At 38.6% G+C, this 57671-nt stretch carries 32 protein-coding genes (2 of these 32 only partly in view); 4 read left to right on the top strand and 28 right to left on the bottom strand.

Going from position 1 to position 57671, the window contains the following annotated elements:
- The 24 genes from CQ022_RS23170 to glsA all read right to left on the bottom strand — a co-directional run.
- A protein-coding gene (locus CQ022_RS23170) for an AAA family ATPase (protein ID WP_228421492.1) crosses the window boundary here: on the bottom strand, positions 1 to 2578 show its 5' portion. It extends 155 nt beyond the left edge of the window; the window shows 2578 of its 2733 coding nt (coding positions 1-2578); the start codon lies at positions 2576 to 2578; the stop codon falls past the left edge of the window.
- A 943-nt stretch (positions 2579 to 3521) separates the two neighbouring features.
- Positions 3522 to 4157, bottom strand: a complete 636-nt coding sequence (locus tag CQ022_RS07975) for a hypothetical protein (RefSeq protein WP_105680906.1) — start codon at positions 4155 to 4157, stop codon at positions 3522 to 3524.
- 270 nt (positions 4158 to 4427) lie between these two features.
- Positions 4428 to 4970, bottom strand: coding sequence for a hypothetical protein (locus CQ022_RS07970; protein ID WP_105680905.1), 543 nt, complete (start codon positions 4968 to 4970; stop codon positions 4428 to 4430).
- Positions 4971 to 4992: 22 nt separating this feature from the next.
- Entirely contained in the window at positions 4993 to 8394 is a 3402-nt protein-coding gene (locus CQ022_RS07965) for a DUF6443 domain-containing protein (protein ID WP_123864405.1), read from the bottom strand.
- A 20-nt stretch (positions 8395 to 8414) separates the two neighbouring features.
- Positions 8415 to 11840, bottom strand: a complete 3426-nt coding sequence (locus CQ022_RS07960) for a hypothetical protein (RefSeq protein ID WP_105680903.1) — start codon at positions 11838 to 11840, stop codon at positions 8415 to 8417.
- 16 nt (positions 11841 to 11856) lie between these two features.
- Complete coding sequence (locus CQ022_RS07955; RefSeq protein WP_105680902.1) at positions 11857 to 13497, bottom strand: T9SS type A sorting domain-containing protein; 1641 nt, start codon at positions 13495 to 13497, stop codon at positions 11857 to 11859.
- 1789 nt (positions 13498 to 15286) lie between these two features.
- Entirely contained in the window at positions 15287 to 15796 is a 510-nt protein-coding gene (locus tag CQ022_RS07945) for a hypothetical protein (RefSeq protein WP_228421491.1), read from the bottom strand.
- A 267-nt stretch (positions 15797 to 16063) separates the two neighbouring features.
- Positions 16064 to 18244, bottom strand: coding sequence for a DNA/RNA helicase domain-containing protein (locus CQ022_RS07940; RefSeq protein WP_105680900.1), 2181 nt, complete (start codon positions 18242 to 18244; stop codon positions 16064 to 16066).
- 8 nt (positions 18245 to 18252) lie between these two features.
- Positions 18253 to 18579: a nucleotide pyrophosphohydrolase gene (locus CQ022_RS07935; RefSeq protein WP_077418536.1), complete on the bottom strand. Its 327-nt coding sequence runs from the start codon at positions 18577 to 18579 to the stop codon at positions 18253 to 18255.
- A 163-nt stretch (positions 18580 to 18742) separates the two neighbouring features.
- Positions 18743 to 21499: a hypothetical protein gene (locus CQ022_RS07930; RefSeq protein ID WP_123864404.1), complete on the bottom strand. Its 2757-nt coding sequence runs from the start codon at positions 21497 to 21499 to the stop codon at positions 18743 to 18745.
- A gap of 41 nt (positions 21500 to 21540) precedes the next feature.
- Positions 21541 to 22569 carry a hypothetical protein gene (locus tag CQ022_RS07925; protein WP_105680898.1) on the bottom strand — a complete coding sequence of 343 codons (1029 nt, stop codon included), beginning with the start codon at positions 22567 to 22569 and terminating at the stop codon, positions 21541 to 21543.
- A complete protein-coding gene (locus tag CQ022_RS07920) occupies positions 22562 to 23365 on the bottom strand; it encodes a molecular chaperone (protein WP_105680897.1) in 804 nt (267 codons plus the stop codon). The genes CQ022_RS07925 and CQ022_RS07920 overlap by 8 nt, the downstream gene beginning before the upstream one ends.
- Before the next feature lie 75 nt (positions 23366 to 23440).
- Positions 23441 to 23962: a hypothetical protein gene (locus CQ022_RS07915; protein WP_105680896.1), complete on the bottom strand. Its 522-nt coding sequence runs from the start codon at positions 23960 to 23962 to the stop codon at positions 23441 to 23443.
- Between the two features lie 315 nt (positions 23963 to 24277).
- A complete protein-coding gene (locus CQ022_RS07910; protein WP_123864403.1) occupies positions 24278 to 24694 on the bottom strand; it encodes a hypothetical protein in 417 nt (138 codons plus the stop codon).
- Between the two features lie 46 nt (positions 24695 to 24740).
- Entirely contained in the window at positions 24741 to 25571 is an 831-nt protein-coding gene (locus CQ022_RS07905) for a helix-turn-helix domain-containing protein (protein WP_105680894.1), read from the bottom strand.
- Between the two features lie 208 nt (positions 25572 to 25779).
- On the bottom strand, positions 25780 to 26328 hold the full coding sequence (locus tag CQ022_RS07900; protein WP_105680893.1) for a hypothetical protein: 549 nt from the start codon (positions 26326 to 26328) through the stop codon (positions 25780 to 25782).
- Positions 26325 to 27578: a phthiocerol/phthiodiolone dimycocerosyl transferase family protein gene (locus CQ022_RS07895; RefSeq protein ID WP_105680892.1), complete on the bottom strand. Its 1254-nt coding sequence runs from the start codon at positions 27576 to 27578 to the stop codon at positions 26325 to 26327. The genes CQ022_RS07900 and CQ022_RS07895 overlap by 4 nt, the downstream gene beginning before the upstream one ends.
- Entirely contained in the window at positions 27575 to 28846 is a 1272-nt protein-coding gene (locus CQ022_RS07890) for a condensation domain-containing protein (protein WP_228421489.1), read from the bottom strand. Before CQ022_RS07890 ends, CQ022_RS07895 begins: the two co-directional genes overlap by 4 nt.
- Positions 28847 to 28861: 15 nt before the next feature.
- Positions 28862 to 31264 (bottom strand): glycosyltransferase, encoded by a 2403-nt coding sequence (locus tag CQ022_RS07885; protein ID WP_105680890.1) that lies wholly within the window; start codon positions 31262 to 31264, stop codon positions 28862 to 28864.
- Positions 31257 to 32039 carry an alpha/beta fold hydrolase gene (locus CQ022_RS07880; RefSeq protein WP_105680889.1) on the bottom strand — a complete coding sequence of 261 codons (783 nt, stop codon included), beginning with the start codon at positions 32037 to 32039 and terminating at the stop codon, positions 31257 to 31259. The genes CQ022_RS07885 and CQ022_RS07880 overlap by 8 nt, the downstream gene beginning before the upstream one ends.
- Positions 32030 to 32329 carry an acyl carrier protein gene (locus CQ022_RS07875; protein WP_002977699.1) on the bottom strand — a complete coding sequence of 100 codons (300 nt, stop codon included), beginning with the start codon at positions 32327 to 32329 and terminating at the stop codon, positions 32030 to 32032. Before CQ022_RS07875 ends, CQ022_RS07880 begins: the two co-directional genes overlap by 10 nt.
- Positions 32317 to 36573 carry a type I polyketide synthase gene (locus CQ022_RS07870; protein ID WP_105680888.1) on the bottom strand — a complete coding sequence of 1419 codons (4257 nt, stop codon included), beginning with the start codon at positions 36571 to 36573 and terminating at the stop codon, positions 32317 to 32319. The genes CQ022_RS07875 and CQ022_RS07870 overlap by 13 nt, the downstream gene beginning before the upstream one ends.
- Positions 36574 to 36592: 19 nt before the next feature.
- Positions 36593 to 43618 (bottom strand): type I polyketide synthase, encoded by a 7026-nt coding sequence (locus tag CQ022_RS07865; RefSeq protein WP_105680887.1) that lies wholly within the window; start codon positions 43616 to 43618, stop codon positions 36593 to 36595.
- Positions 43619 to 44565: 947 nt separating this feature from the next.
- Positions 44566 to 45579, bottom strand: coding sequence for a glutaminase A (gene glsA / locus CQ022_RS07860; RefSeq protein WP_105680886.1), 1014 nt, complete (start codon positions 45577 to 45579; stop codon positions 44566 to 44568).
- 531 nt (positions 45580 to 46110) lie between these two features.
- Between glsA and CQ022_RS07855 the strand changes: the two genes are divergently transcribed.
- From CQ022_RS07855 to CQ022_RS07845, 3 genes are all read left to right on the top strand, one after another.
- On the top strand, positions 46111 to 50979 hold the full coding sequence (locus CQ022_RS07855; RefSeq protein ID WP_105680885.1) for a PKD domain-containing protein: 4869 nt from the start codon (positions 46111 to 46113) through the stop codon (positions 50977 to 50979).
- 71 nt (positions 50980 to 51050) lie between these two features.
- Complete coding sequence (locus CQ022_RS07850) at positions 51051 to 52916, top strand: T9SS type A sorting domain-containing protein (protein WP_105680884.1); 1866 nt, start codon at positions 51051 to 51053, stop codon at positions 52914 to 52916.
- Between the two features lie 150 nt (positions 52917 to 53066).
- The gene (locus tag CQ022_RS07845; RefSeq protein WP_105680883.1) at positions 53067 to 53765 is read left to right on the top strand and encodes a DUF1826 domain-containing protein; all 699 of its coding nucleotides are present in this window, start codon (positions 53067 to 53069) and stop codon (positions 53763 to 53765) included.
- A gap of 89 nt (positions 53766 to 53854) precedes the next feature.
- Here the strand turns inward: CQ022_RS07845 and CQ022_RS07840 are convergent, their stop codons facing one another.
- On the bottom strand, positions 53855 to 54703 hold the full coding sequence (locus CQ022_RS07840; RefSeq protein WP_105680882.1) for a sialate O-acetylesterase: 849 nt from the start codon (positions 54701 to 54703) through the stop codon (positions 53855 to 53857).
- Positions 54703 to 55260, bottom strand: coding sequence for a TetR/AcrR family transcriptional regulator (locus CQ022_RS07835; protein ID WP_105680881.1), 558 nt, complete (start codon positions 55258 to 55260; stop codon positions 54703 to 54705). Before CQ022_RS07835 ends, CQ022_RS07840 begins: the two co-directional genes overlap by 1 nt.
- A gap of 220 nt (positions 55261 to 55480) precedes the next feature.
- Here CQ022_RS07835 and CQ022_RS07830 point away from each other — a divergent pair, with 220 nt between their 5' ends.
- A complete protein-coding gene (locus CQ022_RS07830; protein ID WP_105680880.1) occupies positions 55481 to 56071 on the top strand; it encodes a DUF4840 domain-containing protein in 591 nt (196 codons plus the stop codon).
- A gap of 59 nt (positions 56072 to 56130) precedes the next feature.
- Here CQ022_RS07830 and CQ022_RS07825 read toward each other — a convergent pair whose 3' ends face one another.
- Both CQ022_RS07825 and CQ022_RS07820 read right to left on the bottom strand, forming a co-directional pair.
- Complete coding sequence (locus CQ022_RS07825) at positions 56131 to 57390, bottom strand: hypothetical protein (protein WP_105680879.1); 1260 nt, start codon at positions 57388 to 57390, stop codon at positions 56131 to 56133.
- A gap of 230 nt (positions 57391 to 57620) precedes the next feature.
- Positions 57621 to 57671, bottom strand: the 3' end of a protein-coding gene (locus CQ022_RS07820; protein WP_105680878.1) for a winged helix-turn-helix transcriptional regulator. 369 nt of this gene lie beyond the right edge of the window; only the last 51 of its 420 coding nucleotides appear in the window; its start codon lies off the right edge, out of view; the stop codon is at positions 57621 to 57623.

The following is a 57671-nucleotide window of genomic DNA, read 5'->3' as shown; positions in this document are numbered from 1 at the left end:
CTGCATCTTCTTTCTTAGCAATGAAATAACTATGACCTAGCTGAACATCATTAATCTCAAATTCACTGCTTACATTTTTTGTGGTGAATAGTTGAGATACCTTTTCAAAATCAGTACTGTTAAAATGAATGGTCTGATCTTCTTTCAAATCTTTAGGCAGGATATTCACAAAAGCAAAACGTCTTCTTATTGCATAATCAATGTGTCCTACACTGCGGTCTGCAGTATTCATGGTTCCGATGATGTAAAGATTCGGAGGAAGGATTAGATCTCTTTCACCCTCTACCTCATATACACTTTCTACGGCTTTACCTCTATATTCAAGGGCATAGATAAGCTCTCCAAGAACAGAAGATAAATTAGCACGGTTGATTTCATCAATAATCAATACGTAATTTTCTGTTGAATTTGATAATATATTATCATTAGAAGGAGCTGGCTTATCCTTTAGAAAGTTTCTTAGCTTTTCTACAAGTGGGAAATAATAAGCTGTTCTATGGTAAACTGTTTTTGCAATATCTCCATATTGTTTGGTTTGCTCTCTGTTGATAATCTGATAATGATAAAGCTTTTTTATTTCACTGAATTTTAAGCGATCTCCTTTCCATCCGTCACTTGAAATATGAAAAGAATTTTCCCCCACATGGGTTAGGAAAAGTTTATTAGTAAGTTGTATTTTATAATCATTGGCAATCAACTCTTCTTCTATGGAGGTCTTAAAGTCTTCAAACATTTCTTCCAACCATATCGATTTGGAAACTGCTCCTGAATGCTGGTTATGATCACAAGCTTTCTTAATAAAGTCTCCTAATACTTTATTTTCAGCTTCATAGACAATACCGTTTCCTTCTTCATCAGGTTTGGCTACAATACCTCTCACAAAATCTTCGTAGGTATAACTGGGATGAAATTGAACCAGCTTAAACTGAGGATGTTGTTTTAATTCCTTAGGATCTTTAAGTTGTAAAAGTTGAATGGCCAGTTCTTTTGCCTGCCTCGTTTTTCCTGTGCCTGGAGGGCCTTGTAAAATGATTTGTTTCTTATATTCTAAAAGCTTTATATGTTGACTTTCTTCCTTTTTTCTTTGTAAAGATTCATGGAACTTTATATATTCTGCGAGGGCAGCCGAATAATAACCATTCAGACCGTAAGATGGGGCTTCTGCATGGTAGTATTCGCTTTCCGGATTTTTCTGTTTGTCTTTTGTATCCTTGTACAGAAACGATAAATAATCAATATCACTATTCTCAAAAATATTCTTTTCTATTTTCTGAGATAGAATTTCTAAAGCATTTATATAAGAATCTGTTTTTCCTGATTCTTTATTTGCACCCTTTTCCAACCAGGTTTTATATTGTTCTTTATAATTGATGATCATGTTTTTATTCATTTTTTTTAATAATGATTGATAATAAAATGGACTAATTTGTGTTAATGTTTTTAATGCTAGACTTTCATTGAGACTCCATTCTCCTCTTCCTTTCCAGTCAACTTTCCGGTTGTGTTTATACTCGTCTTTTTCATCATCAAAAATGTATTCACTCTGTACTTCTCCATAGCCCAGCAATATGCTACGTCCCTTTTTGACAATAATAAAGTCCCCTATATTGATGGTGTTTTTAAAGTCAAAATTGGCAGCAGTGTCATGAGGCTTATTAGATTTCCCACCATATACTTCCAGAAGTTTATCGTTAATCTCTTTTTTGTTTTGATACTGATTTAAATCTCCAAGGTCATCCCATCCCAGAGCCATTATTCCATTCTTATAAAACTCATCCCATTTGTGCGCATTTTCTCCAGGGGCATAGAGCCAGTAATTAATAGGGCTATTAGAATTAATAATGCGATCTGCTTCATCTAGCATGTGAAGATGAGCCTCTAGGTTTATTACATTTTTCCGGAGGTAGCTGGAAACCTCTTTAGCATTGATCTGTGTGTTGCCTGGTAGATCTAATATCATGATTTTGGCAATTGTTCCAAAATAGGAGGTAACGAGCAAACTTCTATCTTCAAGAGGAAAACTTCTATATAGTGAACAGATAGAGGTATAATCATTATCAATATTAAGTACTTCTTTGCAAATGCATTTCCAGAATTTATAATATATAGGGAATTGATCAGGGGCTTGACAATGTTTAATAATAGAAAAAAGATGAGGAATAAATGATCTTAAATTCTTATTCAATTCTAAATCAAAATCCTCTATTGTATTGCACTTCTTAATTGTATTGAATAATTCAAATAATTGTAAAGTTCTGTTTCCATCAAGTGGAGTCCCTTCTTTAAAGTTATTAATAAAGTTTACAACTTTTACAATTGAATCTATTTTGGAAATATAAATAGATAAATTGTTAGTATCATTGGCATCAAATAGATCATCAGATTGTATTTTTCTGATCACATTTCTAATGATATTTTCAGTGGTAGGATTTTGTAATCGATGGAGTTTCTCTTCCAGAGGAACGAACCAACTCACGATTTTTTCATTTTCTACAACTTCATGAAAAGCTTCTTCGTATTGAGCTTTTATTTCTTCAAAACTTTTATTAAAAGAATTTAAATATTCTTTGGTCGTCATAATATAGAGCTTATTATATTATTTTCCATATTGACTTTACGAGGAAGTATTAATGAAGAATAATATGAATGTTAAAATATAGGAGTATTCTGAGTTTTATATTCTATGTAAGAAATAGATTATGTGATAAAGTGTAGTGTTTTCATGGATTTGTCGTTTTATTGGGTACAATGATAAGAAAAAACTTTAGTTTCAGCTTACGGGAAAACGTAATTTTAACGAAAGTAGTGCTTAAAAACGGCTTTATCTCCTTCAAAAGTCCCTCCATCCACTTCAATAAGCCTCTGGAGGGACTTCCGAAGGGGCTATACCCCCTTGGGTAAGAGGGTAGGCGGACTAGGATAAGGGGCTCTGGAGACTTCTGAAGAGGTTTCAGACCTTTATATATGTGGGTCGGGACGGTTACTGTACTGTCTGGATAGGGTTGAGAAGAGGGGTAGGGTAAGTGTATTGTTGGAATTGTAAATGTTGAATAATTAATGCAAATTATATACATGATGTCTTTGTCATTCCGTAGGAATCTAGCCTACCACTTAGATTTGCAGTAGAAATTTAAGAGGGACAAACTTGGTTTGTTGTAATGACAAAAGGATTCATCATCTGGTTTTAGTCCAAACTTCAATAGATTGTTGAGATTCCTACGTAATGACAAGCTATGTGGGCAAGGTAAGTGCATTGTTAGAATTGTAAATGTTGAATAATTAATACAGATTATATACATGGTGTCTTTGTCATTCCGTAGGAATCCAGACTCTTACTTTGATTTGCAGTAGGAATTGGAGAGGAATAAGCTTGGTTTGTTGTCATCTAAAGTTTAAAAGTAGCAAAACTTATAGTATAAACAACCCCTTACATAAATGCAAGGGTTGTTATTTATTCTAGCGTGGATACGAGCAGCATGCTCGCGCCAGCGGGAGGAATTTGATCAATTTTACATTGATAGTTATTCCTCTTCATCCTGATGTATTTCAATCTTTCCCTCTTTCATAAGGAATCTGTATCCTAAAGGTATTGCTAGATATTTTAAAATATCAGGCCGGGCAAAAGCAATATGATAAAAGTGAACCATTTTCAATGATTTAATATCGTTGTTATAATCATCTGTGATAAGGTACCATCCACTCTCATCCTGAGGAGAGTCATATCTTATTCCTTCGATATCTTTTCCTTCATAGACACCATCTGATATAACTACTGACTGATTGAAGTTCGGAAAAAGAGGAATAAGATTTTGCTGCCAACATACTTCACTTTGTTCTCTAGCAACCGAAATTGCCGTATCACAGCCTTTATTAAAGTCACTACCGTCAGAGTTTGCTTCATATAGATCATAATAGTTCTCTTCATCCAACCTAAATTGTAAAAGCCATGAATAATAGCCAATATTTTGATTTTCAGAAATAATAGGTTTGCTATCTACAATATAATCTATAATGTATTTAATAACATCTATATAGTTTTCCTGTTGATTTTCACCAATGGTAACTCTAATTTCTTTAGAAATATAAGAATCTAATTCTTTTGTTTCCACATAAAGATTATCTACTACATTTATTTGAATTCCTTTATATATTATCATATTTTTTAGTCAATTATGTTTTTTAGATTACTACTAGACAACCGAGTCATAAGCACTTGCTTTTAACCACTAAAACAATATCTCTAACATTTCCCGAAGATCTCTGCCAAACTCTAATCCGAAAGGATAAAAATGATTAGTTCTGTCTATTTTCAGGTTTCCGGAAGCATCTTTGTAATACGCTAATCTGATGTTTCCTACCTGATCGGAAAGTGCTTTGTTAAAATTTAGGGTATTGAAACCAATACCCTAAACATATTAATTTAATAATTAGTTAGCTTTCCACTGCTGACCACCATTAATTAAAGTAGCGTTATTTTCTTCTATCCACTTAATAGCTGAATCTGAATACAGAAAAATGTCTCCCTTTGGGTATTTATTCAAGAATTCCTTTCTAAATTCTTTTATAAAATGATCACACCATTCAATAAACTCATTTGACTTTTTTTCTAAAACATCTTGTTTGTTATAGTAATCTTTTACATAATAAAATCTACCTCGTTGTAAAAAATTTTTATCATATGGATAAAATCCTCCTAAATTAAACTGCAACAAATAGCTTTCGTCAATGTCAAAATATCTTTTGCCATCATCGGTAGATAAAACAACTATTTTCTCTAAGAATTCAGAAGAGGAAAAGTATACCTGAAATATATCATCTTCAACAATTGGAAGTTTTTCTGAAATTGAAACTTCAGATGTTGGAGTTATATCTTTTTTAAGAATTACTGCAACTTCTTCCTTTTTAATTAACTCATTTATTTTTTCGTGTTCTAGGTGAGTGATGAAGAAGTTTAATTGTTTCGAACTCATAATTTTGTATTTCTTTATTTACTTAAGGTGCTATTTTTCCAGCACTACCTACCTCTTTAGGTGCGTTGTAAGGGACAAATTCAGGTCGGATTCCTGTTTCTGCCTCAATATCATCCAAGGCCTTTCTCTCTCGTGATACTGGTGTTCCATTTTTATTCTGTTTTCCTATCTGTACTTGCTTAACTTCCCCTGTCTTAGGATTTTTGCCTTGGACATCAACAAATCTTTTTGATTTGCTACCATTTGGAGTCCTTACCAAAACTTCCCTGTCAATTTCAGTAAATCCATCTTTTTCTAATTGCCTTTCTACTTGTTTTGCTGTTTCTTTATGGGCTGGTCCTCCTGCTTTCCCATAAGGATTTGGCACTTTCCCCATGGTTGTTTCTGCAATTCCCGCATTGGCTTCTGCTCCTGTAAAGATTCCTTTCATTGCAGCCCAAACCCTTCCTAGAAAACTAGTACCCTGTGCAGCCCTAACTGTTAATACAACTTCCTCAATCTCAAAAATAGGTGCGGAGATTATTAAAGTGTTCAGTTCCTGTATTGCATCAGCATGTTCTCTTAATCTGGAAGCTTCAACACTTTGTCCTCGCGCATCAAGACTGTTAGCTCGTTTTAACCTTTCTTCATAAACCTTTGCTGCATTCATTGGTAAATGCTCCAATCCTTCCAGCTCTCTTCCATCAACAACCCTGTTTTCAGAGAAGTTATAATGAGATTGGTAAGCATACTTTTCACTCAGCGGATCTACATTAAAGAACCTTGCCATCCCGGCATCATAGTTTCTCCATCGATAAGAACTCCATTTGGTGTCAATCTGGTTTTCCTGTCCCTGAGTAGAGTACCTATAGCTTGAGGTTACCGTACCATTAATATTAAAATCACCACCAAACTCCAATCCGAAAGGATAAAAATGAGTAGTTCTGTCTATTTTCAGTATACCGGAAGCATCTTTGTAATACGCAAGTCTGATGTTTCCTACCTGATCGGTATAATGGTAAATATACTTATTCTGAACGAAGTCATAGTAACCTTCTGAGGTTGGCACAAAGCTTAATACCTCATTGGTATACTGAAATCCATCTAAATAATCTGTTTTGCTGACGGCTTCAATCTGTGCTCTGCCCGTTCCATACGTGTAAACTTTTCTTAGCTTGATCCCCGCAGCATTATACAGGTATTTTGTGTTGAAGTTGTAGGTATTTACAAAGTCATGACTATTGTATAGTCTATTAAATTTTATGGAGTTGGGAAGATTAAGGTAATTATAGTCTATCTGCAGGATCCCTCTATCCTCGTGGCTGATCATATTTCCGTTACCGTCATAAGGAATTGCAGTGGATACTGAAGCCGGATACCCTGCATAATTACTTGAAGCATCACTTATCGTATTTACCCTGTTCCCGGTGTACGTATAAGTAAGATCATCAATCAGCTGTGCCCCAAACCCTGTTAAAAATCTGTTTCTTCTAAGGGTTTGGATATTCCCGTTTACGTCATAGGTGAGGGATTCGTTGTAATAATTATTCCTGGGAACGGTGGCATTGGGTTCAGAATACATTCCCTCTTTCAGCCTTTCTAAGCCATCATACTGGTAATTATACCTTCTGAATGTTCCGGTATCTGCACTTGACCAGTCTATTTCTGCAATATTCCCATTGTATTTCCCGGGAGACACTGTAGAATACACGGGATTATGGTACTTCAGCTCATAGGCAAAAAGTTTTCCGTTTAAGCTGGTGGGATCATTTACTTTGGTAAGCCATCCACGGATATTGTAGGTTTGATCTATCGACTGTAAAGGAATACCATTGGTATTTCCTGTTTTTTTATTGATAAGCTGTCCAAGATCATTGTAGGTGTTTTCTGCCAGCAATTCTTCCATTTGGCTGTTCACCTTGTGATAGTGTTTCAACAGTCTTTTCTGATCATCATATACAAATCTTTCCTGGATGGTAACCTCAGCATCGGAAGCCCCTTTTTTGTGATAGGTATAGCTTTCATCTACAGCCCCGGAAAAATCAAGCCTGAATTCCTTTTTTGTATATCCACCCAGGTGATTCCTGCTTTTCTCTGCTACTTTTTCCCCTTTGGTATTGTAATAGAAATAGGTTTTCGTCCAGTTGTCATCCTCTATGTTCTTCACATAAGACGCGGTGGGCAGACCTTGGGTATTGGCTCCTCCGTTAAGCGCCTTGTCTTCATTAATTACATATTGATCAAGGATTTTTGCAGGAGGAAACTCTTTAGTATCTCTTGGATAAAAGTCATAATAATGAACAGACAAAAGCGTCTGGAAATTGGTAAAAAGCGTATTGGTATAATACACGACAATCCCGTTTTTGCTAAAACCTGCAGCTGTTGGGGTTTCGCTGATAACAAGATTGGTAATCTGTCCTTGCAGATCTGCACGGCTTCCTCCATCAATAAGTCCGGTATAGGCAACACGTCCCAGAGCATCATATTTGGTCAATAGCCATTGTCCTTTATTTTTCAGGTTCACATCCTGGGTAAGAACCGGACGGTCAGAAGCATCATACACCACAGATTCCCAATCATCCCTTCCGGGCAGTCTTTTTTCCACCTGCCTGTATTGGCCGTCGTAGCGGTATTGATAACAAAGGCTGTTGACAATATCCGTGGTAACCACATTGTTATTCTGCTCAATTTTCTTTACTGCTAAAGCAGGAATGACGAATGCTTTCTGCCCGTATTCATTGTAGACATAATAGGTATCAATATTTTGGGTTCCATCTGTTCTACGCACCAGTACCGTCTCACCACGTCCGTTCTGAAACTCTATGACAGGAGTTCCGTCTTCATCGGTTACGGTATTCTTGTACAAAGTTCCCGGAGCATAAAACTCACTGCCCGGCACTATGGATACGGAAGAAATGGTTTTGTTATCTGTTCCAGATGTAGCCGTGGTTGTACTCGTGATAAATTTCTTTACCTCACTTCCCAGATTTACTTCATAGGTATATTTCCGGGTATGCCCATTGCCTATCTTCCAGGGATCACCTGGCTGAGCCAATTGCTTTAACCTGTCTAATGGAGAATTTTCTATCTCCTTTTCCGTATAGGCATTAGCTGTTCCATAATAAGAATTAGCCACAGTTTCATTGGTAATCCCGGTATGGATGGCTGAATTGAGGGTATTGGCAGGAACAGGCAGAATATCCTTTACCTGTCTTCCAAAGGCATCATAAGTAATGGGAGTCACCAAATCTTTTCCTGTGGTGGTCGCCTTTACACTGACCATTTGCTTGGGTCGTCCTAATCCGTCAAAATAGGTAAGGGTTTCTATCTTTTTGCTGCAGTCACCGCTCAGGCAGGTTTGGGACTGTATATAGTTTTCGGTGGTACTTTGTGCAGAGGTCAGCATGACTATCAACAGCAGACCTAATAGGTGTATTTTTTTCATGGGTGTTTTTTTATGGGTGCTTACTGTTTATAGTGATACCTGAATTCTTTCACCACCTTATAGCGGTAGGTTCCGGTATTGTCCCTTTCCCTTACCTGAACCTGTTTCAGTCGGTTAGCGCTGTCGTAGACATAGAGTTCCCTGATTCCTGACGGCGGGGTTATGGTGGTTACCCCAACCAAAGGATCATAGGTATACTTGGTCACCATTCCTACAGGCTGAAAGGCATCAAGAGCCTGTAATAACTCAGCTTCTTTGGTGGGATCTGCTGCATCTTCATTGGACTTCGCTACAATAGTACTTATCATTCCTTCGACCTGGTTGTATGAGGCTCCTATAATTTTTGCAATCGGCTTGGTCTTGTTATAGCCCCAGACAATACTTACCGGAGTACCATCTTTTTCTCTGTACTGGAGAATATTGCCCTTTTCATCATATTTTTCATAGGTAACCTCCTTTGAGGAAATAGTAGGGCTTAATGCATCATAAGAATATTCAGCTAATGGAAGCACTAAATTTCCCGTGGTTGCATGAGGCAAGGCGGTAGGATAAACCGTTTCTTCATGGGAGGTCACTTTGGTGATATTATTTGCTGTTTGCTGTGTTTGAGTCTCTAAAGGGATACCCACCATATTTTTATCCATCATCAGCTGATTGTTTTTCTCATGGGCGTACTGATGCGTTTTCTCTGCAGTGGACAGGTCTGGAAAAATTGTTTTTTCACTGGTCAGTTGATGGTGCTGGGGATTGGTGTAGAAATACTGGGTTTCTGTTTTCATGGCATTTCCGTTGAGATAATCTGTTGTTTTCTGGGACTTCAGATACTCGAAATGAGAGATGTTTTTGTATTGTATAATATCAAGGTTATCCAGTTTATCTTCATAAGTAATCAGGCCTACAGGCTTACCAAAACAAATATCATTATACGTTTGAGTCACATTTAGAGCTCCTGATGCCTGACAGTTTTTATATCCATCTGCAGCTTGGTATTGGTGAGCATGATTGGCAGTACAATGGGTATAGGAAATCGTTTTTACCACATCCTCTGCCGTACAGAGTTTTGTCTCATTCTTTGTGACAGGATTATCATAATTTTTTCTGATCGAAAATCCATCCACCTGATATTTTCTGCTGTTATCTTCTTCATAATTCATCTCTACAGTGCGTACCAGATTGCCTCCTGAGTCCATATACCTGGTCAGAATTTCCCGTCCATTATTCCATCCAAAGTTGGTCCATACAGAGTTTCGGATATTGTCCCCATGAATTACTTTTCCAAAACCATCTGAACTGGTAGAATATTGATGAATAATATTAGATTTTCCTTCTACAATTTCCTGCACCGTTTTATAAAATACATTGGGATGGGTAGCAAACAGTTGGTTGATATTGGTAGAAGTTACCATCGTATAGGGAAACCTTTCTACTCCTGTAGGTACAGAGCCACTGGGTAGGTTGGGGTTATTTGTACTACAGGTTCTTGTATAGAGAAGCTGTTCCTCAAATGCAGGGGTTCTCAATACAACGGCTTCCGTGTTTTGTTCATTCAAATCACGGTAAACAAACTTTCTGGTAGTTGCCATCCCGTTTTCTGTTGCATCTGTAATTTTGGCAATCCGTAGGCCGCCAATGGGGCCTTCTTTGTCTCCGTAAACAGCTTCTTTAGTGGTATAACTTGCGGATGCTGTAGAACGGGTACAAACAAAAAGCGTCCAAAGTTTAAGAGTTAAAGGCTCGTCTTTCTGAACATGAGCGAAAAGACTTCCTCCATTATTAGTAGGGAAAGTAACCGAATTCCCTGCATCAGTAACAACTCCGGTAGGACTTTTAAAATATAATGGAACCGCTTGGCCATTAGGTTTAAGCAATGAAACGATAGCCCGGTGTTTTCCAGTAACCTGCTCAGAAGGATCACACGAGCTGTTAAACTGGGCACTTCCCCCCAGGCTGATATCTTCTGTTTTCAAGGGAGTAAAAACCATTGTATTTTCAACATGAACATTATTATCATCTGCTGTCGCCTTAATCTGAAGCCCGGTTCTTTCAGAGGGGCTGAGCAGTACATTTTTCTCTATCGCGGTGTGATTTTCATAGAAAAGCTCTGTTGATCCTTTCGTGGGATAAATAATCTTTTGAAGAATACCTATAGGCGTATGTTGTGGACTGACTGGCTGCGATGCCCCATTGTAGGAACTCCACAAGGATACTTCATATATTGAAGGAACCAGATTGGTATTGCCGATGGTACCATTATAATATCCCCAGCTATCCCTGCTGAAGGCAAGCCTTTGAGGAAAAACATCGGGTAAGTTATATTCAAATCCATAGGTAGTATTTAACACACTGTCTACTACGGAAGTAAGAAACAGACGGTTATTCGCTGTAAGATTGTAATTGAGTGTCACATCATTGATGATATTGCCATTAACCTTTTTGGTAACTTTTTGCAGTCTTTTATAGTCTCCACTGTCTCCAGATTGCAGATAATCAAAAATAATTTCTCCATAGGAAGGATTGTTACTGTATATTCTTTTGATTTGTTTCCCAGCCACCGTCTGATTATGGCTGATCAGTTCACTGACCTGGGGATAACGAATAAATGCCGGATTTCCACAGCTGGATGTCATAGGGCCCGCATTAGGAGAAGTATAAGATAAGGTTTGGGATTGGCTCATTGTAGCCGTATACCCACCATCTACATTTTCGATAAATACGGTTTCTCCACTGGAAGTATCTTCAATTTTTGTCAGATACCAGGCTGTGGTAGAAACGGATATCAGGGAATGTCCCGCTCCGGCAGTACGGTTGGAAGTTGTTTCTTTATCTGTAAAATAATATTTAGTTCCATTATCTACCGTTATGGTAAAGGAATTCCCTCCACTTGTACCCTCAATCACCACATCTTTTTGAGAATAAATAACCGGGATTCCTTTTTTATCAAATACAAATTTAATCTGTATTCCTCCAAAATTGGCCATATACAAATCTTGTTCGGTATCTATATCATCGAAAGAAGCATCCTGGAAAAACTGCATAGCCGCAGTGGTATTAGTACCCAAATCACCAATATTGGTTGGAATGTTTATATTGGATTGGTTGTCCTCATCCGGAAGATCGCGAATAATTCGGGTGATTACGCCTCCGGAAGTAAGCGTCCAGCCCAATCCTGTAGAGCCGTTCATATCGTCTACTTTAATTCCATTGGAAAAATAATTAAGTCTGATGGGAATATTGATATTTTCAGTGGCAAAGGATGTTATAGGGATGTCTACATTGGCGTTCCCTGTAAAAAGACTTACCGGAAGGTTTCCAAATGCTCCCAGTTTATAGGATTCCGAAGAAGGTGGGATGATATTAGGAAGTGTTGACTGTTTGCTGCCCGTAGTTTGTGCTAATGCAGTCCCAAGGGATAAACAGAAAAATAAACTGCTTATATTTTTTTTCATGATTGTGTTTTTATGGTTATTGTTTAATCAGTTTGGCATTCGCCGTTTTGTTGGTATCCGTTTTTATTGTCACCAGATAGGCTCCCTGAACCAAAGCCTGGGTATTGATCTTAGTTACTTTGTTTGTGGTTTTCAGGTTTTGAAGCTGTCTTCCAGACATATCATACAACAGAATGTCAGCATCCTTGAAATCAAAGCCGATTTCAACATAAGCATAATCAGATACTGGATTTGGATAAATCTTGATGTCGTATTTTTCAATAAGCTGATCCACTTGTTGATCGCCCAGCTTTACAATCTTCCAGTTTTCTTTCCCCAGTTCTTCTGCACTGGTTCCGGCCAGAATAATAGAGCCGTCTCTGTTCAGCTTTATGTCGGAAAGTCTTTCCTCTTTTTGTCTCGATTTTCCATTCACGTGTTTTCTCCATGCTTCGTTCCCTAACTGGTCAATGTACAGGAGCCAAAATGTTTCATCATCCTTTTCTATTCTTCCTTCAGCCTGAGTATACCCTCCCAGCAATATTCCTTTGGTAAAATCTTGATTCTTGGTTCCTGCATCTTGGCTCTGAATCACACTCATTCCCATCAGCACATCACGGTTTCCAAAATTGTAGGACTTCTGCCATTGTTCTTCGCCCCTTTCATTTAGGGAAATCAGCCAGAGGTCTGTTCCTTCTTCCAGGCCTACCGTTTTATTCCCGGATCTTTCTGATCTGGATTCACCCCCAATCACAAAGCCATTTGAAGTCAACGCCAGGGTTCTGATATGATCATCAGCTTTTCCTCCAAAGTTCTTTTCCCATTCTACTTTTCCGTTTTTGTCGAGTTTGACAATCCAGTAGTCGCCTTCACCGAAGTTGTCGCTTTGCTTTGAGGTTGCAGATAACAGGGTATGGGTTGCAGGTCTGTCAGACGGAATATTAGTGTTGATCGTTGATTGCTGATTATTTGTTTTAACAGATGAGCTTCTTGAGTAAATTCCCAGTAAGGCTCCTCCGTCACGGGTGGGAATCATTTTTTCGACTTCATCTAACCCTTTTCCCCCTAGAATTAATTGAGATAATTCTTTTCCGTCTTTGTCGAGTTTTGTGACAGTAATATCTTTTGAACCATATCCTTCTTGAGCGGAGACGAAGGATCCGGCTACAAAAAATCCTAAATCCGTGGTTTGAATCACCGCTCTGGCTTCTTCATCAGAAGAACTTCCCAAAGTTTTCTGCCATAATTCATCGCCAAATTCATTGATTCGGATCAGCCAGATATCGGATCCTCCTTTGGAATCTTCTTTTTTATCCAGTCCTTTTCCTGAATACGATGTTCCGGCTAATAAAAATCCGCCATCCTGAGTGGTGACAGTTGCGGATAAATAATCATGGTTGAACCCTGAGAAATATTTCTCCCAGACTTCCTGTCCCTGCTGATTCAGTTTTACCAGATGAAAATCGTAACCGTTGTTTTGCTTACTTCCAGCCTCCAGCTTTCCGCTTCCTGACGGTATAGAACTTCCGGTGATCAGATATTGCTGATCGATGGTGGTAGTGACCTGGCTGAGAAAATCCTGAGTGGAGGATTTGAGGTCTTTCTGCCACACTACTTCCTGAGCGGATACGCCGAGGATTGTGCATAGAGTGAATGCACTGAGATAATTTTTTTTCATTCCCGTGTTTTTTTAAGTTAACATAGTTTGTCCTGATAGATCATGGTTAATCCAATTCTTTTTTATTATTTTTTTTTGAGAATCAGATGCTGTTATAGGCTCAGAAATATTTCAAAACTATTTATAATAATATTCTTTAGGGGTGAAAAATATTGTAATTTATGTGCATAAATCGGATGTTAATATGTACACATTAAACTGATTTTGAGTATTTTGAAAGGTGTTGAAGAATATCCGCTGAATGGATGTAACTGACTAAAAAAATTATAGTTATTGCTTTTTACCCCTAATGGGCCGATGGTAAAAATCTGACCTATTTGTATGAAGGTTACTTTGGTATATGCAAAAATATTTTCGTGAAGCAACAGCATGTCTTGTACTATTTAAAAACATCTGGTTTTTTATGACTATTAAATTTTTAAAAGAGAAATTATTGGAAGCAGTCATACTAGTAAACCTCTTCATTTTCTGCATAAGGAAATATGTGATTTTTTTAACAAAAATGTTCCTTAAAACGGCTTTACCCTCTTCGGAAGTCCCTCCAGCCACTTCAATAAGCCTCTGGAGGGACTTCCGAAGGGGCTCCACCCCCTTCATGAAGGGGCTATACCCCCTTGGGTAAGGGGGTAGACGGACTTGGATAAGGGGCTCCGGGGACTTCTGAAGAGGCTCCAGCCCGTTATGTAAGTGGCTCGGGACGGTTGCTATACTGCCTGGAGAGGGTTGGGAAGAGGGTAGAGGGGGTAAAATGTTATTATAAAAAGCCATTTCACTATCCATGCAGCTTCATCAGTAGCACAGCGACTTTCCTTTGCTTTCTCAAATCATCCATTATAGCTAATAGAACTTTGCGTTTAAAAAAAAATCTAATCGGAAATTTGTTTGAAACGCAAAGACGCAAAGTTTTTTAGGCTTACTATATTTTTAAGGCGCAAGAACATTTCGACTTTGCTCAATGTGAGATTTCCAACCAGGAAATTATAATAAAGTATCAGAAATTTTATCGGAGATAAAATCCTTGCGCCTTACAAAGCGTCCTTATGATAAGAGCTTGCGCCTTTGCGATTCCCAACCATTTTTAGCAAATCTTAAAGGATAATGTGTAGTATTTATTTTGTTTGAAACGCAAAGGCGCAAAGTTTTTAGACTGAATGTATTTTTAAGGTGCAAGAACATTTCGGCTTCGCTCAATGTGAGGTTTTCAGCCAGGAAATTACAGTAAAGTATCAGAAATTTTATCGGAGATAAAATCCTTGCGCCTTAAAAAGCGTCCTTATGATAAGCTCTTGCGCCTTTGCGATTTCCAACCATTTTTAGCAAATCTTAAAATCTGTAAGGGAGAATAATGTGTACTATTTATTTTGTTTGAAGCGCAAAGGCGCAAGGTTTTTTAGGCTTACTATATTTTTAAGGCGCAAGAACATTTCGACTTCGCTCAATGTGAGGTTTTCAGCAAAGAAACTATAATAAAGCATCAGAAATTTTATCGGAGATAAAATCCTTGCGCCTTACAAAGCATCCTTGTGATAATAGCTTGCGCCTTTGCGATTTCCACCCATTTTTAGCAACTCTTAAAATCTGTGAGTGAGGATAATGTGTACTAATTTATTTTGTTTGAAACGCAAAGGCACAAAGTTTTTAGACTGAATGTATTCTTAAGGCGCAAGAACATTTCGACTTCGCTCAATGTGAGGTTTCCAACCAAAAATCGGCAGATAGATAATCACAAAAAAAGCACGTTTTCACGTGCTCATGTGGAGAGAAGATGTATTTGCTTTAGTCCTATTGATTAAGAAGGAGTATTAGGATCTGTGGAAGATGGAGGAGTTTGAATTTGCTGAGGAGTTTGTGTGGTTACAAAAAACTGTCTCATATCATCATAAATGACATTGGTTCCCGGTACATTCTCTTCAGAAAGGAATCTGATATTCCTGTAAAAGCTGATCGAGTTATGATAATTGTCGTGATCCAGCAATACTTTGGTATCTGAAAGCTGTTCTGCTAAGGAATCCATCTGCTGCAGTCTTTGTTCAATCTGTTCTCTGGCGGTATAATCTTTGTCGAATTCTGCTTTATCCAGGAAGGGAGGAACATATTGCGTATACTGTTCCATATAGGTTTTGGCTTTATTCACGAAGAGTTTGTTCTGTTCTGCAATTCTTCCGTATTGCTGTCGCTGATCCGGAGTAAGGTTGATGGTTTTCCCTATAAGTACAGACTGGATGTCCTGAATCGCTTTGTCAATGGTTTCCAGATCTGTTTTTGAAAAGCTTACACTGATTAAATTGTCTAGTGCCATAATATTGTGTTTTTTGGTTGTTTGTTGAATCAAATATAGCGAGTGCAGGGCATAGAAAAATAGGGTCTTGTAAGATTTTCAGAGGGTGTTCATCAGAAAATGAAAACGGGATAATGGGGTTTGTTTTTTCTGGGGTTTTGAAGAAAAAAAGAAAGAGTAAGGAAGGAAATGGAGAAAGAGGGAGGGTGAAATGATGTTGAGCTTTAATGAGAGAGGATAACTTAAGATATTATAAAAAATGTTCAACAGAAATGTTGAACATTTTTTCTATACTTTCAATACTTTCACAAAAATACCTAAGACCTTAAAATCAACTATTTCCTCATCCCTAAGAACGATTGGTTCAAAGTTAAAATCATTTGATTTGGGTAGTAATATTATTTCTTCATGATGCCATCCTTCATCATCAGTTAATTTTTTGCTGGAATATTCTTTAATAGTGTAATTGCTTCCAAATTCTAAGTCAGCAATGTTTCTTCCCTCAACTAAAGTTATTAGGCCGTTACGCGAACCTCCGTTATATTTCTTGAACAAACAAATACTCCCATTGGGAATGATTTTATTCATTGATTCACCTATTACAGTGCATGCAAAATAATCATCTCTATTTTCTATACTATCCAGTTCTATATATTTCACCTTTTCTAATTCCTGCAATTCAGAAAAAGAGCCTGCCGCAATATTTAAATCGTAGAAAGGAATTGAACTTTCTGTAGGAATATTGGAAATTTTTATTAATTTCTTATCAGTGGAGGAAGGGTTATAAGATGGAATAAACTGCTGAAGAAAGCGTCTCAAATTTTCATTACATGCATAAATGTAAGTACCTTCTATTCCCCTCAACAATATGGTTTTATAAATATTGATAATAAAGCCTAATAATTCTTCCTCATTTTTAATAGAGTTTTTACCATTCTTATCTTTATACTTTTGCTTATCAATAATAAATTTTCCAGATACAAAATCGTAATCCAATTCAGGTCCTATAATTACTCCTGTATAATTCAAATCATAACCTTGTGTAGTATGAATGCATCCAACCTCATTGATAGAATTAGGTGAATTGACCCAATCTACAGAAACACTGTTCCATTTTAATTGGTTTTCCCCAATAATAATATCATAAGCTTCAGGATTTTTGCTTGAAACCCATTCCCAGGCATACCCAGCAACCATTCTTGACAAATCGTGTAGCTCATTTTTCTTTTTAATTTTATCAATCATTTGAGATAAGTCATCAAAAAGATAGAATTCGTAATCATTTGTTTTGTAAGGTTCAAATGAAAGCGTGGAAGGGGTATCAAAAATTTTATGAATTAACTTTATATAGTTATTGCCACCACGTACCCGAAGCTGAGTTTTTAATTTTTCAACACGTGTTGAAGGAGCCAATTCTAATTTCTTAAAACTTTCTTTAAGGGTATCTGAAGGTTTTATAGATTGATATTGATCATAAAAAATAATAGATTTATTACTTTGCAGAATAACCCAATCTAGTTCGGAGGCGGTAGATTTATCTAAACCTAACTTTTCACAATTTATATCAAATGTTCCAAAGTAAGATCCTAAATTTACTCTCCTTCTCAGCCGATGTCCTTCATCAACTATAATAAGATCATATTTGTTTTTTGCTAAATCTGAAGGTCCTATTACCATTTTTCCAGATAAGCCATTTACATTCTTAAATACATTAGAAATGGTTTTTCTAAATGATGCCATTGGAATTACCAATGCCATATTTAAATCCTTAAATTTATTTTTAACCCTTTTTAGTAAAAGGAAAAGGTCTTCATCATCTTCATCAAAATCAGCATAGTTGAAATCCTCTAAATTTGTTTTCAATAGTTTAAATAAAAAAATTGCTAAAATAGATTTACCAGTTCCAGCTCCTCCATGAATAAGACTGACTTTAGCATTTTCATCAAGTAAACAGTTTAGAATCATTTTCAATCCTTTGATCTGTTCTTTAGAAAGAGATTTATACGGAGAATATTTAAAAAGATCTGAGTTATTGATAAAGTCAAGAGAATGTCGGGATATACCTAGTTGTATAAGTTCATCCCAAATGTCTTTGAATAAATCCCAATAAACTTTCTTTTCATGGTATTGATGATTAGAAATTCCCAGATTCCCATTTTGTAATGTGTATTGTCCGTCAGCTGAAATATATTTAATAAGATTTGATTCTAAATCTAAGGTAGCAGATTTGTGGAATAAATCACTTAAAATAAGATTCGCAGATGAAAGCTGTTTCTTTTCTTCTGACTTTAAATGGGTATTTATTCTGGTTAATACATCTGTAGTTTCTCCAACATAAGCAGCTTTAGTTTTTTTATTTTTCAAAAAATAAACTATTGGCCAGGATAAGTAGTCTTTATGATTATTATTTATTTTAGTTTCTATGAGGTGATCAAAATCGTATTCCTCTGTAATTGTAAAATTCTTCATTTCTTGTACTACAAATCATCGTACTTATTTGATTTTCCTTTTGCTTTTTCCACAGGATACTTCTCATTATTTCTCTGTAACTTCTTTAGAATAATACTATTGATATCTATATTATTCTTATTTGCAAGGAGTAAACCATACATGAACACATCGGCTAATTCTTCTTCCAATTTATCTTTATCAAAATCTTCATTCTTCTTCCATAAAAATATTTCTAAAAGTTCAGATGCTTCAATGGATAAAGCTAATGCTAAATCTTTTGAATTATGAAACTGTTCCCAGTCTCTGTCATCACGAAATTTTAGAAGCTTTTCAATTGTACTTTTATCTATCATGAGCACTATTTAATAAATTGAAATCTAATTCAACCTTAAAAATAGTAAAAACTTGGGCATAATCATCTTGAAAATATTAGTTTATTCTTAGAATTTTAAGGTGACATATACATTTAGATTGGTTATTATCTTATAAATGTTTGATAAATAGTTATATCATAATTCAATTCCCAAACTTCTTCACCCTAATCGCCTTCTCTCTTACCTTAATCACAAAAGGCTCCAGTTGTACTATTTTCCCGGCTTCTACTTTGAAGGTATCAGTAGAGCGTTCACAATAGGTATTGGATGGCAGAGAGTTTTTGTTCAGTTCAATCCTGTAATTTCCGGAGGGCAGGAAGGAGGCAAATTCACCGTTGTCATCGGTGATGATATGATGTACTAACTGTTCATTGCGGTATATATTGAACAGGATACCTCCTGTTTTAGGCGTGAAATCCACCGAGGTTTTGGAATCAAAATCGTAGGTTATCTTTCCCTGGGTAGTTCCGTTTTGATGAAGGGGAATCTCAAAAGAGTAGTGGTGCTTGTCTACCGTAAATTCTGTTTCATCATAATACCAGCCTTGCTGGATCACTTGTTTCAGGGCATACTTTCCATAAGGGATGGAACGGTAGCTTATAGAACCTGACGGGTCTGTTTTAAATGAAATATTGTTAAGCATAATGAGATAGCCTGCCGCTTCTTTGTCGCCCTCATCATAGATATTGTTTTCGTTCAGGTCATAATAGACAAACGCTTTGATATCGCCTTTTTTACCCGGATCAAGGGTGCTGTTTCTAAGGTTGACGGTCACGCCAGCTTCAATGGTCAACAGATTATTGGTAAAACTTCCTGCCGTATAACTGAAGTAAGAAGAATTCAGATACAGGGCATATCTTTCCCTTGAATATTTCAGATTCATAAAGCCTGAAGGTGATTTTCCGTACAGAACATCATCGGTATAAGAAAATCCCGTGGTCACATTCAGCTTATGGTCGAAGAAGTTTTTATTGACAAAAGCGGAAAGCGAAAGCTTTTTGTAGGGAGTGCTTTTGTTCATCATTTTTGAAAAAGCATATTCGGAAAGAAAGTAACTTCCATGCTGATAAATACCATTCACCGTAAGCCATTTGTAGCCATAGGTTCCGCTTACCTTCATCTGGAACTGCTGTTTGTCGTTGTCCGGATATTGCACCCATCCTGTCTCCATGCTCAGGATAGAGGTATGCTGTTTATCAGGGCTCAGCCAGGTAAGATATTCCGTAAAACGCTGTGCTTTGAGTTGTTTCGTATTCTCGTAGGGCTGGGCATTGAAAAAATTGTTGTAAGAATTGGAATTTTCTTCCTGATACTGATAGCCGAGTCCCATCCCGAAATTCCCTTTTTTAGGAAAATTGATTCCTGTATCCAGCCTTACATTGCTTGAATTCAGCGTGTTGTTGTAAAAGTAGAACTTGGGCGAAAAATGGGAAGCCAAAATGTTGGCATATACATAATGGTCTTTGAAAATCATCGTGGAAAAATTCTGCTGAATCTGTAAAATTCCTCTTCTGTTTCCGGGATAATAATCGGTGCTGTAGAAATAATTTCCGTTCAGATTGACCTTTTCGATCATTCCGGAATACTGGGATTCCAAAGCGAGGGAAGGTTTGGTAGACTGGTTATTTTCGTAGAAACTCAGTCCGCCGTACACTTTTGTATTTATTTTCCAGTCTTTCCCGAAGGCATGCTGAAGGTCTGTTCCGGCCACATGATGTCTGGCTTTTTCATAAGGATCATCCCTGAAAATATATGTTCCGGAGATATTGCGGGACGCATTTTGGGCTCCAAGAGTTCCTCTGGTATAGAATCCGTAGCCATACTTCAGAAATGAATTTCTTTCTATAAGGCTATAGGTCTGATCTACAAAACCTGCTTCAATTTTTGTGTCCTTATCGGGAGAAGTGTAGGCATATTCCAGCCCTCTTCCAAACAGGGAAAGTTCCAGCATTTTGTTGATGTTTCCGATGGTGAATTCACTGTTTTCGCGGCGATAGGTCAGATAGGTATTGTTGACAACAGGATCGCTCTGATTCGTCATGGTATAGATATTTCCCCGGATGAAAATATATCCTGATGGAAGATTGAATCCTCCGGAACCTACCAATTGATACATGTCCAGGTTTTCTCCGGCATGTCTGTAACTTGCCGTGATAGTGTTCTTTGTAAAGTTGGAAAAAGCAGTGGATTCAATATCTTCATAACGTTGCACCGAAGAAACGTTCTGGATGGAAACACTGGTATTACCGAATATTTCTCTGTCCGGCTCCCTGAAGCCTGCAATATTGACGGAAATCTGAGTGCTGCGGGATCTGATTCTGGAAGGCAGAAAACGGAATACAAAGACTGAATCTTTCTGCACGCCAATACTTCCTGTTTTCTCTATGAAAGCATTTCCTTGCTCTGCTTCGGGAATTTTAAATACAACTGTTACCTTCTGTTTTCTGTTGCCCAGATTGGAAACTCTTGCCCTTACTTCTACCGAATCGGTAGCCTTATTCATATAGATCACCGGATTCTCTGCGGTGATGCGCATGGCATTATTTTCAGTGACGGTGTACAGGATTTCTTTTTCTGCAACTGTTTTATTCTGCGGGTCCGAAAGTCGGAAACCCAGTCGGGCATCTCCTGAAACTGCATTGTTGCTGACCACAATCTTTACTGGTAAAAAAAGGTGCTCACCGGATTTCATTTCGACCTTAAGCTGGTTTCCTGAAATATTTCTGAAACCTTGAGGAATCGTCATGTTTACTTTTCCTTTGAAATCATTTGTGCTTTGATTGTCAAGAACGATGATCAGATCCAGAATACCTGCTTTATCTGTTCTGGATTCATTGCGGATATCAAGACTTATTCCGGAACTGCTTTGTGCCGGAATCCATATCTGAAACGAAATCAAAAAAATGAAAAAGATTTTTTTGAACAGGTCTTGAAGCATGGTTATTGGGGGATAATCTCGTATTGAAGGGTGGTGGAATATTCTTCCGATTTGGCATTAATCAGTCTTTCATCATTGGCTTTGGTGGAATATCTGATATCATAATACAGGCTGGAACTTCCGGTTGAGCCTCCTGTCGCAATAAGCTGTGGAGAAGCACTCAGCAGGATAGGATATACATTTCCATTGTTTCCTGAAACGGGAATGAGATTCATTTTTACGGTTCCTAAAGGAATGTAGTTTCCGGCCGGAGAGCTGAACTGTCCCTGAAGAGAACGTAATTTGATCTGGTAATTGGTATTGCTTTTTACAATCAGTCCATTAGAATAGGTGACACTTACTCCGTTGACATAATCTGACATGCTTTTGAATTCCAGTGATCCGTTGACCGCTTTTGCAGAAAACTGAAGCGACATTTCAGGTACATCGGTCGGACTTCCGCTGAGTGGCCCGATGTGGAACTGAAAAATGTGATCTCCTCTGCCAATAATATTGTTGTACTGGTCATATGCCGTAAACTGTACCGGAGCGTTAAATCTGGTCCAGGAAGGGTAGCTTCCCAGATAAGATCCTCCCATAACGGTCAGGCTGTATTTTACCTGCAGGTTATAGTATCCGTTGGGCTGTGGCGGCTGATTATACAGTGCTGCATTGGACTGCGGAATTAAAAAGACTTCCTGGTTGGCCTGAAGAAAAGTATTCAGCGGCATTCCGATCTGAGGAATGGTGGGCACAGGTCCCGGATAAGCCTGTCCTGAAGTGGAAACCGGCTGAAATGATATTTTGTTGGCAGGCATCGTATAATTTCCGTCAGTAGAAGTGATAGGCTGTTTCAGCCTCATGGATATTTTCCAGTAAGGAATATTAAATGCGCCATTACCAGCCAGGGTAAAGGTGTAAGCATCAGGATTGGTATTTCCGCTGTAAGAATTAATCTGCAGATAGCTGTTCACCCATGAGTTGTAATTGACCTGTGAGAAGCAGTTCAGGGAAACCAACAGAAAGAAACAGAAGAATTTTTTACTACTCATAGCTGAAACTTAATTCTCCTAATTCAAGATTGTTGTTGTCTCCGTAATCAATCATGACGGAAGCGGTATACTTTCCTTTTTCAAGGCTTGCTGGAATAGGGATATTCATTTCCCTTTTATTTCCGGGCATGGTGTAAAAGATAACGGGATCCAGAGATACTTTTTTTCCGGTTTGCGTATTCACAAAGTCGGTGTATATTTTTCCGTCTCCCCATAGGTCACCCTGATTTTCAAAAAAGAGGTTGATGGTATGGGTTGTTTTTCCGTATACCAGATTCTGGATTTCAAGTTTTTTGGTTTTGGCTGCAGGCAGCTTATGGAATAATTTGATTCCTGAGCGGATGCTTACTTTGATATTCGCTCCCTTATGATCCACATCATCTACCGGATTCATCTGGCTTACATACAAAACGGCTGTATGGGTAGCCAGCTGGTCTGAAAGGGCATTCGGAACGGTAAGAGTTACCTCAATATCTTTTTTTTCTCCGGGAGCCAGGGTAAAGTAATTCTCTTCTTTTTTGACCGAAACCCAACTTGCGCAGGAAGTGGGTAGGGTATTGGAGGGATACGTTATATTCTCACCTTTGCCGTCATACTCCCAGTCTCCCAAACTTATGGCAAGATCCAGAGAATTCTTGGCACTTACATTCGTTACCGTTATGGTCTGGGTATTGCTGTTTCCGTTTCCCGACTCAAAGTACAGTCTTGGCGGTGAAACCGAAACTCCTGTTTGTGCATATCCGTGAAAAGAGGATAGGAAAAGAAGACTGAAAAGGAGAAGAGAAAGTCTGCTCATGGCGGAGATTAGTTTTTAAGTGTTGATAAAGTGCTGTGGTAGGTACAACACTTTATCATTACAAAATGATATCTATTATTGAGAAATAATGGTATACGTAAGTTCAGTAGTGTATACTGTAGGATCTTGTCCGGCAATATAATTGTTCAGGTACTTACTATCTCCGGCTCCTTTGTATTCAATGTTGATTTTTTTGTCTACTCCTCCGGTAGAAGAAGTTACCAAAGTAGCTTCGTTAGTTGATAACTGTACATTCTGAGCATATTGAGCACCGTTTACAGCGTCAGAACCTGCGCTTGCTTTAATCTGGATGGTGTTAGCCTGGATGTTTTTACCTCCATACTCTAATACATCGTTACCACCTTTTACTTTTACCTGGAATCCTCCTGTGCTGTAGATGCTTAAGTGATCTGCGTTTACAGAAGATACACCATTGGCATAGTCATCTTTAGTGATGTAGTCTAAATTAACGACTTTTTGAGCGTTGTTAACGACAAGAGTCTGGATGGGTTTAAGTCTTACATTTAGCGTTACATTTTGTGCTTGTAGTGTAGTGAATCCCAGAATAGCAAAAGATGCTAAGATTAAATTTTTCATAAGGTTAAGGATGTTTTTTTTGTATTAATTGTTTTTAAAATTGCGGATGCAAAGGTAAATACAAAGAACATCAGGACCTTTGTGAAAAGATACTTATTATTTGTGAATTTTTACAAACAGATTAGCGCACAGCAATAAATACTTTTTATGAATAATTACATAAAAAGTATCATTTAAATACTGATAAAATCACCATAAAGCAAATTTAATGTTTTATTAATCTTAAACACTAAACTTACTTAATACAAAGGGAATGAATAAATTGCAAAAGTGTTATTCGTTGCATAGTTATTTTTATAGGCCTTGCTTAATTTTTTACTGAGAAATTAGAGTTAATATTAAAAAATTTTCGTCGTCACTTCTGTTAACGCTTAAATTTTCCATTGCATTTTTAATCTCATGCTGGATAGGATATTGCTCCTGAACCACTCCTTTAGAATGGTTAATAAGAGTATATTCTTCAAACTTTTCTCTGTTGCTTTCGGAATTACCGATTGTACTGTGATATTCATTATATTGTGCATTCAGCTGAAACCCTGTCGGACTTGAGATGGTCACAGACTGAACTTCCCGGGAGGAAGACTCATTCCCATCGTCCGAAAATCCTGAGCCTATAGCAAGCATCTGTACCGGATAAAGCCTTACGTTAAGCCTTAAACCGTCTGCTGCCTGGGCAAATGATTTTGTAATAGCAAAATAGAACAAAATGAATATAATGTACTTTGCAAGCATATAACCTGTATTTTTCCCCAAAAGGTTACTTATGTAAATATACAAATTATTTCATTTCTGAGGGATTTTTTCCGGTATGTTTTTTAATAAAATTGGTAAAATTTCCTTCATTACTGAAACCCAGCTCATAAGAGATTTCAGAGATGGTAGCGTTTGAAAAGGCCAGTGCTTTTTTGCACTCGGTAATCAGCTTTTCAATGATGATATGTTTGGCTGTTTTTCCCAGTACATACTCTGTCATCTCGGTCAGTTTTCTTGAGGAGATATTCAATTCTCCTGCATAGTAGGCCACCTTTTTTGCTTTTTTATAATCTCTTTGTAAAAGCACTTTGAAGCGGTTCACATAATACATATAGTCGAATTTGATATCTTTTTTGATCTCTTCAGTGGGAATATGAAAAAATGCGTCCAGCATCAGCCTTTCTATGGCGTTATGGGCAGCAGATATATAGAGACTTTCATCCTTTTTCCGGAAACTTTCCATGCGTTCCAGAAATATGACCCTCATCTGTTCTATATTGATGAATGGCGCTATAAATATTTCAGAATTATAATTGTAAAAAAGCTGTGAATTGATAAAAAGGCTGTCCTTGGTTGATCTTTCATAAAAACTGGATGAAAAAGCAATGGAATAGACATCTGATCTTTTGGTCTCCCCAAAAACGATTTTCTTTTGTGGTCCTACGAAGGCTATATTTCCCTTTTTTAATGAATACGGAACATTTTCTACCGTTAACTGGATGTCTTCAAGAATAATATAAATACAAAAATAGTCTAATGTGCTGAATTCTCTTTTGTTGTTATTTCTGGTAATAATATAATCTAAACGATTGATACTGAATCCTATATTTTTTAACTGATCCGTGATTTTGTACATACATTATTGCTCATTCTGCCCAAGAAAAATTCTGGAAAATTATTGATATAAATATAAAAAATTTATCAAATATTGAGTTTTAAAGAAAAAAATTAAGTTGATGGAGATATTAAAATCCCGGGTGACCACTAAGTCATCCGGGAGTATTCAGAATTTTTAATTCGTAATGAAATGAAATACAGTGCTGTATGTGTTGCTTGACTGTGGGTTATGTGTTGATGTCTGCGGACAGAGGTTTTACTCTGGACATCCACCTTCTCAATCTCCATACAGGTAAATACACAAAAATCACGGATAGCACTCCTGCCAATATACCCACGACTATAGCCATGGCGGTAGCATCCAGTTTATAATCTTTGGAGAAATTATACTGTCCGATAAAGAGCAGGGATAGTACAAGTAAACCTGTAATCAAACCATGTAAGATGCTTAGCCTGGTCATCAGTTTTTTAATATTCAGCTGTTCATCTACCGTAAACTCTATCGCTTCCTGACTGGCGGCATCCGTTACTCTTTTAATAATGTCAATGGTAAGGACAACGGGAAGAAAAATAGCCATAGGCAGGGTAAGGCGGGCCAGATTTTGGGTTCCCGAAAAAAAATGAGTGTACCCTAATTCTTTGAAGCTTGCGTAGGCGATAATGAAATTAAAAAACACATTCGGAAGGACATAGTAAATCGTACGCTTGATGAGAAAGCGTTTCAGGGTAGTTTTCTTAATGAGTTTCGGCTTCGGCGGCTTTATTTTAAATTTCATAGAGAGGTGGTCAATAGCTCGATGGCTTTATCTTTTATCTGATGGGCTTCCTCTTTGGGAAGAAAATTTTCATTGGACATAAAGGTGAAGTCCATCTGCTGGTTGTACGTACTGGTGACTAAGGTATTTGAGTTCAGCCATGGGAAAGCCACAGTAGGACTGAATACCGTTTCCAGATTGAAATTTTTATAATCATTCGGGATATTGACCTTTCCCATATTGGATAAGGTTACATCATGTCCGCCTTCGCTGGATTTCAGCATATGGATCATGCGTTCCACAATGGGATGCATATGTTCGCCCATCCACAGGAGCTCACGGGCTTCCATTTTACTGATTTTCTCAATAAGATTCCTTTTGATTTCTTTGGCATTGCTCATCACATTTTTGTTGTCTTTCTTCACAGAAAGCTCTACCGTTGGAGCGAAAGCAAATAAATGGTCTTCTTTAATTTCCGGAATAAAATGACGCACATCTACAGGGCTGATCACCTTACCTTTGGCACGGTCTCCCTGAACATCACGGAATGCCTGCATCACAGAAGAACACAGTAAAGCATGTACAGAGATTCCGTTGGCTTTACATTTTTCAGTAATCAGCTGGGTTTCTTCCGGTGTCATTTTCCAGTGAATCGCGTAGTTTTTTCCTCTGTTTCTCTTTTTACTTTTTCGCTGGATTGCAAAGAAAATTTTGGCAAACAGCAGATAAAGACCGGCTTTATATTTTTTAATTCCTGTATTAAAATCCGAAGGAAGAAAATCATCAACAGATTCAAAAGCAACATAAGGAATTAAAGGAGCATAAGGATTATCCAGTAAACTCAAAAGTTCACGCATTAAAGTCACTCCGGTAGTTCCGTCAGAAATACAGTGAGGCATGATCCAAAGGATTTCAGAAGTGTTCTGTCCTTTTACCCAGACTACTTCAGCCAATGGTTTTTTAGGAGTTTCAAAAAGTTGGAACCATCCTTTTTCAGATTCTTTGAACCAATCCTCATCCGTTTTTCGCTCTACAATACGAAGCGGAATGGGTTCGATATCTCTTTGTCCCATAAAGAAAGGATATCGTCCGTTGCTATGATCAATGTTGGCTCTCAACAGCGGGTGTTTCTGCTGAATTCTTACTAAAGCTGTTCTAAAATTTTCTTCGGGAATCTCCCCGTTGATTCTTGCTGTATAAACACAGTTTAAAGGCGTTTCAGGATCTACATACATAATCCTTTCCACCATCATTAAAGGTCTTTTGATCATGATACTGCCATTTGTTTCAGTTGTGAATGTATAATCTGCATTACCTCCTCACGGACTGCCAGAGCATTGGTGTAAGGCAAATATCCTTCGCTTCCCATGAATGAAAAATCCATTTTTCCACGGTAAGTAGAGACTACAAGAGTCGTTGTATTTCCTAATGGACCAATGACTGACGGACTGAAAATCGTCTCCACCGTAAACTCTTTGTATTCATGAGGAATCTGTATGCGTCCCAGATTGGAAAACATACAGTCATTGGATGACTTTCCGTTTTTTAACAGTTTGGTAAAATTCTTCAGTGCATCATGTCCGGACTCCATCACCATCATTGTGATGTAAGGATTCAGCTTTGAGGTCTTTTGTTCCACAGATTTCTGCATTGTCCTTAGATTGTCCTCAAAACTTAGCTTTTCATCAGAAGAAACCACAATCATCAGCCCGAAAGCGAAAATATGATCTTCTTTAATCTGATTGGCAAACCTTCTGATATCTACCGGACAGGAAACCTTGTTGAAGGATTTTTCTCCTCTTACTTTTTTAAATGCCTGCAATACGGATGCGCTCAAAAATGTATTGACGGTCACTTCCTGGGATTTGCAGTAATTAATTAACTCTTTACTCAGGGTTTCATCCAGTTTCCAGTGGATCAGGTAGTCGTTCTGTCTTTCAACGACTTTTTTACCTACCGGAATCCATTTGATTGCAGTAGCGGCCAGTCTTCCGATAAACTTAGCTTTCAGTTTCTGCCTGCGGCTGTTCAGAATAGTGGAGGGAACAACATCCTGAATGCCTAAGATTGGATTTTCTGTTCCAATATCGGCAGCCGGATTATCCAGTACCAGAAGAAATTCTTTTAAAAAAGCCATTGCAGAACCACCATCACATAAGCAATGATGGAACGCAAAAAGCATGTCAGAAACGTTTTCCCCTTTGATCCATACAAACCGGATCAGAGGTAATTTTTCGTAATTAAAAATGGTGTTCCATTCTCTCCTGGATTCTTCCTGCCATTGATCTTCACTTTGTCGGGTGATGATTCTTACAGGAATAGAAATAGGTTTTTCCGGAACATTAAACCATGGAATATTTTTTTCATCATGGCTGATCAATGCTCTCAGCCATGGATGTTTATTTTGAATTTGAGCCAGAGCCTGCTGGATCTCTTTTAAGGTAAAAGTACCTCTCAGTCTGAACGGAATGACTGCGTTAAAGGGTTCTGTACCGTCTCCCAATAACATGCGTTCACCAAATAACAATTTTCTTTTCATGTGTTGATTCATAGGCTATACAGAAGCTAATGTTGAATGTTCCTGCACAAAATTTTCTAACAGTTCTACCGCTTTATCGTTCCCTCCGGCAAGGGTAAATGTGTTTCGGACTTCCTGAGCGGCGGCTCTGTATTTCGGATTTTCCAATAATTCAAAAGCAGTTTCACGAAGAGCATCTACACGAAGTCTTTTGTATCGGATACTGATTCCGCAACCTGCCTGCTCGATCAGTTTTGCAATATGGAAATGATCATAAGCAATAGGAGTGATTAACATCGGTAATCCGTTTCTAAAAGTATCGTTAACGGTATTGAAACCACCATGGCAGATCACCATATCCATTCTCTGCATCACTGCAGATTGAGGCACGAAACTGTTCACAATAAAATTATCCGGCCATTCTTCAAAGATTTCCGGTGGAGTAGCGGCAATTACGGTAACCGGCTGGTCTTTAAAGGCAGCGATGATTTTTTCAAAGAACGCTTTTCTGATGTCTACCAACAATGTTCCTAATGATACAAATATCTTCGGAGTGGTAGATGCATTCAGTTTATCCCAGTCAAATGGGGCATCATTCGGACGACCTTTTACCGGACCTACGAATTTCATATGGGAAGGAACGGTTTCAAAACCAGCGAAAGCCTGTGATGTAAACACCATATTCAGTTTGTGAGAATGGATATAAATTCCTTCTTCATGAATGCCTACTTCTTTTTGCAGATCTTTGATTAAGTTTTGCTGCCATTCCCAGATTTTTGGAGCACTTTTTTCTGTATCTCCCATCACATCCGGTGGAACTGGAGTAGTGGTTACACAAGGAATATTATGTTTGTGAGCGAAAAGAGCACCTCCGAATGTAATACAGTCATTCACGATCACATCAGGCATCCAGCTTTCGGTCAGTCTGGTAAGTCCCGGCATCATCATTTTAGCAAAAGGAACATAGGTTTCTTCCAGGGCCAGTTTCATCACTTCAGGTCCGGAACATGCGGGTCCGTCATCCTGTCTTTTCAGAATGCGGGCAATTTCCTCCTGATAAGGAACCAACTCTTCTTCAGGATAGAAATAAGAACCTCCTTCCGGAATATGTTTACTGTCTAAAGGCGTAATTCCGAACCATTTTACTTCGTGGCCACGGGCAATTAAACTGGCTCCCACACTTAAAGTAGGACTCACGTGTCCGAAGAACGGAGGAACTACAAATAAAAACTTAGATGGTTTTTCAGGTTTTGAAGCTTTCAATATGGCTTGCTCCAGTAAGTTGGCTGCCGTAGCAGAACCTCCTGCTTCCACAAAAGACTGTCCCACTTTCTGAGCTGCTTCTTTGTAGCTTGGGTTATTCAGAATTTGCTGTACAGCTTCTCTCAGGTGATTTCCTTTAAATCTGTTAAAATTAAGACGTTCACCTGCTTCTGTACGCACAACACGTCCGGCAACATGAGACTGGTCATAGGCAATCGGGATCACTACCAAAGGAATACCGTGTGATAGTGTTTCGGATACGGTATTGTGACCGCCATGGCACACCACACCGTCAAGATGAGGCAACAGATCCAGTTGAGGAACCTGATGATACACCATAAAGTTATCCGGCCACTGTTCGAAAAGCTGCGGATCGGAAACCACTATAACGGTTAAATCTTCATCTTTAAAGGCATCAATGACCTTTTGGAAGAAAGCTTTTTTATGATCATGATCGAAGGTAGTACCGATACTTACCAGGATCTTTTTGTTGTTTTTGCTTTTTAACTTTTCCCAGTCGAATTCACATGAAACACGTCTTTCGGTAAGAACGGGACCTGTGAACTGATATTGAGAAGGCAGATCATCCATTTCACCAAAAAAATAATTGGAGGTCAGCACAAGTGTTAAAAGGTCTGAGGTTGCCAGAGAACGCTCTTCCTGAAAGCCCAGTTCTTTCTGTAGATCAATGATCTGATTTACTTCCCATTCGTGTACCTTAGGCAGCTCATTCATGATTTTAATGGCGGCCGGAGCGGTAACGGAAGTAGCATAAGGGATTCCAAGAGTTTTTGCGGCAACAGGGGCAGCAAATAACTGATGGTCTCCGATAATCAAATCAGGCTGATATGTTTTCAGTAAAGCAATAATTCCGTTATAGCAATGTCTGTTCAGCGGAATAAGCACCTCTTCGTAGAGGAACTTAACGCTGTCTATGCCGTAGACTACTTTCTTTGAAATAATATCTAGATATTGTTCACTTTCTTTCTTTTCTTCGTCGGTCTGATCGTATTGGATCAGTAATAATTTTCCTCCTTCGGGAAGTTTAGCCTCTAACGTTGGGTCAAGGCTGATCCAGGCTACTTCATGTCCTCTTTCCAGCAGGGTAGCACCGATGCTTAGGGTAGGGTTGACATGTCCTGTCAATGGTGGAACTATAAATGCAAATTTAGCCATGGTTTTGTGTTAAAATTTTAGATAAAAATTGAGCGATTGTTTCCGCAATCAGATTGGGTTCCTGGATAGGAATGTTATGATCGCCCGGAATTAATTCAAGTTCAGATCCGCTGATTTGAGACTGAAGCCACTCACCGGTAGGTCTGCAGTTGGAGTCAGCTCCATAAAGCAATAAAGTGGAAGTTTCCAATCCCTTGAAGTCAGCTTCATCAAGGAAATGTTTTTCCCTGATCATATCTGCTTTAATGGTGGTCTGATTAAAGAGAAATTCATACATACGATGATTCTTTTCCATTTGTCTTTTACCCATCTGCACTTTGGTAGTATCTGTAAAATTGGCTACGTAATGCTCAAGAAATTCTTTGCTGTATTCATCAATGATGTTACGGGCTTTTTCGTCCTGAGGATCCGGAGCTTCCATTACCACGAGCTGATTTACGCGGTCTGGATATTCTAATGCTGTTTTCAGCGCAATAAGACCTCCGAAGCTATAGCCTACAAGGTGTACTTTTTCCAGTTGAAGGTGATCTATTAAACCTATTAAATCGGATGACATGTTGTCAAGATCGTACCCATCCAAAAAGCGTTCACTCATACCGTGACTTTTCAGATCGTACATCACCACATGGAAATGCTTGGCCAGCACAGGGGCAATATTAAAATAATAAATGGACAGGTTACTGAACATACCGTGGATAAGTACCACGGTTTGTTCGGCTTCTTTGTTGAGTTCCTGTATATGAACTTGTCTGTTATTGACAGTGATTATTGGCATTCGTAGATATAATTGATGATCATACTAAGGTCAAGATTGATAAGCTGGTCAAGATCCATAGAAGATAACCAACCTGTAAAGTCGATCTGATCGCCAAAATGCGCTTTGATTTTTTCTGAGAAAGAAACAATCTCGATGCTGTCCATTTCAAGATCTTTGGTGAATGAACTTTCAGGAGTAATATCCATTTCTTCTACAAATTCAGCCCCAATCACTTCAGTAATAAAACCTTTTAATAAAGTAAAAAGTTCTTCGTGGTTCATTTTTAATGTTGCGTTTACAGTGTCCATCCGATAATATAATTTTTATGTTTAATAGTTTTGATTTCAATATTGTTGATCCACAGGTGATCGTCTTTTATCATTTCGACTTCGAAGGCTTTAGGATTTCCTTTCAGTCCTGTTCCCAGGAACTTTCCATAGGCTTCCTTGGCTACCCAGAAACGGGTGGTCCATTCGGCCTGATCTCTGTCTTTTAATAAGGCTAATTCGTTGTCGGTAAATACCATATCGTAGAATCCTGAACTGCGTTCTTCCATCAGTTCCATATCGATTCCTACAGATTTTCCATATCTCGCGATTCCTACGGCTTCTTTGCCTTTATGAGCTAAAGAAATATGAATATCTTCTGTAAAATCACTGATGAGGTAAGGTTTTCCTACTTCATCGGAACGAATTTCAAACGTGATCGGGAAGCAGGCATGATTTTTTTCCTGACGAAGGAGATTTCTTACGGCATCTTTCACGGCTACACGGCTTACCATCCAGTCTTTCTTCTTGTTGGGTAATAGCTGCTGGTGATGCTGTTTTTCCGTCTGGTTGAAATATCTTTTCAGGATAAAATCCCATGAAGCTACTCTGGTATACGCCTGATGGAAAAAGAACACTTCAGGAGCAATCTCTTCCGAAAGACGGTTGTGTAACGGTGACATGGAAACATTCCATAACGGAGCATCAATTTCCAGTCTTCTGTTCTGCCAGCCGGTAATGGCGCACCATACTTTTCCGTCTCTTTTCAGAATGATATCTGCAATGGCAAATTCATCATTAAGCTCGGTCAGCATACAGGTGCATTCAAAAATACCTTCCTGGTCATGCATATCACCGAAGAATTCAATATCTCTGATCTTTACAGGGAATGCAATACGGTCTTTTACCAAAGTAAGCTGCAGCCAAAGTCCGAATAGCTGTCCTGCATTGTCCAATAAAGAACCTTTACCACCGTTTCCTTTTATTTTTCCGATAATTCCTTTGTCTCCAACGGCTGAAACTTCAGTGATTCCCTGGTATTTATCTCCATGGAACATGTGCATGTCATAGATTTCCTCAGGGGTTCTTTCGATAGGCAAAAGATTACCGATGGAAAGATTGAAGGCTGGTGTTGGAACAGAAGCGGATTTTAAAATGACTTCTGCGTTGGCAAAATTTTCAATATCGAGATAAGCGTGGTTGGGTGATCGCCATTCTCCTTTTACGGTTTTTTCGAAAGGTTTGGCAACGTTCATCCATTGGAATACACTTACATTCATGATTTTATGAACCAGTGTTCCCGGAATTTCGGCTTCTGCAATTTCTGCAAGCTGCTCAAAAATCATCGTCATCGGAATTACCGGTTCCATATCAGCAACATGGGCCCAACCTTTAGGTTGTCTCAATAGGCTGTGGTCAATCAGGTAAGGATGACTTTCAAGGGTTACATACAAGTCTTTTGAGAAGGTTGTACTTCTTGGTGCTTTTGGAGCAACTTGTGCTGCCGGAGCTGCAGGGCGTTGAATTGTGATTTCCGGACGGTTCTGGAATAAAGTCAATACTTCTTCCTGCATACGGATCATATCAGCAACGTTATCCTGGAATGCCTGTACCAGCGGATGACCGCTCTTTGTGGCAATAGCTGAAGCTGTTGCGGTATATTGTTTTGGCGCATCAAATGACTGAGCCAACGCTTTCACTTCTTTGAAATTACGGATAATAGGCGAACCTAATTCCAGTTTAATTCCTTTTCCTGAAGCTTTTTTCGTGTGATTCTGAATTTCTAAAAAGTCAAGTGCAATGGTTTTACCTTCTACAAATAATGAAGCGACAACGCGTTGTAACTGCGCCAATGCGGAGCGGGTAGGAACGCTGGAAGCAATCGTACTGAAGGCTTTTCCTTTTAAAGTATCATCAATAAATCCGATCAGTCCTCCTGTACCCACCTGAATGAATACTCTTGCGCCTTCTTCGTATAATGTATCTGTCAGTTCACGGAAACGAACAGGCTGAACCAAATGCTCTGCACTCAGTTTTCTGATCGCTGCCTGATCTGCAGGATAAGGTTCTAAGGTTGTAGCAGACCACAGTGGAATTTTTGTCTGCTGGAACTGCGCTTTTTCCATTCCCGCAAGGATCACATCCAGTTTATCCGCGATAAAAGGAGAGTGGAATCCTGATTGGAAAGGAAGTACCTGATGGAAAATCTGTTTTGCCTTTAACAAAGGAACCAATTCATCCAACGCAGCATTGCTTCCACAAAGAATGACCTGATTAGGGCAGTTGTCATTGGAAACATACAGGTTTGAAATTTCAGTAATAAAAGGTTTTATCACCTCAATTCCGGCTCCTATGGCGATGAATTTAGAGTCTTTTAATTCAAAAGTTTCAGGATTCAGTACATCAATTAACGCTTTTACAGAATTGGCTTCTGCTAATTCGGATGAATATCCTGCCAGCCATTCTCCTAAACTGTGTCCGGCATTCATATCAGGAATAATTCCCAGTTTTTTCAATGAATTATCAAGGATACTGCAATTGTTGAAGATGTTTAAAGCATCGGTTAAAAGACCTTCACCTTCTGTTTCAATAGGAGCTGTCAATCCAAAATAACGGCTTACCGTCTCCACTTCACCTTTTGCAAGACCATCTAAGCCCGGAAATACAAAGGCTACTTTACCGCCATCTTTTAATAATGGAGTAGAAGTGTACCAGATATCCTGTTTGTTTTTCCAAATGATATTTTTAGAAACAATTTTAATGGCTTTTTCTATTCTGGCAGGTGTTGGATCGAATATAGCCACTCTGAAATCTCCTTCACCAATGGCGGTTTCATTATTTTGTAATGCGGAAAGCAGTTCTTCGTGCGTAGGTCTTGCCAATATCAGTACATGGTCTTTTTTCGGCATATCATAGCCTTCCAGAACTACGTGTGCATTGATTCCTCCAAATCCGAAAGCATTTACTGCCGCTACTTTTGGAAGTCCGGTTTTTGACCAGTTTTTTGCTTCCTGTACCGGTTCAAACCTTGTGTTCTGCATCTCCGAAGTTGGATTTTCACAATATAAGGTTGGTGGTAAAGTATCATGGTGTAATGCCAGACAGGTTTTGATTAATCCTGCAATTCCGGCTGCCGGCATAGCATGCCCGATATTGGACTTTACAGATCCGATACCCGCTGCCTGAGCATTTTCTTCTTTTCCGAAGAACTGAGCTAAGGTCTGAAGTTCTGTTTTATCTCCAAGGGGTGTTCCTGTGCCATGAGCTTCAAGATATCCCACTTTATTTTTATCTAAATCAGCGTTGATCCATGCCTGTTCCAAAGCTTTTAACTGACCTTTCACAGCCGGACTCATTACGCTGGTTCCGGTACCGTCACTGCTTACGCCAACGCCTTTGATCACTGCATAGATTTTATCCTGATCACGAACGGCATCTTCCAATCGTTTTAAGACTACAAAACCACAACCTTCACCGATCAGTAATCCGTCAGCATCCATACTGAACGGTTTGATCTGCTGCTGGCGGGACATTGCTCCCAACTGGGCAAAAATACTCCAGAAAGCAGCGTTTTGTCCTGTGTGTACGCCTCCTGCGATCATGATATCGGAACGACCTCTCTGAAGTTCCTGTACGGCATGATCTACAGCAATCAAAGCGGATGCACATGCGGCATCCACGGTAAATGCAGCGCCACCTAAATTGAAACGGTTGGCAACAAGAGAAGCAACGAGATTGGGAATTAATCCCATAGCTGTATCGGCTGCAAAACGTCCTTTACGCTGTTGGAAAGCATGTTTTACCTTTTCAATATCTGCAGAAGAAACATGAGGCAGTAATTCCTGCAGTAATGAAGAAATCTGTTCTCCGGTTCTTACAATTTCAATAGCGCGGGTGGCTCCCGGACCGGTATAGTTTCCTTTACCGATGATGATTCCCGTTTTTTCAAGAGAAATGTTCTTTTGAAATACGCCGGCATCTTCCAGGGCTTTTTGCACCAGATCAAGGGTAAGCAAATGGTCAGGTTCCGTTCCTTCAACGGCCAATGGCAAGATACCAAATGCTGTAGGATCGAAGGTATAATCGGGGATAAATCCTCCACGCTGACAGTAGAAACGGTCAACGGGGCTTGTCGCATCACTGAAATGAACCGGATCTATCCGATCAGCCGGAGCCAGCTCGGTAGAATCAACTTTATTGACAATATTCTGCCAAAAAGTGTTGGCATCCTGTGCCCCGGGAAAGACACAGGATAGACCAATTACAGCAACATCTGTTTTTTTCATATTGAGTTTATGCAGTGTTTTACCAATTATTTCCTGACATGATCAGCACCTGGCTTTCTGTTCCGTATTTGATTTCGTTAAGGAAGATTTCTTTCCCTTCATCCAATGGAATCATAGAAATACCTCTACGTTCGTATTCTGATTCAAGGGTGGAAGAAACCATTCCGGCACCTTTCCAAGGTCCCCAGTTGATAGAGATCACTTTTCCTTTTAATCTTTTATTTAAAGCATTGGCATAATCATCCAGTACACTGTTGGCCGCAGCATAATCTGTCTGACCTTTGTTGCCGTATACGGAAGCAATACTTGAGAATAATACTACAAACTGGCAGTCTGTACGAAGTTGTTCAGCCAATACACGAAGTGGTTTTACTTTGGTATCAAATACACGTCCGAAAGAGCTTGTTGTTTTTTGTTTGAATAATTTATCTTCTAAAAGACCTGCTCCATGAATTACTCCGTCAAGGCGGTCATATTTTTCATAGATATTGCTTATAAGATTACTCAAACCTTCTTCATCACAAAGGTCCAATGATTGGTAAATGATGGTGTTTCCAAGGTCTTCCATATCACGGATGGTACGCAGAATCTGATTGTTTTTGAAAATCTTCGTTGTTTCTTTTTCTATTTCTGCAGGAGAAGTAAACTGTCCGGATTTAATAAGGAAACCTCTGATTTCTTCTTTGGTTTTCATTCCTTCAAATTCTTTTGCAGAAATTTCATTTCTCGGATCTGCAGATCTTCCTACAAGAATATAAGTACATGGATAAGCCTGAGACATGTGTTTTACCAATTCGGCAGTAATTCCCTGTGCGCCTCCAAGCACCAAGACCACAGATTTTTGATCTAATTGGATATGGGCTTCACTTAAACTTGTTGACAATGGGGAAGGGATAATGTCTACTTTATGTCTTTGGTCATTTTTGTAAATGATTTCAGCAGGTTTATCGTTGGTCAAAATCTCTTTTAAAGTAATCTCAGCAATCTGATCTACTTCCTGAGGAGTACTTAGGCTGATCAGTCTGCAAGTTGTATTGTCAAATTCTCTTGCTAAACTTTTGAAAAGCCCCGGATATCCCTGGTGGTGGCGTAATACGCTTACATCAGAAATTTCCTGAAGATGTGCAGGAATATCAGAGATAAGATATACCCATTTAGCTTTATCAAAATCCAGTTTTTTGATCAGATCCACATGGTCGATAATGCTTGGTTTATCAACTGTTGAGAATAGGTCCAGCATAATTAATCCCTCAATATTTGAAAGATCTTTTTCCGAGTCTACCAATTCTACGATGGCTCCATGTTTTTCCAGTGCTTCCTTGATCGCTGAGGTTTGCTTGCTGTCATCCTGAGTGATGGCAAAACGTTTTCCCTGCAATACTTCTGTATTTTGTACTAAAGAAGCATCAGTTGGAGTAATGTCAAAGCGAAGTCGGGATAATACATTTTGAGCTGGCTCTGCAATGTCTGTTTCTTTAACTTCCTGAGCTGTTTCATTGGTTTCCCCATTCATTTCGCTGATCCAGCTTGCCAGACCACGAAGGGTTTTAATGGCAGCTAATTTTTCCATAACATCGTCTGCCTGTTCAAGGTTTTGGCCAAAACCAATTTTGGTTTTAAGATCACCGATGATTTCCATACGTTTAATGGAATCAATACTCAGGTCAGCTTCCAGATCAAGATCAAGACCTAACATTTCTTTTGGATAACCCGTTTTTTCACTTACAATATTTAAAATGGCATTTTGAAGATCTTCAAGAGAGAATGTCGGCTGAGCCTGTGATTTTGAAACTGATGATTCAGCTGCTGTTCCGTTTTTTTCTGAGGCAGCTGTTGTATCTGCTCCCGAGAATTCTGTAAGCCATGAAACAAGTCCGCTTAACGTTTTTATTCCGGCTAATTGTTCCATAACGGTATCTTCACTGGTATTTCCGTTGCCCAGAGTTCCTAATTCGTTACGAAGTGTTCCGATAATTTCTACTCTTTTAATAGAGTCAATACTTAAATCAGCTTCCAGATCCATTTCCATACCCAGCATTTCCTGTGGATATCCTGTTTTATCACTTACCACCTGAAGTAATAAGGATTTGATATCTCTTGACGGAGCTTGTTTTACAGGAGCCACAGCTACAGGTTTTTCCTGATGAACAGGCTGAACCGGAATGGTAGATACAGGCTGATGTGCAGGAGTTGGTATTGGTGAATTGTATACAGGAGCAGGGAATGCCTGAGGATTCTGTCCCATAAAGGAAAGCATCACATCACGTTGCGCCTGTATCATTAATTTCATGCTGTTTAAATATTCCTGCAGCATACGTTCAGCAGTAGACTGAGCTTCAGTTGCAGGTGCCTGTGGATTGTTCGTAAAATTGTTCATGGGAATAGGGTTTATTAGTGGTAAAGCACCATTAGATGGCAGATTACCAGTAGTTGGATGGGCAGTTTGCCCGTTAACACGCCAGATAGCAGGGCTTTTCTTGTAAAGCTCAGGTTGGTTGATATCAATAACCTTAACGCTTCTGCCATCAAAAAGTTTATTAATATTGAAGCTGCGGCCTGTTCCTAAATATTGAGCCAGCATGCAAAGCAGATGACTGAATTTATTACGGCTGTTGTCTTCAACATATAAGGTCAGCTGATCTTTTTCCAGGCAGGATTTGGTCAGTCCGGTAAGTACTTTTCCTGGTCCTACTTCGATGAAGATTCTTGCTCCATCATTATACATGGCCTGAAGCTGTTCTACAAACCTTACAGGCTGTACCAGATGATCAGTAAGTCTTTCTTTTATTTCTGAAGGATTCGCTGGATATACTTCTGCTGTGGTATTGGACCACACAGGAATCTGCATTTCCTGGAAAGGAACGTCTTTCAAGACTTCAGCATACAAATCCTTGGATTTTGCCAATAATGGACTGTGGAAAGCGCATGCAACCTCCAGTTTTTTAGCAGAAATACCTTCCTGTTTAAGAACTTCCAGCAATTTGTTGATCGCTTCTGTACTTCCTGCAATGACACATTGGGTAGGAGCGTTGAAGTTCACAGGGTAGCATCCTTCTACTTTAGCAATAATAGGCTGTAAACGTTCAGGGGTAGCACTTGCTGCCAGCATTGAACCCGGATCTCCACCTTCCACTGAGTCTAAAATAGACTGAGCCCTCTGAACACTTAAGTCAACCAGTTTATCTTCTCCAAATACTCCGGCAAAACATAAAGCTGGTATTTCACCATAGCTGTGACCTGCCAGCATATCCGGAATAATACCCAATGATTCCAGGAATTTTGCCAGTGCAAGGTCTACAATTCCTAAAAGCGGTTGTGCTAAACGGGTATCTTTAATGGTTTCTTTTTGTTGTTTTAAATCAGCCTCATTAAAAGTCTTAGAGGGGAAAACTACTTTTTCAAGTTCAGGATAATCATCGATGATCTTACGCATAGCAGGGAAAACGACGAATAAATCACGAGCCATATTGATTCTCTGACTGCCTTGTCCAGGGAATGTGAACGCTACTTTACCTTCTTTTTTATTCACGGTAAAAGTATCTTTTGTCTCAATCCCTAGCAGTACTAGCTCAAGCTTCATCATCAGGTCTTCAACTGTATCAGCGACAATACTGAACTGAATTGGTTTTTCTGAACTGATGCTTAAGCTATAAGCAATATCTTTTAATGGAATACCATCATTAATTTCTAATAAAGCCTTAATCTGGCCTGACTGTCCTTTGGCTTCTTCATACGTATCTCCACGGAAAACAAATAGTTCCGAAGGCCACGACTGCATTGCGATTGAATTATCCTGCTTAGGATGGTTGGCAATAACCGTATGGAAGTTCGTTCCTCCAAATCCGAAAGCACTGATTCCAGCATAACGGTTCTTCTCGCTCCATAGTCCACTTTCTGCATGGAAAGCAAAAGGGCTGGTTTCTGCATTATAATAAGCATTAGGCTGCTGAAGGTGAAGGGTAGGTGGTTTTACCCCATGATATACAGCCAGGGAAGCTTTGATTAATCCGGCTAATCCAGCGGCACACTTGGTATGTCCGATCTGTGTTTTTACAGAACCTAAATGAGTCTGTCCGGGTAAAGCTCCTGAACGGCTGAATAAATTAGTTAAGGCACTTAATTCTGTTTTGTCCCCTACAACGGTTCCTGTACCGTGAGCTTCCACTAAACCTACAGAAGCAGCACTGATACCAGCCTGGGAATAAGCACGTTCTAATGCTCTTACCTGGCCTATTTGTCTTGGAGCCGTCAATCCCAATGCTTTTCCGTCACTGGATCCACCAACTCCTTTGATTACTGAATAGATACGGTCACCATCACGTACAGCATCTTCATATCTTTTTAAAACAAGAATGGCAATACCTTCTCCAAGAGCGATACCGTCTGCCTCACCATCGAAAGTAGCACATCTTCCTTTTCTGGATAAAGCATGCGTACTGGAGAACATCAGATAATCATTGATTCCGTTGTGTAAATCGGCTCCTCCGGCAAGAACCATATCCGATTTACCTAATACAAGTTCCTGGCAAGCCAAATCAATAGCAGCCAAAGAAGAAGCACAAGCTGCATCTACGGTAAAGTTTCTGCCTCCAAGATCCAGTCGGTTTGTAATTCTCCCAGCGATAACATTGGCAAGAATACCCGGGAATGAGTCTTCTGTGGTATGCGGGAAGGCTTCTTTTACTTCTTCATGAAGTTCTCCGAAAACCTGTTTATAGTATCCTCTGAAACTATAGCTGTTGGCAAGATCATTACCTCCTTCAGCTCCGATAATTACAGAGATATTTTCTCTATTAATGTGTTTTTCACCATATCCTGCATCTTCCATGGCGCGTTTTGCAACCAATAAGGTCAACAATTGTGTAGGTTCAATCGCTGCAAGAGACTGTGGCGGAATTCCGAATGCCAGTGGATCGAAATCAATTTTAGGAATAAATCCTCCCCATTTGGAGTGGGATACATCCGGTCCGTCAGAATCGGGATGGTAATATAATTCTTTATTCCATCTTTCATCCGGTACTTCAGTAACACTGTCTTTTCCTAAAATAATATTTCTCCAGTATTCATCCAGGTTTTTAGCGCCCGGGAAGATACATTCCATCCCTACGATAGCAATATCAAGTGGCTTTTCTGTTGAAACAGGCTCCTCTGATAATGCAGCATCCTGAATATATCCGTAATTGTCTGCAACACTTTGATGCAGGGCTGCCAATGAGATTACACGATTATGCATCGTAGCAACCTGTCCTATCATGTACATTCCTAAATCCAGTTGATCATCTTTAGGAATATTGACCAGTTTGTCGCCTTGGCGTTCAATACCTTTAGCAGCAATACGCAAACGGCCTACATTTAGTTTTTCAAGCTGTTCCCAGACTTGTTTCTTATCCATTCCGGCAGCAAGAAGTTTTGCTTTTTCTGTATTGAAATGGTGGGCAAATGCAGTGTTTAAACAACGTGTTTCATGCCCCGGAGCTGTTTCCAGTAAAACAGTATCTTTTGCCTGCATAGCCTGAGACTGGAACTCTTCCTGAATAGCTCCGGTTTGTACAGCCTCATGAGTATACAGATAGGCAGTACCCATCAATACTCCAATTTTTACTCCTCTTGCAGCCAATGGTGCAGCCATAATGGAAACAAATGCCGTTGAAAATGCATTATGAATTCCTCCTGCAAAAAAGACACTGATGTTTTCAGGATGGTCTTCTTTTAAAATACGTTCAATTTGTTTTTCCCAAAGTACTGTACTTGAAAGTGGTCCTACGTGTCCTCCGCATTCACGTCCTTCGAAAATGAAGTTTTTAGCGCCTTCTTTCAGGAAAATATCCAGAAGAGCAGGGGAAGGAACGTGTAGGAATGATTTTATTCCGGCCTTTTCAAATACTTTGGCCTGAGCAGGTCTTCCTCCGGCAATTAAAACAACGGGAGGTTTTGCTTCTAATATATAGGATGTCTGTTCATCTCTTAATTCCTGTGGTGCGAATCCTAAAATTCCTACACCCCATGTTTTTTCACCAGCAAGTTTTTTGGTGTCCATTACCAAAGACTTTGCGGATTCTCCTTTTAATAATGATAAAGCAACAAAAGGTAAAGCTCCGGCATCTGCCACTGCATTGGCAAATGAAGGGACATCACTTACACGGGTCATTGGTCCCTGAGCAATAGGGTACTGTAATCCCAGTTCCTGAGCTAAAGAGTTGCCTTTGTCAATGACATTTAGTGCTTTTGCCTGCTTCAGATGTCCATACATGGCTTCTTTAAATCCGAAAATCAGTTTTTTCAGTGTTTTGAAGTCTTCATAAAGGTCAATTGCAAGGGATATGTCTTGTCCCATTGGAATATAACATGTGCTAAGGTCAAAACCGGTAAAATATTGTTTCAGCTCTTCAGCGGTTGCGTTTTCAGGTAAAGCTGGTGAATTGGGTCTTACCAGTACACGATGGTTCGCGATCGCCTTAGTTTCTGTACCATTCAGTTTTGAGCATACTTCTTTCAGATCCTTAGGAACTGAACTTTCAGGGAACAATGCCAGCTGGCTGTCCAGTATAACTCCGGTTGCTCCCAAAGCTTTTGCTGCGGCTGCGGTATGGAGACCTATTCCTCCCTGTACCCACACCGGAATGCTCTGGATTTCTTTGATCACACGCTGGAATAATACAAACGTGGATTCATAGCCTACTAATCCGCCAGCTTCATTTCCTTTGATAATAATTCCTTGTGCTCCCGCCTGTTCAGCTTGTCTTGCTTCTTCTAAACTGGTTACCTGATAAATAACAGGTACATTGAGTGGCTTAGACATTCCGAATGGTAGGATCGCAAATCGTACTTTTTCCGGAATTTGAAGAGTCGTGAAATTGTCGTTAGAAAAATAAATACCATACGATGGTACGTCTATCTGGTCAAGTTGATGTAACGCTTCCTGGGCTTTCGTTAGCTCATTTCCTAAACTTAGAACGGGAAGTGCACCCGCCTGGTGCAGTCTAGATATAAGGTTAACGTCCGGCTTTTCAAAAGGCGTCAGTCCAATAATGGTTAATTTTTTCATGGCGTGTTAATTGAATTATTGAATGATAGCAAGAGTTCCATAACAGAATGCAAGATCTTTCGATCGTAAGACCATTACTCTTTGCTACGATATAGTAAAAATTGTTTTTATTAAATCGTTAACAATAGGTGTTGTTTTGTGGTAATTATTTAATAATCTATCGGTATGGGATAGATTTTGGGTTGTGGTAGTTATATCCGGCTTTTCAAAAGACATCAGCCTGATTTTGGTCAAGTTTTTCATAGCATTTACGGTATAGAAATGATTAATGATATCTCATAGCAAAACACCAATGTTATTCGTATAAATAACAATTTTCTGTTATGAGGAAATAAAAATAATAAAACTATAATATATCTTCAATGATAAATGCTATTTGATAATGATTTTTTAATATGAAAATATCAATTATTCAAATACTATTAAAGTATATTTATTGTTCCCTTATTCTTAGAAACATGGCCGGTACAATCTTATAAATTTTAACTATAAATATTTATAGTTAAAAAAATGTTAAGCAAATATAGGAATAAAAAATAAAATATTTCAAAAACAAGAGATTTGTTTTTAGGTATATTACAAAAAGATAATATACAATGAATAGGGTTCTGAAATGTAAGAATTACCTTTATCAATCTGATAAAATGGCAAGGCGAATTTAAATAAAATTAATCAATATAATGTGATTTAATTTGAATTATTTGTGAATTTTTTCTATCTTTTTGATAAATAAACAGATAGGTATTTTTAAGAATAATTTAAATATCTTTCCGAAATTCATAAAAAAACAGTAAGTATCTGATATACTTACTGTTTTTGAATCTGTTGGTTGTTGAGTTTTTTTGAACCAATAAGGCTTTTAAAGATGATCCCGGATCAAATACATTAAAATACCTTTTATTGAATCAAATATCTGGTGAGCTGTTTATATAAAGAACGGTAGGAATTTAAAATATGCTTAACCCATACTGTTTTGCCAGATCTAAAATCATATGATATCCGGCCAGTGAATTTCCATGCTGATCTAAAGCAGGGCTGAATACTCCGATTCCTATTTTTCCGGGAACACTTACGGTAATTCCGCCTCCTACGCCGGATTTGCTTGGTAAGCCCACTGTTCTGGAATATTCGCCACTGAATTCATACATTCCTGCGGTCAGCATCTGTGATTCTACCAGTTTCGCCATATCTGCGTTTTTATAGGTGGAATCTCCGTCGAATCTTACACATTGGTTGGCAAAGAAGTAACCTATTTTTGCAAGATCTTCAGCGGTAAGTTCAATGGAACACTGCTTGAAATAGTTGTCCAGCTGGTCTTCATTTCCTGAAATCAGTCCGCTGTTTTTCATGATGTAAAACATACCGCGGTTACGATGTCCCGTCGATTTTTCGGATTCATAAACTGATTTATTATAATCTATTGATGAATTTTTGGTAATATATCTTACCATATCCAGTATTTTAAGGAATGGCTTCTCGCCATCTCCTGAGATCAGTGAAGTGGTAAGAATAGCCCCGGCATTCATCATTGGATTAAGGGGTTTTCCTGTGGTTTCAAGGTTTGAAAAGTGGTTGAAAGGTTTATCTGATCCAAAGTATCCCATTTTATCAAAAATATGAGCTTCTCCTTTTTCGTTGGCAGCAACCATTAATGATATAATTTTAGAAATACTCTGCATGGTAAATTTCTTACTTACATCACCGGTGTTGAATACTTTTCCATTTTTATCTACCACTGAAAAAGCGATTGCTTTAGCATCCATTTTTCCCAGTTCCGGAATGTAATCTGCTACTTTTCCCTGGGTGTAATAGGTTCTGTTTTTTTCCAGGATGGTATGTAATGTTTTTTCTGAAATGGTTGAGATGTCTGCTGTTTTCTGTGCATAAACGATTGTGTTTAAGGAAAGAAAAGCTGCAGTACAGATTCCTTTTGCAGAAAATAAAAAGCTGTTGTTTTTCATAGAAAAGATCTTCAAATAAAATGTTTATGATAAGCCTTAAAAAACAAAGATATAGTTTTTTAATCTTGTCAGCAATTCTCCTTTATCATGCCTGAGAATATCATTGTGGTTTTGGGTGGGCCGTAAGGATACAAGAAGACTGAAGCTGTTAAAATGCATAGAAAGTTATTTAAGAATAATGAATAGGCAAGCAGTTTTATTTTTAGCTTTTTTAATGTGATTAATTTTAATTAAAAAGTTGTTTTATTAGTAAAAAATAAACAAATTGTTATTTTGGTTGTTTATTTTGGGATTTAATACATTAAAATTTAGAATTTTATTTGGTTTAAAATGGGCTGTAGCCATAAAAATTAAGAAAAGGGGGATTTTTTTTGCATAACTAATAGAGTGGTGAAATAACATATAAGCATGAATTTATCTATATTATTGGAATTCAGTTATAAAATTATGTTATTTTTTCACTATTAAATGATTATTGTATTGAATTTTTTATTAATTTGACAAAAAATTAATAACACTTTTTTAATAACTATGAAAAACAACACCTATTTTGGTAGGCAGCACATCTTCAGATGGCTCCTGCTATGTTGGCTTTTGGTACCGTGGGTACTACAAGCTCAAGCTCGAATTACATGGACCGCTCAGGTCGGATGCCAGGAATTCCGTGGCGAGAAAGATGATCAGGTCCCTGATAACGGAACCGCCTTTTCCTACATCAATTCATCCCAATGTCTGCGTGTCTGCGAGGCATCAAATGTCACCTATGAGGTGCAGGGACCTAATGTTTCTGCTGTACAATGGACGGTCTCCGGAGGAACGGTAACTACTTCAGGGCCTGCGAATACCATAGCCAATGTGGGCTGGGGATCAGCAGGTAACGGATCTTTACAGGCTGTCATCACCTACAATGATGGAACTGTTGAAACACAGACGATCTGTATTGTGAAGATTAACAGACCGATCGCTAAATTTGAATTACTGAATTTGGGGGATACGGTATGTAGAAATACAACCATTTATTTTGACAATCTTTCCGAACAGAACGGAGGGTCTGATATCATCAATTACTTCTGGGATTTTGGCGATGGTACAACTTCCACCGCTTTTGAACCCTCTCATTTGTATGCTAATCCAGGAAATTATACCATCCAATTAACGGTAACCAACAAGTGTGGCTGCCAGGATAAAATTAAAAAACAGATCAAAGTATTAAAAGCAGATCCTGTACAGATCAACTGTGCTTCTGTAGTATGTGAAGGAAGTACTGAGAAATATACTGCACAGGATGGATGTAACAAAGGACAATGGAAAGTTATTGGTGGATCAATTATCAACAATAACGGTAACGAAATCGAAGTAGTATGGGATCAGGTAGATCCGCTTGACGGCTTCGGATATGTAATGTATATGTCTGATTGTGCTTGTCCTGAGTGGACGACAATTAAAATTCCTGTAGTTTTAAAGAATGCAAAAGTTAAAGGACAGGAAGTAATATGTACAGGAAGACAGTACACGTATTCAATTCCTCAATGGCCTACAACGAAAGTTCAATGGAATGTATCGGGGCCTGCAGGAGGTCTGTTGACTAATACTCAGCAGAGAAACGAAGTTGTTTTCTCAGCAAGTCAGCCAGGTACTTATCACCTTACCGCTAATTATTTCAATACTTTATTGACATGTGAAGGGCAGGCATCTATTGATATCATCGTAGAGGCACCGGTAGTGATAAGTGGAGGCGTAGATGAAATCTGTGCAGGAACAAGCCAGGGATTTACGGCTTCTCCTAACGTGCCTGTTATCTGGAAAGTAACCACAGGAAGTTCTACTTATACTTCTCCTGTAATGACGGGAATATTCAACTACAATTTTGCGACAGCAGGAACGTATACTATTACAGCTACTAAGCAGGGTGGAGGTTGTGAAAGTAATGCAAGAATTATTAAGGTATTACCAATTCCACAGGCTCCTAACGGAACAATTTCCGGAGAAACAAAAGTATGCCCTGGAAAACCTTATGTTTATACGATCAGCTCAGTGGATTCGGGAATGGTACCGGTTTGGAGTGTTACCAACGGAACCATTCAGGGAAGTAATGCGGGACCTTCTGTAACGGTTATATTTAACGCTGGTGCTACATCATATACAGTGTCTGCACAGAATAAATCGATCAGTAGCGCAGCATGTCTTTCGGCTCCGAAATCGTTCAATGTAACGAAACTGGATCTTAGCACGATTGTTATTAATCCAAATTCAGGACCTTTCTGTCCGAGCAGCACTCAAACTTTCAGTGCTAATCTGAATGGAATTGTTCCGGATTTTATGGAATGGTCATTTGCAAGTTCCAACTTTGGAAGTGTTATCGGAGGACAGGGTACTGCTAATATTACAGTTAACTTCAATGAGATTTCTTCAACCAGTACTACGGACTTGGTTTTAAAAATAGTAAAGTGTGGTGTGACGAAAATTATCACTATGCCGATATCTTTAATTACCCTTCCGGTAGTGAGTTTCACAAATGTTGGCGGAATTTGTTTAGGGTCAAACCTTACTTTCACAGTTAACCAGGGAACCATTACCTCAGCAACGAATGTGACTTTCACATTCCCTGGCGGAACCTATACTACAGCCTTCAACCCTAGTGGAATTTACAGCTTCCCGAATAACGGATATATCCAGAACAATTCAGGAAATAATGTTTCTCAAACGGTTGTTGTAACGTATACAGGTACGAACGGATGTAATTATAAACCTACCGCAAGTGCTAACTTTATTGTATACCCTGAAACGATTATTACTGTTTCTCCGGTATATAATATTGCAGTTTGTGATCCTACAACAATGACACCGTATACCATTACGGCTAACAGTTCTACGGGACTTACGAATATTCTTTCATGGCAATGGTATAAAAATAATACCATCATACCGGGGGCAACTACCAACTCATATACTATCTCAGGAGCAGGTGCTTTTGGAACTTATAGAGTACAGGCTGTAGATATTAACGGTTGTGTGGTTTCTTCACAAAACATTAATGTAACTCAGTCTTGTCCAAGCAGTGGAAGCTGTACGGCAAATCCTCAGATTAACTTCGTTCCAGCATGGTCAGCTTGTAACAATATTACAGTTTCAGGTTTAACCTATAATGGAGTTCCGGACGAAATCCAATGGTTGTCTGATCCTATGCTTACTTTAGTTTCTGGTCAGGGAACAGCTTCACCAGTGTATCAGACTAATCTTGCAGGAGCACACATTGTTTTTGTACGTCTGAGATACGGTTCATGCTGGTACAGTAAAGGAGTAGAAGTAAGAAAGAATTATGAGCCTAAATTCAATATCAGTACAGTGTGTAGCGGAAACGGATACAGTGTAACGCTTTTCAACACTTCTACAATATTTGAAATTAATCCGGGATCTATTACGTATACATTTACTTCGCCGGGACAGCCTACTCAAACAGGGCAATCAGCTACTTATAATCTGACACCAGGTACTTATACCTTTACGATGACAGTGTCTGCACCTGGGAAACCAACGTGTACCACTACGCAGACTATTACATTAGCTCCGATTCCTAATACATCATTCCTGGTTCCGGCCTGGTTATGTGCACGTTCGCCTATTACGTTTAGTCCAATAACCTATGTTCCGGGAAATACATATACCTGGATCTTTGATGGTACATCGTATATTACGACAGGGTCAGATGCTACGATAACGTATAATACTGCAGGAACAAGAACCATTCAGCTGAAAATTAGAACTCCTCAGGGATGTGAATATCTTTCTGCGGTCATTTCTGTGAATGTGAAAGAGGCAACTCTTGACGGTGATATAGCGCCTCCTGTTCTTGTAGCATGTATTGGAAGTGCTCCTAATATCGTATTTACCAGTACCCTTGGATCTCCTAGCCAGTATATCTGGATGAATGGTTCTCAGCCTGTATCAGGAGCGCCAAACTCTCCTGTGTTCACTCCAACACAATCTGGTAACTACTGGCCGGTGCTGGTATCATCAGATGGATGTAGAACAAGCATTATGAGTACAAAAGCGATACCTGTGACACTGAAAAATCCTCCATATGTTAACATATCCGGAGTAGCTAATATCTGTGAAGGATCTTCAACAGTCCTTACTGGTATTGTAACGGATAATACATTGGAATATCAATGGAAAAAAGGAAATTCAATAGTTGTACCATGGACTTCTTCTCCTTATCCAATTGCTTTAAGTACAGGGCCATTAACAGCAGGTACGTATGTTTATACTCTGGAAGTAAGAACTCCGGGTACATCAGGATGTACAAGCAGTAAAAGCTTTACCGTTACGGTAAATAGTCCGCCGGCCCCAATTTCGGTAACTTATAATATGGTAAACTGCCAGCCTTATCAGGTTATGTTAACAGCATCAGGTCCATCTGCAGGAGTTTACAATTGGAGCAACGGAATGACAGGTCAGTCTATTACGGTAAATGAAGGGGGTGCTTATCAGGTTATTTACACTGCGCCAAGCGGATGTAAAGTAGTGGGCAATACTCAGGTTCCATTAAGCCTTGAGAGCCTGATGTGGGTGTTCCCAACAGGATGCTATGATGAATGTCTTAGAAAGAATTATGTTTTAGGACCTAAGGGAATCTTTGATCATCATGAGTGGCAGTTGTTCGGAAACAATATCCAGAGCGGAAACAACGATTATATCTATCCGTTGTATATTAATGCTCCGGGAACATATCAGCTTCAGATCGATCATTTGGGTTGCCAGTTTACTTCGGGAACCATGAATTACTATCCAGGTAAAGAATGTGGATTCGAAACAGAATGTAAGCTGGAAGCAAATATCAAAGACATGAAATGGGCTGGAGATCACTATAATGTATATGGTGTGATCCACAATGGCGGAAGCCAGCCTATAAGCCTTACAGTTTCAAGTCTTAATGGATTTGGAGTTTATATTCCTTCCATTATTACTATTCCGGCAGGTGGGGTATATGATATGAACGCTAATCCGTTGGCATTCTATCCAAACTCAAACTTCCAGGGTACTGATGAGATCTTATTCTCAAATGAAACATGTAAGTTTACTACCAAAGCGGTAGATCCTAACTGGATGGGTATGAGAAGCGCAGGAAGAAGTGTAATGGCTGCTTCAGTTTCTTCTCTGAAAATGATACCAAATCCTGCGAAAGAAAAAGTGAAAATCTCGTATAATACAGGTAATGAAAAATTACTGGCAAAACAGATTACAGTTTTTGATGCCATGGGCAATGTCAAATTCCGTAAGGAACTGAAAACGGCTTCCGGAGAGGTAGACGTAGAAGTTACAAGCTGGCTGCAAGGTGTTTATATCGTTATTGTACAAACGGGAGACACATCATTACAAGGAAAACTAATTAAAAATTAGTAGCTTATAAAGCAGTGTTCTCTTCGGAGAGCACTGTTTTTTTATAGTATGTGATAATTAAATGAATTTTTATGATACAACTAAAAAACAAACTGTGGGGATTACTGCTGATATTACCAGGATTATCTTTTAGTCAGAATTATCAATGGCAATGGGGAAAACAGGCAGGAGGACTTACGGGTTCTGCTGATCCGGGGTTTCATTATGTCTTTGATGAATCCATAAGGGATATTGTAGTAGATAACAACAATAACACCTACTATCTTGCCACAATGCGTGAACAGGGGCAAAACCTGAATGGTACTTCTGTAAACAATTACGGACTGAGTGATCTTTTTCTGTTCTCTGCAGACTGTGCAGGAAATATAAGATGGTCCAGGCCAATAGGAGGTTCAGGAGACGGAGAAAATGCATGGCATATTAAAGTGGATAATAGCGGTGGATTATACGTTATGGCTACCATTTATAACAATTCATATATCGGAGATCCAAATGCGGTTCCCGTACATTTTGATGATACCCACACACAACCTCTGTATACCTATTATGATCAGACAACAGAGCCTGCACATAAAGCTGCTTTTCTGTTGAAATATAATACTTCAGACGGTACACTGGCATGGAGTAAGCCTTTACAGGGAGATGTTAACTATTTTTCCCGTATGTGCGATGTGCAGATGATGTATATGGATTCTGCCAAAAATATTCATGCTGTAATGGGTTTCAGAGCAGGAACACATTTAAATGGATTAATTACAGTACCTTCAACCTTTACGTCAACTTATCAGTATTATGCGGTTAAGTTCAATTATGATGGTGGAAATATGACTCCAGTTGCTCCTTTGCTTCTTCCTATCACAGGAAATGCAATAAATATTGTGGGAAGAGAAGGAAAAGTGAATGTTGTCTATGATGAAGGTTTGAATCGTTATTACATTGCAGGTAAAAGGATGGATCCCGGCTTTAGCAATCTGGTTGATCTTTCCTACAATAATGTTCCGTTTACGAAGGCGGCTTATGTGTTTGCTTTTGATGGTACTACCGGAGCTGAGGTGTGGCGAAAAGAACTTAATAATGGTACTACAAGTACGGATGATGAAATTCATTCCATTATAAAAGATCCGGTTACTTCAGATATTTATATTTCAGGACGTTATTTTAACGGAATAACGGTGCCTGCAACTTTCGGAAGCTATACTTTTCCTCTGAGAAACTATGTTGAAGCCGTTCCCTTTGTTATGAAGATGAATGCAGCAGGTACAGTACAATGGGCAAGAATTCCGGATGGAATGTCTGGCCTTCAGTTTGGCTATCGTTTTACCAAAGGAACAATTGCCATTAATGGAAACGAAATAGCATTTGCCAAAGGAAGCTGGTCTGATATCTGGGGAAGCTATGCCATGGTGCGCCCTGATGGAGATCGATCAGATCCTTTATTGGTGAGACTTAACAAAGATACCGGAGATGTTTTGGGAACAGGAGAGATTCGCAGTAACTATTATGTTATAGATGAATTTACGGCAGTGGCCGCAGATAAAGATGGTAATTATGTAGTAGGAGGTTTTTTTCATGATCAATTATTTACAGAGGCCAATGATAATGTCAATACAATGGCTGTTAATGTAGCAGGAGGAAAATCTCAGTCTTTTTTTACAAAATTTGCTAAATCAGCGTGCAGCCAGATGTCTGTAGAAGAAACTGCTGCTCAGGCCGGAATACAGTTATACCCCAATCCGGTTCAGGAGGTGCTCAATATCAGAAGCAGAGAGCCTTTGGTTTCTTATGAGATTTTTGGGGCTACGGGACAACTGGTAAAACAGGGAACTTTGAATATGATGCAGGAACAGATTGTAGTATCTTCTCTTCAGACGGGAGTATATTACGTTAAACTTAAAACCAAATCTTCAACAGTAACGGAAAAAATATTGAAGAAGTAAAAAAACAAAACTGAAAACTAATAACCTTATATATAAAACAGTGTTCTCCAGAAGAGGGCGCTGTTTTTTATCGTGGCTGGTTGATGGAATTGAATAACCTATTCCGTATTTTTGCACAGAATTAAATGGCTAAACTGTTTTTTCTAAAATATGAACAATATGTTTTCTGATAATCGTCAAATTGGGGTGGTTTCTTCCTTTTCTGAACTTGTAAATACCCATTTTCAGGGAGTGATGAATGCCATTTGCTGGCATCGAAATATGGCGGGTGATTTTAAAGAAATTGTGGCAAAGCTTCAATTAAAAGATAATATCACCGAAGTCACCAGTGAAGATCTTTTAGCACTCCAACTATCAGAAGAAGGCAGTATCGCGAGAGAAATTATTTTAAATGATTTGCAGTTACTGACAGATTTTGGAGCATCTCCGGTTCTTAATTTACTGAAATGCTATGAACGTGACGAAGAACTTGGTTTCATTTCAACAGATGTATACTCATATCATGTAGACCGTTCTCCTGTAGGAACAGATACTTTTTTATGCACTTATCACGGGGCAGCAAGCGATATCATAGCCAATGATGAGGTTGAACAGAAAATTTTAATTCCTGAAATCCGGGAACAGCTCAAAACATTACACGACGGTCTGGAAGAAGAATTTGAAGACTTCCTGAAAGAGTATTTCTTTGATCTTCATTATCAGCCTAAGCCTGATGCAAAGCCTGTCAATTTGGGCGTTGGCCATCTTTGGCGGATTGCTGTAGATCATCCTGACCAGGAAGCATTACCTTGTGTTCACAGAGCACCTGTTGAAAATGATGGAGCATACAGATTACTGTTGATTTGTTAGATTATATTTTGAGTAAAATCAATTGATTGAATAAAAAAATCCAATATCGAAGATGTTGGATTTTTTATGGCTGATTATAAAGCGCTCTTTTACTCCTGACTGATTGCTTTTAATTCGTTTAAGTAATCTTTACTTTCAATATTCCCGACCGCAAATTCGTGTTCCAGCAGTTTGATTTTTTCTGTCTTAGTGTAAGATCGTTTATAGATGTTTTCCAGTATGCCGTCCTCATCAGGCAGAGGATTGAAGATGTTTTTCAAATCCCGATACGCATGATAATACCTGATTCCCAGTAATCTTTGTGAATGCGCATTGAAATGTACACCGTCAGGATTGGCAGTAAGGTCTTTTGCGGTGGCAAAATAACAGTTTTCATGAGTCTGCGCAAACTGTTCCAACTGCTGATTGACTAAAGGATAATGAATGAAATACGGTCCAAATATTCCATGGGATAGATAATCGCCTAAGCCACCAATGATAAGAGGAATTTTCGGACTGTTTAATTCTTTACGCAGCGTTTCAATAATTTTAGAAAACTTTTCCTGATACTTTTCTGCCTTTTCAGGAGAGCAGTCACTCTCACCCTGATGCCATAAGATTCCTTTGATTTCGCTTGTTCGTTGGGCAAGTCTGGCTTGTGATATAGCATTTTCAAATAAAGCACCATCCACAGCCCAGTCATCAAGACTGGTGCCTCCGTCAGCACATGGAATTAATCCAATTTCATTCTGCGTATTATCAAGTCTCCATGCTGCTGCAAATGAAGCCGCAAGCCCGACACCCGAACTTGGACGGTCATAATTTATCGGTTCTGACATGATTTGCCATAATCCGTTTCTCAGCATTTTAATATGTTCATCAAAAATAGGAGGGACTTCCTTTGCGTAGCCGCGTCCAGCCATGTTGGACTGGCCTATCATTAAAAAAGAATGTATCATTATTGTTTATTTAATTGCAAGCCTATGCTTCTGCTAAAGGAATTCCAGGCTAGTTTCTTTATTTCATTGGGAGCAATATCTCCGGATCTGTATGCGGTGATGGTTGCAGTGATCGTATTTGTGAAAAGAATTTTTATCCAGACTAATGGTAACTGGCTGTCTATCAATTCTTCTTTTTGTAGTTTTTGAATTGTACTGAAAAGCTCATTTCTTACTTTTAAATACTCCTTACCTGTTTCAGTTTTATAGGTAGGTTCAATTTCATTCAGTTTTATCAAAAAAGCATACTTTGTTCCGCTCTCAATTCCTGCATATAATAAGTTTTCAAGTTGTACCAGCGGGTCTGTGGAACTGTTGCAAGCTTTAATAGCTGCGTTTTCCCAGGCTTGCATCATATTTTTGTTGCAGGCTTCCAGTAATTCGTTCCGGTTTTTGAAATAGCGGTGCAACGTTCTTCGGTTAAGATTACAATGTTCTGCAATCTCTTCAAATGTTGCTGAAAAGTTTTCATTGAAGACCGTTATAGCGGTATCAATAATTTTTTGTTGAGTACTCATTATTTTTTATTGGCTCAAATTTACGACAAATGTCTCAATGTTGAGACATTTGTTTTAAGCATCATGATTAATATAAATTGGTGTTGAAAATAATATGCAGTAAATCAGGTGATTAAATTTATTTTTTAAAATCCCAAGCAAGGATATGGAATTTCTGTATTTATATAGATGAGTACTCAGTAAAATATTTTTTTAATCAAAATAATTAATTAAAATCAAAATGAAAAAATTCATTCATGTAAAATTGATATCTATGCTTGTGATCTTACTGGCTATTCCTTTTGTTCTGGCAAGCTGCAGTAATGATGATGAATCTCCTAAACCTAATCCTGTGACCATCAGTTTTGATGATCTTAATGGTGAATACACAGGAAAAGTAAGTGTATCCCAGGGAACTGTAAATGGAGAAACAGCGGTTGCTTTTTCGGCCAAGAAAAACCTGATTACCTATTCAGAATTTCCAATGAAAGAAATTATTTACTCTGTGATTTCTGATCCTGTGAAAGCCAATCAAGCCTTAACAGCCATCGGGAAAATAAAATATGACCTGGATTATACGGCAGTTTTATACCAGCATAAAAAGGAAATAGAACTTAATCTTCTTCCTAAAGAATTAACTGTTCAGGTTCCTATTGATGGTGTAAACAAGAAGGTGGTCATAACATTCACAACTTCCAAAAAAGGATTGTTTACCAAACAGAACACGCAAAATATGAATTTTGAACTGCTTGCGAGTAAAATAACCGTTGAAGGAACAGCTGTCAATCCTTTCAACCCTATAAAATATAATTTTCAAATGCTGAAGAAGTAGTTGCAGGATTAAATATTGTACAGATGCACTTACACAAGTGCATCTGTTTTATTTCTTCATTACCATTTGATTCTTATTTTGGGAACTACTTTTTTTATTTCTTTGCCTACATTAGTTCCTGCTTTCCCCAATTCATTACTTATGTTTCTGACCACTTTTACAGCCTCATGATTTTTTCCGGGACCGTATTGTAAATCATGAACGGTCGTATTCCATGTTTTAACAATATCATTCGTAGGTCCGAACTGATTTTTTAAGGCATCTCCAATTTGATTTAATCCTTTAACAATCGTATTATTTCGTCCAAAACATCCATGATCTCCACCTACACCGTTTGTTAAACATTTGCTTAATTCACGGTAGGTCAATTGGCCGCCTGCACAACCTGCAAATGCATAAGGCTGGCCTCCGGTACTTACAGCACATTCCACTGCTATTTGTGCTTCCGTATTCAGATTAAGCTTACCTGCACCATAGCACACAGCAGTTCCCATAAAGGTTACCTGACCGCTGCTGGCCTGATCTTTAAAACAGGAAACTAATTGTTTTAACTCCGGATTATTTACTTTATCAGCGAAACAAAGCGGATACATTTCGTAATTATTACCATATTCTTTATAGCATTTCATCATATCCTGGGTAATCTGTCTTTCTTTTGAACCTCCTAATATACTGAGCATACAAAGACTTTGTTCCTCAGGGGTTTCTGAGTTTTTGGCGCACTTATAAATTTCAAGTTCTTTTTTGCCAGCCATATTTGTTACCATACAATCCCCGAATTCCAGCTGATTGATTGTTCCATCAGGATTCATAGTGTTTTTATAACAGTCTACAGCCGTTTGTTCGCTTGTCATCATGACGTCCCCGAAAGGTTTTTGTTCATCCACAATTTGTGTAGGTAAGGGTCTTAATCCTTCAGCCGTTTCAATCCCTATTTGATTATCGTAAGTTGGTTTTGGCAGGTACATCGCTGGTCGGGGAGGGACAGGAATCGTGGAATAGCCAATAATCCTGTATCCCAATCTGTAATCTAATTCGATAATATTTCTATTAAAGTCAAGAAAAAATGCCTTTTGATAAGGAACTGCTGAAGGCAAACACAGATAATTAATTCCGGTTTGGTCATATACTGCCTGGCCTGCATTTCCCGGATTTCCATTCTGAACAATTACTCCCGTGTTATACATGGTAAAAGACTGGCCGTAAGTGGTCAAAACCATTTGCCCGATAGGATAAACCTGAGCAAAGAGGAGAGCGCAGAAACCCATAAGTGAAGCGAATACACTTAAAATGGATAGTTTTTTAATAATTGTGTTCATGGTACTTATTTTTGATAAAGTTACCTCTGTAAACAAATACTAAAACATTACCCTTTTTCGCTATTTTTCAAAGCCAACGATTAAATAAAGGGAATTAAATTATTTCCGGCTAAAAAAATAAACTGCAGTGATCACTGTTGCTTAGAGAGCAAAGAAGAATTCCTGAACTGAGCGTTTTTGAAACTGAAATGTACCAAGAGTATTACGGTAAAGAACCAACCTGTAAATTCCTATTTTGACGAGATAATTTTGTTTTGTTCATTCGTGGTTTCGGTAACCTT

The organism is Chryseobacterium culicis, assembly GCF_002979755.1.
GTDB classification, from domain to species: domain Bacteria; phylum Bacteroidota; class Bacteroidia; order Flavobacteriales; family Weeksellaceae; genus Chryseobacterium; species Chryseobacterium culicis_A.
This window is presented reverse-complemented; position numbering and strand designations above follow the sequence as displayed.

Coding starts and splice junctions, on each gene's coding strand:
- CQ022_RS07850 (WP_105680884.1), top strand. CDS start 51,051: ATGATACAACTAAAAAACAAACTGTGGGGATTACTGCTGATATTACCA.
- CQ022_RS07920 (WP_105680897.1), bottom strand. CDS start 23,365: ATGAGCAGACTTTCTCTTCTCCTTTTCAGTCTTCTTTTCCTATCCTCT.
- CQ022_RS07895 (WP_105680892.1), bottom strand. CDS start 27,578: ATGATCAAAAGACCTTTAATGATGGTGGAAAGGATTATGTATGTAGAT.
- CQ022_RS07965 (WP_123864405.1), bottom strand. CDS start 8,394: ATGAAAAAAATACACCTATTAGGTCTGCTGTTGATAGTCATGCTGACC.
- CQ022_RS07880 (WP_105680889.1), bottom strand. CDS start 32,039: ATGCCAATAATCACTGTCAATAACAGACAAGTTCATATACAGGAACTC.
- CQ022_RS07870 (WP_105680888.1), bottom strand. CDS start 36,573: ATGAAAAAAACAGATGTTGCTGTAATTGGTCTATCCTGTGTCTTTCCC.
- CQ022_RS07875 (WP_002977699.1), bottom strand. CDS start 32,329: ATGGACACTGTAAACGCAACATTAAAAATGAACCACGAAGAACTTTTT.
- CQ022_RS07830 (WP_105680880.1), top strand. CDS start 55,481: ATGAAAAAATTCATTCATGTAAAATTGATATCTATGCTTGTGATCTTA.
- CQ022_RS07835 (WP_105680881.1), bottom strand. CDS start 55,260: ATGAGTACTCAACAAAAAATTATTGATACCGCTATAACGGTCTTCAAT.
- CQ022_RS07840 (WP_105680882.1), bottom strand. CDS start 54,703: ATGATACATTCTTTTTTAATGATAGGCCAGTCCAACATGGCTGGACGC.
- CQ022_RS07975 (WP_105680906.1), bottom strand. CDS start 4,157: ATGATAATATATAAAGGAATTCAAATAAATGTAGTAGATAATCTTTAT.
- CQ022_RS07970 (WP_105680905.1), bottom strand. CDS start 4,970: ATGAGTTCGAAACAATTAAACTTCTTCATCACTCACCTAGAACACGAA.
- CQ022_RS07935 (WP_077418536.1), bottom strand. CDS start 18,579: ATGATAGATAAAAGTACAATTGAAAAGCTTCTAAAATTTCGTGATGAC.
- CQ022_RS07910 (WP_123864403.1), bottom strand. CDS start 24,694: ATGCTTGCAAAGTACATTATATTCATTTTGTTCTATTTTGCTATTACA.
- CQ022_RS07955 (WP_105680902.1), bottom strand. CDS start 13,497: ATGAAAAAAAATTATCTCAGTGCATTCACTCTATGCACAATCCTCGGC.
- CQ022_RS07925 (WP_105680898.1), bottom strand. CDS start 22,569: ATGAGTAGTAAAAAATTCTTCTGTTTCTTTCTGTTGGTTTCCCTGAAC.
- CQ022_RS07945 (WP_228421491.1), bottom strand. CDS start 15,796: ATGGCACTAGACAATTTAATCAGTGTAAGCTTTTCAAAAACAGATCTG.
- glsA (WP_105680886.1), bottom strand. CDS start 45,579: ATGAAAAACAACAGCTTTTTATTTTCTGCAAAAGGAATCTGTACTGCA.
- CQ022_RS07900 (WP_105680893.1), bottom strand. CDS start 26,328: ATGAAATTTAAAATAAAGCCGCCGAAGCCGAAACTCATTAAGAAAACT.
- CQ022_RS07915 (WP_105680896.1), bottom strand. CDS start 23,962: ATGAAAAATTTAATCTTAGCATCTTTTGCTATTCTGGGATTCACTACA.
- CQ022_RS07905 (WP_105680894.1), bottom strand. CDS start 25,571: ATGTACAAAATCACGGATCAGTTAAAAAATATAGGATTCAGTATCAAT.
- CQ022_RS07845 (WP_105680883.1), top strand. CDS start 53,067: ATGAACAATATGTTTTCTGATAATCGTCAAATTGGGGTGGTTTCTTCC.
- CQ022_RS07960 (WP_105680903.1), bottom strand. CDS start 11,840: ATGAAAAAAAATATAAGCAGTTTATTTTTCTGTTTATCCCTTGGGACT.
- CQ022_RS07885 (WP_105680890.1), bottom strand. CDS start 31,264: ATGGCTAAATTTGCATTTATAGTTCCACCATTGACAGGACATGTCAAC.
- CQ022_RS07940 (WP_105680900.1), bottom strand. CDS start 18,244: ATGAAGAATTTTACAATTACAGAGGAATACGATTTTGATCACCTCATA.
- CQ022_RS07825 (WP_105680879.1), bottom strand. CDS start 57,390: ATGAACACAATTATTAAAAAACTATCCATTTTAAGTGTATTCGCTTCA.
- CQ022_RS07865 (WP_105680887.1), bottom strand. CDS start 43,618: ATGAAAAAATTAACCATTATTGGACTGACGCCTTTTGAAAAGCCGGAC.
- CQ022_RS07890 (WP_228421489.1), bottom strand. CDS start 28,846: ATGAAAAGAAAATTGTTATTTGGTGAACGCATGTTATTGGGAGACGGT.
- CQ022_RS07855 (WP_105680885.1), top strand. CDS start 46,111: ATGAAAAACAACACCTATTTTGGTAGGCAGCACATCTTCAGATGGCTC.